The sequence below is a fragment of the Amycolatopsis marina genome, from assembly GCF_900111885.1.
GTDB lineage: Bacteria > Actinomycetota > Actinomycetes > Mycobacteriales > Pseudonocardiaceae > Amycolatopsis > Amycolatopsis marina.
Genome location: NZ_FOKG01000029.1, coordinates 1 through 56,950, shown reverse-complemented (window position 1 = coordinate 56,950; position 56,950 = coordinate 1). Strand labels below are relative to the sequence as shown.

53 protein-coding genes (1 of these 53 cut by a window edge) are annotated in these 56,950 nt (G+C 67.2%); 27 read left to right on the top strand and 26 right to left on the bottom strand.

Annotated features, from left to right (window positions below; genetic code table 11):
• Positions 1-281, bottom strand: the 5' portion of a protein-coding gene (locus BM199_RS30100) for an Rv3235 family protein (RefSeq protein WP_143101956.1). It extends 217 nt beyond the left edge of the window; 281 of the gene's 498 nt are visible here — the first part of the coding sequence; it begins with the start codon at positions 279-281; the stop codon falls past the left edge of the window.
• Between the two features lie 171 nt (positions 282-452).
• Here BM199_RS30100 and BM199_RS30095 point away from each other — a divergent pair, with 171 nt between their 5' ends.
• Complete coding sequence (locus tag BM199_RS30095) at positions 453-848, top strand: HAD family hydrolase (protein WP_091678865.1); 396 nt, start codon at positions 453-455, stop codon at positions 846-848.
• Between the two features lie 6 nt (positions 849-854).
• Here the strand turns inward: BM199_RS30095 and BM199_RS30090 are convergent, their stop codons facing one another.
• Positions 855-1,457: a class I SAM-dependent methyltransferase gene (locus BM199_RS30090; protein WP_091678813.1), complete on the bottom strand. Its 603-nt coding sequence runs from the start codon at positions 1,455-1,457 to the stop codon at positions 855-857.
• 18 nt (positions 1,458-1,475) lie between these two features.
• Positions 1,476-2,447: an NAD(P)/FAD-dependent oxidoreductase gene (locus BM199_RS30085; protein ID WP_091678862.1), complete on the bottom strand. Its 972-nt coding sequence runs from the start codon at positions 2,445-2,447 to the stop codon at positions 1,476-1,478.
• Positions 2,448-2,539: 92 nt separating this feature from the next.
• On the opposite strand from BM199_RS30085, the gene BM199_RS30080 reads away from it, so the two are divergent.
• A complete protein-coding gene (locus BM199_RS30080; RefSeq protein WP_091678859.1) occupies positions 2,540-3,124 on the top strand; it encodes a helix-turn-helix domain-containing protein in 585 nt (194 codons plus the stop codon).
• Here the strand turns inward: BM199_RS30080 and BM199_RS30075 are convergent.
• Both BM199_RS30075 and BM199_RS30070 read right to left on the bottom strand, forming a co-directional pair.
• Positions 3,112-3,309 carry a DUF397 domain-containing protein gene (locus tag BM199_RS30075; RefSeq protein WP_091678811.1) on the bottom strand — a complete coding sequence of 66 codons (198 nt, stop codon included), beginning with the start codon at positions 3,307-3,309 and terminating at the stop codon, positions 3,112-3,114. The two genes, BM199_RS30080 and BM199_RS30075, sit on opposite strands and share 13 nt — an antisense overlap.
• Positions 3,310-3,326: 17 nt before the next feature.
• A complete protein-coding gene (locus BM199_RS30070; protein ID WP_091678808.1) occupies positions 3,327-4,187 on the bottom strand; it encodes a helix-turn-helix domain-containing protein in 861 nt (286 codons plus the stop codon).
• A 144-nt stretch (positions 4,188-4,331) separates the two neighbouring features.
• On the opposite strand from BM199_RS30070, the gene BM199_RS30065 reads away from it, so the two are divergent.
• The 5 genes from BM199_RS30065 (at position 4,332) to BM199_RS30045 (ending at position 8,486) form a co-directional block, all read left to right on the top strand.
• Entirely contained in the window at positions 4,332-5,222 is an 891-nt protein-coding gene (locus BM199_RS30065; protein ID WP_143101955.1) for a hypothetical protein, read from the top strand.
• A gap of 88 nt (positions 5,223-5,310) precedes the next feature.
• Complete coding sequence (locus BM199_RS30060) at positions 5,311-5,748, top strand: hypothetical protein (RefSeq protein ID WP_143101954.1); 438 nt, start codon at positions 5,311-5,313, stop codon at positions 5,746-5,748.
• Positions 5,745-6,374, top strand: coding sequence for a DUF3558 domain-containing protein (locus BM199_RS30055; RefSeq protein WP_091678797.1), 630 nt, complete (start codon positions 5,745-5,747; stop codon positions 6,372-6,374). The genes BM199_RS30060 and BM199_RS30055 overlap by 4 nt, the downstream gene beginning before the upstream one ends.
• 1 nt (position 6,375) lies before the next feature.
• Entirely contained in the window at positions 6,376-7,737 is a 1,362-nt protein-coding gene (locus BM199_RS30050; RefSeq protein ID WP_091678794.1) for a PPE domain-containing protein, read from the top strand.
• Positions 7,734-8,486 carry an ESX secretion-associated protein EspG gene (locus BM199_RS30045; RefSeq protein ID WP_091678791.1) on the top strand — a complete coding sequence of 251 codons (753 nt, stop codon included), beginning with the start codon at positions 7,734-7,736 and terminating at the stop codon, positions 8,484-8,486. Before BM199_RS30050 ends, BM199_RS30045 begins: the two co-directional genes overlap by 4 nt.
• Here the strand turns inward: BM199_RS30045 and BM199_RS30040 are convergent.
• Positions 8,475-9,284, bottom strand: a complete 810-nt coding sequence (locus BM199_RS30040; RefSeq protein WP_245788911.1) for a TrmH family RNA methyltransferase — start codon at positions 9,282-9,284, stop codon at positions 8,475-8,477. The two genes, BM199_RS30045 and BM199_RS30040, sit on opposite strands and share 12 nt — an antisense overlap.
• 48 nt (positions 9,285-9,332) lie before the next feature.
• On the opposite strand from BM199_RS30040, the gene BM199_RS30035 reads away from it, so the two are divergent.
• From BM199_RS30035 to pruA, 3 genes are all read left to right on the top strand, one after another.
• Positions 9,333-10,739: a WS/DGAT/MGAT family O-acyltransferase gene (locus BM199_RS30035; protein WP_091678786.1), complete on the top strand. Its 1,407-nt coding sequence runs from the start codon at positions 9,333-9,335 to the stop codon at positions 10,737-10,739.
• A complete protein-coding gene (locus tag BM199_RS30030; protein WP_091678783.1) occupies positions 10,736-11,257 on the top strand; it encodes a DUF6912 family protein in 522 nt (173 codons plus the stop codon). Before BM199_RS30035 ends, BM199_RS30030 begins: the two co-directional genes overlap by 4 nt.
• A gap of 79 nt (positions 11,258-11,336) precedes the next feature.
• Positions 11,337-12,965, top strand: coding sequence for an L-glutamate gamma-semialdehyde dehydrogenase (gene pruA, locus BM199_RS30025; RefSeq protein WP_091678856.1), 1,629 nt, complete (start codon positions 11,337-11,339; stop codon positions 12,963-12,965).
• Between the two features lie 66 nt (positions 12,966-13,031).
• Here the strand turns inward: pruA and BM199_RS30020 are convergent, their stop codons facing one another.
• Both BM199_RS30020 and rsgA read right to left on the bottom strand, forming a co-directional pair.
• Positions 13,032-13,865: an SCO4651 family lipoprotein gene (locus BM199_RS30020; protein ID WP_091678780.1), complete on the bottom strand. Its 834-nt coding sequence runs from the start codon at positions 13,863-13,865 to the stop codon at positions 13,032-13,034.
• A gap of 162 nt (positions 13,866-14,027) precedes the next feature.
• Positions 14,028-15,032, bottom strand: a complete 1,005-nt coding sequence (rsgA, locus tag BM199_RS30015; RefSeq protein WP_091678855.1) for a ribosome small subunit-dependent GTPase A — start codon at positions 15,030-15,032, stop codon at positions 14,028-14,030.
• Between the two features lie 174 nt (positions 15,033-15,206).
• Between rsgA and BM199_RS30010 the strand changes: the two genes are divergently transcribed.
• Entirely contained in the window at positions 15,207-15,995 is a 789-nt protein-coding gene (locus BM199_RS30010; RefSeq protein WP_091678777.1) for an SOS response-associated peptidase, read from the top strand.
• Between the two features lies 1 nt (position 15,996).
• On the top strand, positions 15,997-16,608 hold the full coding sequence (locus BM199_RS30005) for an alpha/beta hydrolase family protein (RefSeq protein ID WP_091678775.1): 612 nt from the start codon (positions 15,997-15,999) through the stop codon (positions 16,606-16,608).
• Between the two features lie 94 nt (positions 16,609-16,702).
• On the opposite strand, the gene ybaK is transcribed toward BM199_RS30005, so the two are convergent.
• Complete coding sequence (ybaK, locus tag BM199_RS30000; protein ID WP_091678772.1) at positions 16,703-17,179, bottom strand: Cys-tRNA(Pro) deacylase; 477 nt, start codon at positions 17,177-17,179, stop codon at positions 16,703-16,705.
• Between the two features lie 265 nt (positions 17,180-17,444).
• On the opposite strand from ybaK, the gene BM199_RS29995 reads away from it, so the two are divergent.
• Entirely contained in the window at positions 17,445-18,098 is a 654-nt protein-coding gene (locus BM199_RS29995) for a sigma-70 family RNA polymerase sigma factor (protein ID WP_177242856.1), read from the top strand.
• The gene (rsrA, locus tag BM199_RS29990; protein ID WP_091678767.1) at positions 18,095-18,412 is read left to right on the top strand and encodes a mycothiol system anti-sigma-R factor; all 318 of its coding nucleotides are present in this window, start codon (positions 18,095-18,097) and stop codon (positions 18,410-18,412) included. Before BM199_RS29995 ends, rsrA begins: the two co-directional genes overlap by 4 nt.
• Before the next feature lie 75 nt (positions 18,413-18,487).
• Here the strand turns inward: rsrA and BM199_RS35285 are convergent, their stop codons facing one another.
• The gene (locus BM199_RS35285) at positions 18,488-18,562 is read right to left on the bottom strand and encodes a 50S ribosomal protein bL37 (RefSeq protein ID WP_369299112.1); all 75 of its coding nucleotides are present in this window, start codon (positions 18,560-18,562) and stop codon (positions 18,488-18,490) included.
• A 190-nt stretch (positions 18,563-18,752) separates the two neighbouring features.
• On the opposite strand from BM199_RS35285, the gene BM199_RS29985 reads away from it, so the two are divergent.
• Positions 18,753-20,252 (top strand): sensor histidine kinase, encoded by a 1,500-nt coding sequence (locus BM199_RS29985; RefSeq protein ID WP_091678765.1) that lies wholly within the window; start codon positions 18,753-18,755, stop codon positions 20,250-20,252.
• Between the two features lie 441 nt (positions 20,253-20,693).
• On the opposite strand, the gene BM199_RS29980 is transcribed toward BM199_RS29985, so the two are convergent.
• Together BM199_RS29980 and BM199_RS29975 are read right to left on the bottom strand one after the other, a co-directional pair.
• Positions 20,694-20,948, bottom strand: a complete 255-nt coding sequence (locus BM199_RS29980; protein ID WP_091678762.1) for a WhiB family transcriptional regulator — start codon at positions 20,946-20,948, stop codon at positions 20,694-20,696.
• A gap of 275 nt (positions 20,949-21,223) precedes the next feature.
• Positions 21,224-22,147, bottom strand: a complete 924-nt coding sequence (locus BM199_RS29975; protein ID WP_091678759.1) for a diacylglycerol/lipid kinase family protein — start codon at positions 22,145-22,147, stop codon at positions 21,224-21,226.
• A 379-nt stretch (positions 22,148-22,526) separates the two neighbouring features.
• On the opposite strand from BM199_RS29975, the gene BM199_RS29970 reads away from it, so the two are divergent.
• The gene (locus tag BM199_RS29970) at positions 22,527-23,078 is read left to right on the top strand and encodes a hypothetical protein (protein WP_425425618.1); all 552 of its coding nucleotides are present in this window, start codon (positions 22,527-22,529) and stop codon (positions 23,076-23,078) included.
• Positions 23,079-23,088: 10 nt separating this feature from the next.
• On the opposite strand, the gene BM199_RS29965 is transcribed toward BM199_RS29970, so the two are convergent.
• Together BM199_RS29965 and BM199_RS29960 are read right to left on the bottom strand one after the other, a co-directional pair.
• Positions 23,089-23,571: a GNAT family N-acetyltransferase gene (locus tag BM199_RS29965; RefSeq protein WP_091678755.1), complete on the bottom strand. Its 483-nt coding sequence runs from the start codon at positions 23,569-23,571 to the stop codon at positions 23,089-23,091.
• Between the two features lie 11 nt (positions 23,572-23,582).
• A complete protein-coding gene (locus BM199_RS29960; protein WP_091678750.1) occupies positions 23,583-24,167 on the bottom strand; it encodes an acid phosphatase in 585 nt (194 codons plus the stop codon).
• 88 nt (positions 24,168-24,255) lie between these two features.
• On the opposite strand from BM199_RS29960, the gene BM199_RS29955 reads away from it, so the two are divergent.
• Positions 24,256-24,726 carry a hotdog fold domain-containing protein gene (locus tag BM199_RS29955; protein ID WP_091678849.1) on the top strand — a complete coding sequence of 157 codons (471 nt, stop codon included), beginning with the start codon at positions 24,256-24,258 and terminating at the stop codon, positions 24,724-24,726.
• Here BM199_RS29955 and BM199_RS29950 read toward each other — a convergent pair.
• Positions 24,710-25,405, bottom strand: coding sequence for a hypothetical protein (locus tag BM199_RS29950; RefSeq protein ID WP_245788908.1), 696 nt, complete (start codon positions 25,403-25,405; stop codon positions 24,710-24,712). The genes BM199_RS29955 and BM199_RS29950 overlap by 17 nt on opposite strands.
• Before the next feature lie 176 nt (positions 25,406-25,581).
• On the opposite strand from BM199_RS29950, the gene BM199_RS29945 reads away from it, so the two are divergent.
• Positions 25,582-27,201, top strand: a complete 1,620-nt coding sequence (locus tag BM199_RS29945; protein WP_091678746.1) for a GMC oxidoreductase — start codon at positions 25,582-25,584, stop codon at positions 27,199-27,201.
• A gap of 9 nt (positions 27,202-27,210) precedes the next feature.
• Here the strand turns inward: BM199_RS29945 and BM199_RS29940 are convergent, their stop codons facing one another.
• Positions 27,211-27,813, bottom strand: coding sequence for a dTDP-4-dehydrorhamnose 3,5-epimerase family protein (locus BM199_RS29940; protein ID WP_091678741.1), 603 nt, complete (start codon positions 27,811-27,813; stop codon positions 27,211-27,213).
• 371 nt (positions 27,814-28,184) lie between these two features.
• Here BM199_RS29940 and BM199_RS29935 point away from each other — a divergent pair, with 371 nt between their 5' ends.
• Positions 28,185-29,405 carry an NAD(P)-dependent malic enzyme gene (locus BM199_RS29935; RefSeq protein WP_091678735.1) on the top strand — a complete coding sequence of 407 codons (1,221 nt, stop codon included), beginning with the start codon at positions 28,185-28,187 and terminating at the stop codon, positions 29,403-29,405.
• A 22-nt stretch (positions 29,406-29,427) separates the two neighbouring features.
• On the opposite strand, the gene BM199_RS29930 is transcribed toward BM199_RS29935, so the two are convergent.
• A complete protein-coding gene (locus tag BM199_RS29930; protein ID WP_177242855.1) occupies positions 29,428-30,942 on the bottom strand; it encodes a bis-aminopropyl spermidine synthase family protein in 1,515 nt (504 codons plus the stop codon).
• Between the two features lie 109 nt (positions 30,943-31,051).
• Here BM199_RS29930 and BM199_RS29925 point away from each other — a divergent pair, with 109 nt between their 5' ends.
• The 5 genes from BM199_RS29925 (at position 31,052) to BM199_RS29905 (ending at position 36,598) form a co-directional block, all read left to right on the top strand.
• Positions 31,052-32,149: an ABC transporter ATP-binding protein gene (locus BM199_RS29925; protein WP_091678731.1), complete on the top strand. Its 1,098-nt coding sequence runs from the start codon at positions 31,052-31,054 to the stop codon at positions 32,147-32,149.
• Positions 32,146-32,844 (top strand): ABC transporter permease, encoded by a 699-nt coding sequence (locus tag BM199_RS29920; protein WP_177242854.1) that lies wholly within the window; start codon positions 32,146-32,148, stop codon positions 32,842-32,844. Before BM199_RS29925 ends, BM199_RS29920 begins: the two co-directional genes overlap by 4 nt.
• Positions 32,841-33,542, top strand: a complete 702-nt coding sequence (locus BM199_RS29915) for an ABC transporter permease (protein WP_091678725.1) — start codon at positions 32,841-32,843, stop codon at positions 33,540-33,542. Before BM199_RS29920 ends, BM199_RS29915 begins: the two co-directional genes overlap by 4 nt.
• On the top strand, positions 33,542-34,444 hold the full coding sequence (locus tag BM199_RS29910; RefSeq protein ID WP_091678721.1) for an ABC transporter substrate-binding protein: 903 nt from the start codon (positions 33,542-33,544) through the stop codon (positions 34,442-34,444). Before BM199_RS29915 ends, BM199_RS29910 begins: the two co-directional genes overlap by 1 nt.
• Before the next feature lie 570 nt (positions 34,445-35,014).
• Positions 35,015-36,598, top strand: coding sequence for a S8 family serine peptidase (locus BM199_RS29905; RefSeq protein WP_091678716.1), 1,584 nt, complete (start codon positions 35,015-35,017; stop codon positions 36,596-36,598).
• Positions 36,599-37,062: 464 nt separating this feature from the next.
• Here BM199_RS29905 and BM199_RS29900 read toward each other — a convergent pair whose 3' ends face one another.
• Entirely contained in the window at positions 37,063-40,770 is a 3,708-nt protein-coding gene (locus tag BM199_RS29900; RefSeq protein WP_091678712.1) for a multifunctional oxoglutarate decarboxylase/oxoglutarate dehydrogenase thiamine pyrophosphate-binding subunit/dihydrolipoyllysine-residue succinyltransferase subunit, read from the bottom strand.
• Between the two features lie 327 nt (positions 40,771-41,097).
• On the opposite strand from BM199_RS29900, the gene BM199_RS29895 reads away from it, so the two are divergent.
• From BM199_RS29895 to BM199_RS29885, 3 genes are read left to right on the top strand one after another with little or no spacing between them, the layout of a single operon-like run.
• Positions 41,098-41,676 carry a YbaB/EbfC family nucleoid-associated protein gene (locus BM199_RS29895; protein ID WP_091678704.1) on the top strand — a complete coding sequence of 193 codons (579 nt, stop codon included), beginning with the start codon at positions 41,098-41,100 and terminating at the stop codon, positions 41,674-41,676.
• A gap of 36 nt (positions 41,677-41,712) precedes the next feature.
• The gene (locus tag BM199_RS29890) at positions 41,713-42,036 is read left to right on the top strand and encodes a type VII secretion target (RefSeq protein WP_091678701.1); all 324 of its coding nucleotides are present in this window, start codon (positions 41,713-41,715) and stop codon (positions 42,034-42,036) included.
• Complete coding sequence (locus BM199_RS29885) at positions 42,036-46,619, top strand: DUF6531 domain-containing protein (RefSeq protein WP_091678699.1); 4,584 nt, start codon at positions 42,036-42,038, stop codon at positions 46,617-46,619. Before BM199_RS29890 ends, BM199_RS29885 begins: the two co-directional genes overlap by 1 nt.
• A 278-nt stretch (positions 46,620-46,897) precedes the next feature.
• Here BM199_RS29885 and BM199_RS29875 read toward each other — a convergent pair whose 3' ends face one another.
• From BM199_RS29875 to BM199_RS29840, 8 genes are all read right to left on the bottom strand, one after another.
• Positions 46,898-50,671: an ABC transporter ATP-binding protein gene (locus BM199_RS29875; RefSeq protein WP_091678696.1), complete on the bottom strand. Its 3,774-nt coding sequence runs from the start codon at positions 50,669-50,671 to the stop codon at positions 46,898-46,900.
• Positions 50,672-50,728: 57 nt separating this feature from the next.
• Positions 50,729-51,610, bottom strand: a complete 882-nt coding sequence (locus BM199_RS29870; protein WP_091678693.1) for an ABC-2 transporter permease — start codon at positions 51,608-51,610, stop codon at positions 50,729-50,731.
• Positions 51,610-52,647: an ABC transporter ATP-binding protein gene (locus BM199_RS29865; RefSeq protein WP_091678690.1), complete on the bottom strand. Its 1,038-nt coding sequence runs from the start codon at positions 52,645-52,647 to the stop codon at positions 51,610-51,612. The genes BM199_RS29870 and BM199_RS29865 overlap by 1 nt, the downstream gene beginning before the upstream one ends.
• A gap of 414 nt (positions 52,648-53,061) precedes the next feature.
• Complete coding sequence (locus BM199_RS29860; RefSeq protein WP_091678687.1) at positions 53,062-53,760, bottom strand: hypothetical protein; 699 nt, start codon at positions 53,758-53,760, stop codon at positions 53,062-53,064.
• Entirely contained in the window at positions 53,757-54,659 is a 903-nt protein-coding gene (locus BM199_RS29855; RefSeq protein ID WP_091678684.1) for an ATP-binding cassette domain-containing protein, read from the bottom strand. The genes BM199_RS29860 and BM199_RS29855 overlap by 4 nt, the downstream gene beginning before the upstream one ends.
• The gene (locus tag BM199_RS29850; RefSeq protein WP_245788906.1) at positions 54,656-55,033 is read right to left on the bottom strand and encodes a GntR family transcriptional regulator; all 378 of its coding nucleotides are present in this window, start codon (positions 55,031-55,033) and stop codon (positions 54,656-54,658) included. Before BM199_RS29850 ends, BM199_RS29855 begins: the two co-directional genes overlap by 4 nt.
• 149 nt (positions 55,034-55,182) lie before the next feature.
• Positions 55,183-56,289: an alanine dehydrogenase gene (ald, locus tag BM199_RS29845; RefSeq protein ID WP_091678836.1), complete on the bottom strand. Its 1,107-nt coding sequence runs from the start codon at positions 56,287-56,289 to the stop codon at positions 55,183-55,185.
• Between the two features lie 106 nt (positions 56,290-56,395).
• Positions 56,396-56,950, bottom strand: a 555-nt coding sequence (locus BM199_RS29840) for an HNH endonuclease (protein ID WP_143101953.1), incomplete at its 5' end; no start/stop codon positions are given.

Below are 56,950 nucleotides of genomic sequence, written 5' to 3'. Positions count from 1 at the left end.
TGCCGGTACAGCGTTCGCGAGACGGCTGACCGCAGTTGCTCGACGGGTCTGCTACCGCCGTAGACCTCGACGATCGCCGCCAGCACGGTGTGCACGCGCCGCGGATCGAGAGCAGGCGCGGGGTTGGTCTCGTCCTTCGGCGGCTCCGCGGACTGCGTAGGACGGTCCGGCAGGCGCCTGCGGGTCTGGCGGTGCACGACCTCGATTGCCCCGCGATGCGACACCCACGGTTCGAACCGCCTGAGTGGACGTAAACCCCCGCGCATCGGCTGCGATCTCATACAGACTCCCCCTAAGCTGTCTGGTCGGCGACGATTGGTCGCTCGTAATACAGAGGGGAGCGGCGGCCGGATTCGGTCATAGACCACTCGTGTCGGTGATCCCCGATCGGGTAAGGCCACTGCCAGTGACGGGGCTCGGCCGCGTTGACGCGTGTCGCTAGTGTGAGCGGCGTGCTGCGCGGACTGGTGCTGGACTACGCCGGAGTGCTGACCGATGTGGGAGCGTCGGAGCTGCTGGACGCGCTCGAACGGGCCCGAACCGCGGGGATACGGACGGCGCTGCTCTCCAACGCCGCGAGCGGTGAGTCCGTTCGGCGCAGCCTGTCGCCCTACTTCGACGAGCAGGTGTACTCCGGCGAGGTCGGGGTCGCCAAGCCGGATCGAGAGGTTTTCCTGCTCACCGCCGAGCGGCTGGGAGTGCCCGCGGACGCCTGCGTGTTCGTGGACGACGCGGCCGGGAACGTGGCAGGCGCGGTCGCCGCGGGGATGGTGGGCGTGCACCACAGTTCCGTGCCGGAGACACTCGCCGAACTTGAGGTCCTGTTCCCGAGTCTCCGGCCGTCGTGAGGCCCATTACCGCCCGCGTTGTGCCCGCAGGACGATGTCGTGAAGGTGGTGCGTGCCCGCGGGCGCGGGGGCGGTTCGTGGCCGGGTTTCGTTGACCAGGACGGTCCAGCTGTCATCGAGGAGCCTGACGATGTCGTCGGGCCGGTAGTAGTCGTCCGGGTCGAAGCCACGCTCCTGGCCCGGTGGCAGGTCGGCGACGTCGTGGCTGGCGAACAGCAGGGTGCCGCCGGGCGCCACGGCGGCCAGGAGGCCGCGCAGCGCGGTGTCGTCCCGCTGGCGCCGGAGCGGGAAGTACTGGACTGACACCAGGTCGAACGCTGCCGCAGGTGGGAGCGTTGCGGTCAGGTCGCCGCGTGTCCACGCCACGCGGTCGGCGACGTCCGTGGCTGTTGCGGCGGCCCGCCGCAACGCGACCTGGGATATGTCGACCGCGGTGACTCGCCAACCGCGTCTGGCCAGCCAGAGCGCGTCGCCGCCTTCACCGCAGCCGACGTCGAGTGCCTGACCTGGTGGCAGGTCGGCGGTCTCGGTGACGAGCACCCCGTTGGGGCCGCCACTGAAGAGTTGGTCACTGCTGCGATATCTCTCGTCCCAGAACTGTGCGTCCATACGTTCTTGCCTCCGTGGTCAGAGTCCATGGCGCCGCGCCTGCACGGCGCGGCGGGTTTCCTCGGCGATCAGGTCGGCGTTGATCGCGCCTGCGGCGGTGGCACCGGAGGCGGCTGCGGTGAGCACGTTCGCCATGGGATCCGTGACGTTGCCCGCGACCCAGACGCCTGGTTCCGGGGTGAGACCGGTCGAGTCGGTGGCGATGTGCTCACCGAGCCCCGAAGGGTGCGGGGTGGACGCCAGCCCGAGTGTCTCCAGTACCGCTGCCCGCGGAACGGCTCGGGGTGCCACGGCCAGCGCACGGAGTGGGACCAGCTCGCCGGTGCGCAGGCGGACGCCGCTGAGTTGCTCGTCGGTGACCTCCACACGGGAAACTTCGCCGGACACACACGCGATACCGCGTGCGGCCAACTGCTCGGCCTCCTCGTGGGCGGGGGCGGGGCCGGTGTGCAGCAGCAGGGTGAGGTTTTCGGTCCACTGGCGAAACAGCAGAGCCTGGTGCACGCTCATCGGGCTGGTGGCCAGGACGCCGATCGGCTCGTCGCGGACTTCCCAGCCGTGGCAGTACGGGCAGTGCAGCACGTCGCGCCCCCATCGAGATGCCAGACCGGGAATGTCCGGCAGTTCGTCGACGATCCCGGTGGTCACGAGCAGGCGCCGTGCTCGCACGGTGTGCCCCGTGTCGAGTTCGATCGCGAACTGGTCTCCTTCGTTGGCCGCGGACCGCACCTGGCCTGGCGTGACTTCGCCGCCGTAGCCGACGACTTCCTGCCGCCCCACCTCGAGGAGGTGATCAGGCGGGGTGCCGTCCCGGGAGAGGAACCCGTGAATGTGTGCTGCCGGTGCGTTGCGGGGCTGACCGCTGTCGATGACCAGCACCGATCGTCGAGCACGGCCCAGCATGAGCGCCGCGCTCAATCCCGCCGGTCCACCGCCGACAACAATCACGTCATACCGGTCGGCGGGGCCGGATTCTGACTGTTGGGTCATCATGACCACCTCCTGCGCCCAACTTGCCCTCGTCGGTGACGAACCGGCAATGTTCTTTGCAGAAAGTGCAAAAACGCGGGCACAGTGGGGGCATGAGTGAAGACTTCGAAGCCGTGCTCGACGCGGTCGGACCACGACTGCGTGAGTTGCGCCGCCGCAGCGGAGCCACCCTCACCGCGCTGTCGGAGACCACTGGTATTCCGGTCAGCACGTTGTCCAGACTGGAGTCCGGGCACCGAAAGCCGGGACTGGAACTATTGCTTCCGCTGGCCAAGGCGTACCGGGTGCCGCTCGACGAGCTTGTCGGCGCTCCGGCCAGTGGCGACCCGCGAGTCTATCCGCGGCCGACCGTCCACAACGGCATGACCGTCATCCCGCTGACCCGCAAACCCGGCGGCCTGCAGGCGTTCAAGCAGATCCTCCCCGCCGGTCCGAACGATCTCGAACCGGATCCCCGTTCGCACGAGGGTTACCACTGGCTGTACGTCCTCAACGGGAGACTGCGCCTAGTGCTTGGTGACCGGGACCTCGTCCTCAACGCGGGAGAGGTCGCCGAGTTCGACACGCACCTCCCGCACTGGTTCGGCAACGCCGACTCACAGCCGGTCGAGTACCTCAGCATCCTCGGCCCCCAGGGCGAACGCTTCCATGTCAGGGCCCGCTATCAGCCCACCTGACGTACGGCGGCACGGAGGCTGTCCCAAGCGCACGGGGTGAGCACGAGTGCTCCTGCCCCGGGGTCTTTGGAGTCCCGGACCGCTGCGCCGCTGGTGAGCGAGGCGATCTCGACACACTCGTTGCCGCCGCCGTTGCTCCGGCTGCTCTTGCGCCACGTGGCATTGGTCAGATCGGCGGCGGGCATCGCTCACTCCACTCGTGTCAGTCTTCCAGGCTGCTCCCGATGGTAGAAATGAGCTCGACCGAGTCAACCGGGCTCAATGCCACTTCCTGCAAGCCTGCGAAGTTCAGCGTATACGTCTCGACGTTCTCCGCCGCCTCCAGATAGACGCCCTTGTCCACCAGTTCGACATAGCCCACGTCTGGTTCTTCACTGGCGAACGACAGGATGCTGAACGGCGTACCCATTGCGGGGTAGGCACCGGAGTTGGCTGCGATGACTCGCAAGTCGATGTTCGGCAGGGATGAGAGGGATACCAACCTGCCCAGTTGTCGTCGCATCACGCCAGGACCGCCAACGATTACGCGTAACGCGGCCTCGGTGACGATCGCTTCTACGTGCACCGGGTGGCCATCCTCCACGCGGGTCTGCCGCTTCATCCGGGCGTTAACGCGATGGCGCACCAGTTCTTCTGATGCTGCAGGCAGAAACGCGTGACTGATCGCCGCAGCGTACTCGGAAGTCTGTAGAAGGCCTGGTATCAAATCAACCTTGAACACGCATACCTTGCTGGCCTCGCTTTCCAGTTCGACGTACGAGAGAACGTCTTCGGCCAGCGCCTCCTTCTCGATCTGCTCCCACCAGCCGCGTTCCTGTGCTGCGAGCGTGGCCCGGAAGACCTTGTCGCGGACAGGTTCGGCGATGTCGTAGAGCAGAGCCAGGGTCATCACGTCGGCTGGCGTGATCGGTTGGGTCGCGTTCTCCAGTCGTGACTGTTTGGCGGTGGACCACCCGGCCTTGGCCGCAACCTCTCCGCTCTGCAGACCCGTGGGAACCCGCCACTCGCGCAGGGTTCGGGCAATCCTGCGCAGACGGATGCTCGGGCGGTAAGGGTCGGGCACATTGACCTCCGGAGTGGCGAAACCGCTGACTTTCCGAGCTTATCGAGCTGCCTGTAAGCGTCGCAGTCACACGATAGTGGCTTCTATGTAATTTTCACGATCCAGAGATTGCACGCGCGGTCTCTTTACTCGACTGTGGCCGTCATGTCAGTTCCCGCCGCCGGTTGGATGCCCGGTGTCTCCCTGCACGCCGGACCTACCGCTCCGGCTCACTTCGTCCTGCCCGACGCCGAGACCGTCGAGGGCCCGTACGGTCGCGAGTTCATCGCGGTATGTGGAGCACGTTGCTTCCCGCTCTACGGCAATGACCCGTCGGGCAGGCTCGCTCGGCACCCGCGTTGTTCGGCCTGCATCCTGCGGACGCCACCCGAAGCTGATCCACCGTCGGGCAGTGGCCGCCTCCGTCTCGCGGGGCTTTTCGCGGCGGCCGTGTGTCTGACGGGTTGCGACGTGCCAGATGAGGACATATCGGAGGGGATCGCTGCCGGGTTGTCGGCGCCTCCTTCCGGCGGTGCGTCAGTTGTTCAGGGCGGGTACGTGGAGGCGGTACCGGAAAACGGCTGCGGTTTCGCGTCTGAGCAGCTTCTGGTTGACCTGCTCCAGGACAACATCGCCCACCAGCGCGACAGCCGGTCGGTCAGGAACGGTTTCGAGCAGCTGGGCTGCTCCTGGACCGGGGTGCCGAACGTGCCTGGCCACGACCGGGGCGGTCCGGTTCGCCGTCTCGCAGTGGAGATTGATCTGATGCACGCGCACGAGGGCCGCTCTGAACAGCAAGCCGTCGTCGCAGCCACGCACTTCTTCGATCAGAAGTACGTGGCGAGCCTCGGGTGGGAGCCATTTGAGGTCGCGGGAACTGACTCGGCGATGTTGCACAGGCTGGAGACCGGTTCCGACGAGGGACAGGTCACTTGCGCGGTGCGTCACGAAAACGTGCTGATCGAGGTCGAATACTTCGACGGTGGCGCGAGGCAGGAGTCCGTGGAGCACGACGCGCAGAAGGTCGTTCGGTACGTCCTTGCACATGTGAGGTAGTGCAGTCTGGTGGTTCTGGACCACCTGAGCTGCGAGTTCGGCTACCCTCATGTGGCGGATGGTTACGCACGGGCTACGGGGAGAGTTGATGGCCGAGGCGAGCGGCTTCTGGACGGGTGTTACCGCCACTGAGCAGGTGCAGAAGGTTTTCGGAGGCGCGGTCGGCGGTATCGCCGCGGGCGCGACGCTGGGACCGGCCGGCAACGCCTCGTGGGAGTTCGACCCCGACGAGATCGACAGCGTCATCAGCAAGTGGAAGGCGTTGAGGGACGATGTCGTCGGTGACCGCGACGCGATAAGGGACATGTTGGAGATGGCGATTCCGCCATCTGGAGACGACCCGAGTGGCACGTTTGTCGGAGACCTGCAGGAAAGTCTCAGATCGCTGTTGGAGTCCAACGTCTCGATGCTCGCATACATTCAAAATTTTGTCGAGAAGCTCGAGACGGCTAAAGCCGGGATTGAAGCCAAGGACGAAGAGAACTCCAATCCGTTTCAGGCCGTCGGCGGGTCGTTCAACGTATGAGGCTCACACGAGTGTCGCTTTCCTTGCTGGTCGCTGGCGTTTGCTTCGCATTGGTTGGGGCTTGTTCCGGCGAGGAGCCGGGAACGCCTACTGTGCGACAGTCAACTGCAGGGGCAGACGCTGGTGGCAGCGTGCCTAGGGTGGGCGTGCCGCTAGACATCTCGACCTACCTTGAGAATCCTTGCAGCTTGGTCCCGCAGGACTTTGTGGCGAGTCTTGGCTTCCCTAAAGAGGGGAGGCCTGATACCGGAAAGGACAGCAGTTCGGCCGAGCTTGCGGGTCCCGGATGTGTATGGACCGTGCCGGATTCAATTAAAGGCTTGGATGTCAACGTTCAAACCGGGAATCAGAAGAATGGGCTTGGCGGTTTGCAAGGGCTCTATGACGCCTACCAGCGAGGCCAGTTTTCGTTCTGGGAGCCTTTCTCGGTATCGAGTTACCCGGCTGCTTACCACGACGCGTCCGATTTGCGGGATTCGGGTGTTTGCAACCTCGCTGTCGGAATCAAGGACGATCTGACTTTTTCAGTTACAGCAGCAGGTTATGACAAGGAACCGGACCAGGCATGCCCGGACGCAGTTCGGGTGGCCGAGCAGGTCATCGCGACTTTGAAGGGGGGCTCGTGAGATGAGCGGTGCAATGACCGGTGAGCAGGTCTACACGAACTTCACTGCGGGTAAGGGGACTGAACCTCTCCAGAGAATCTCTGTCGAACTCTCCAAGCTGCGCAGCACCTATGCTGACCGTGCGCAGTCGATCAGCGAGATCAACACGCAGATGAAGTCCGCATGGACCGGCGATGCGAGTGTCGCAGCACACAGTGGGGCCACTCCCTTGGTTGATGCGCTGGGGGATTCCGCGCGAAACATGGACCACACGACCGACTCCACCGCCAGCCAGTCGGCCGCGTGGGAAGGTGCCTCCCGGTCGGTCGAGCCTGTTCCGCCGATGCCGGAGAAGCCCAACCCGTGGACCACCGGCCTCAAGGCCGCGATCCCGGTCGCCGGGCCGTTCATGGCCGCCGACGACATCAACTCCTACCAGGACGGCGCGCAGGCTCATCAGCGCGCCTCGCAGCACAACGTCGACGTCATGAACTCCTACACGAGTCAGACCGGCGGCAACTCCGGCTTCCCCCGCAGCTACAGCCTCCTGCAGCCGAGCAGTGGTTCCATCAGTTTGAGCGACGGCTCCGGACCGGGTGGCATCGACGGTCGGCAGTCCGTCGCGCCGGACACCACGCAGGCTTCCAGTTCGTACGTGCCAGGTCCGGCTGCGGTGAACTCGGGCGGGCCGGTGTCGGCTGCTCCGCAGGTCAACAGCCCGATCTCGAGCAGCACCGTGGCTCCGCCGACCACCGGTGGAACGCCGAATTCGGTGGCCCCACCACCCTCGGTCGGCACTTCCGGCGGAAACACCGGCGGTGGCAACACCGGACCTGCCGGCGGTGGGCTGGTCACCGGTCCCGGTGGCAACCGGGACTCGAACCGTCCCGGCGCGAACCGCACCGGCCCGGGGGCCTCGCGCGGCACCGGCTTCACCCGAACCCCCACCGGTCCAGGGCGCGGCCTCGCGGGTGACCGCCTGCGGAGCGTGCCCGACCCGAAGAGTGCCGCCGCCGGTCGCGGTGGCAGCGGTGGTACCGGTGGTGGCGGAGGCGGCGCAGGTGCGGGTGCCGGTCGGGCGGGCGAAGCCGTCGGACGTGGCGGCGGCGCCGCGGCCGAGAACGCTCGTGGACTGGCCGCGGGCAAGGGTACCGGCGCAGGGATGCCAGGCGGCGTCGCCGCGGGCGAGTCCGCGGCCGCCAGAGGCGGCGCGAGCGCAGCCAGGGGCGCAGGCGGCATGCCGATGGGCGCCGCGGGTGCAGGCCGGGGCAAGGGCTCCGAAGACGACGAGCACCAGCGCGCCGCCTACCTGCAGGAGAACGATCCCGATGCCGTCTTCATCGGCGACCTCGGCAAGACCACGCCCCCGGTGATCGGCCAGTGAGCGGTCGCCGCGTCGACCTTCCCGTGTCGGTGCTGGCGACGTTGGCCGCACGCGAGCGGCTCGGTCCGCTCCACCTTGCCCTTCAGCCCGAGCCCATGTGGCTGCCGGAGGAGGAACAGGCGGAGCTCGACAGCACACTCGACACAGCGCTGGCCGATGCCGGAGTCCTCGACGGCCGGGGCAGGGTGGACGTCGAGTTCCTCGACCGGCTCCCCCTGCTCACCGCCGCCGAGGTCGAGTACTACGGCTGGTTCACCCACCCCGAGAGCGGCGAGACCTGGAGCGCCCTCGCCGCCGCGCGTGGGCTGGAGGGCCTGCTCGCCGTTCGCGCTGGCGACTGGGTGGCGCTGGCGCCGATCAGTCGGCACCACCTCGCCGACGAACTCACCGAACAACTCCCGGAGCGCCTGCCCGGCGGGGGCAGTCCGTGGAACGTAAGGGTGATCGACCTCGAGGACGCGGGACGGCGCGGCGTTTCCGACCGCGCACTGCCAGGGGACGTACGAGAAGTGGTCAAGGTCGTGCAGCGTCCGGTGCACGGCAGCGGCGAACTCTACGCCGCACAACGGGACGAACTGGGCCGGTACACCCGGCTCGAGAAGCCCCTGCACTACGTCGACACGGATTGGGGCCGCTACCTCAACTACACCACCGGCAACGGCGACGAAGCGGAGATCCACATCGCGCCCGCGACCCCGGCCACCCTCGCGCGGACGCTGGAGCAACTGCGGGCGTCCCTAGTGCGCTGACTTCCCGCTCCGCCGGACCATTTCGAAGCAGAGCACGGCTGCGGCCGCCGACACGTTCAGCGACTCGACCTCCCCGGGCATGGGAATCGACAGCCACCCGGTGACCTGGGCGCGAACCTCCTCGCTCACTCCCGCGGTCTCGCCGCCGAGAACGAAGGCGGCCCGACCGGGCAGCGGAGTGTCGAACAGGGACCCGGACGTCGACGCACCGAGGGCGTAGACGCCGTACCCCGCTTCGGTGAGCATTCCCGCGGCTTCGGCGGCACTGCCGCAGCGCAGGACGGGGGCACGGAAGGCCACCCCGGCCGAGGCCTTCACGACCAGCGGATCCAGCGCGGCCACACCGCGCCGGGGGACGACGATCCCGCCGATACCCGCAGCTGTCGCGGTGCGCAGGATCATGCCCACGTTCGCCGGTGTGGTGATGCCGTCCAGCACGAGCACCCGCGCCGGGGGCCGCGCCGACAGTGCCTTGCTCAGCGGTCGCATCCGTGGGGCCACCACGTCGGCGAGCACGCCCTGGTCCTGCTTTCCGTTGCCGGCGAGCACCTTGACCCGGTGCGCACTCGCGCGCTGCACCGGCACACCGCTCGCGTCGGCCGCCCGCTGGATCTCCGCGGCGCCCGCGCCGCGCACGGTGTCGGCGAGGATCACCTTGTCCACGTCGAGTGTGGGATCGGCGAGCGCTTCCAGCACAGGTTTGCGCCCGTACACCGTCAGGAAGCGGTCCTTCGGCGACACAGTCTGCTCGCCGTTGCCGTCACAGGAGGTGCCGTTTCCAGATCTTCGCTCAGCCACGCTCATCACCCACGGCGGCAAGTCTCGCACCTGTGTCAGGATCAGGGCATGCCCGACCGCCTTTCCGCGCTGGATGCCTCCTTCCTGTATGTGGAAGACCCGGCCACGCCGATGCACGTCGGCGGAGTGGCGATCTTCGAACGGCCGAGCCAGGAGTTCGACTACGAGGACCTGCTCGCCCTGATCGGGCAGCGCCTGGTCTTCCTGCCGCGCTACCGGCAGCGGGTGATGGCCGTGCCCGGCCATCTCGCCCGTCCCGTGTGGGTGGACGACGTGGACTTCGACCTGAACTATCACGTGCGCCGTTCGGCTCTACCTGCTCCCGGCACCGACGCCCAGCTGTTCGACCTGGTCGCCCGGCTGATGTCGCGCCCGCTGGACAAGGACCGCCCGCTCTGGGAGGCGTACTTCGTCGAGGGCCTCACGGGTGACCGCATCGCGCTGGTGACCAAGTCGCACCAGGCCATGGTCGACGGCGTCGGCACGATCGAACTCGGCCAGCTCATCCTGGACACGACACCGCAGGACTGCGAGCCATGCGAGGACACGTGGGCTCCGCGCAGGCAACCCAGCCGCGGCCAGCTACTCCTCGACGCCTTCAGCGAGACCGTGCAGCGCCCTGGCGAACTGGTCGAGAACGTCCGGTCGGCGGCACAGGACGCCGTCGCGACGGCGGAGAAGGTGGTGGGCACGGTCGGCGGAGTCGCCTCCGCCCTGCGGACCGTGGCCCGGCCCGCACCGGCAGGTCCGCTCAACGTGCGGGTGTCGGGCGGTCGGGTGTTCGCGGTGGTGCGCACGAGTCTTGAGGACTACCGCAGGGTGCGCGCCCAGCACGGTGGCACGGTGAACGACGCCGTCCTCACGGCGATCACCGGTGGACTGCGGCAGTGGCTGTTGTCCAGGGGCGCGAGCCTGGACGGTGACAGCACCATCCGCGCGCTCGTGCCGCTGGCCGTGCGCGACGTCGAAGCCGGGGAATTCTCCTCGGCCAGTTTCATCGGCAACCAGGTCGACTCGTACCTGGTTGATCTGCCTGTCGGTGAGCCAAGTCCGGTCCTGCGGTTGCAGCACATCGGCCATGCGATGGCCGAGCACCTGGATTCGGGGCGATCGGTGACCGCGCGCGCACTGCTGCGGGTAGGCGGTTTCGCGCCCGCCACGCTGCATTCGCTCGGCGCGAGGGCGGCCGGTTCGTTCTCCGGCCGGATCTTCAATCTGCTGATCACCAACTCGCCCGGGCCGCAGCATCCGTTGTACGCGGGACCGGCGAAGATGACCGAAATGTTCCCGATCATTCCCCTGGTGCGAAACCAGGCGCTGGCGATCGGCGTCACGTCCTATCACGGTAACGTCTATTTCGGACTCAACGGCGACCGGAAAGCAGTGTCTGATGTGGACCTGCTGGCAGGGATGATCGAGGAGTCGCTGGAAGAATTGCGAGGGATGCACTGGTGAGGGTCTATCTACCCGCGACGATCGGCATGCTGCGGCAGCTGGTCTCGGACGGAAAGTTCATGCCGGTGAGCGGCACCGGGTTCGCCCTGACGCCCGCGCTGCGCGAGTCGTACACCAGCGGATCGACCGACGAACTCGAGTACGCCGCGCTGATGGACGCCGCGCGGGCGTCCCTGCGGCTGATCGGCGCGGCACTCGGCGACGAGCAGGAGTCCGCCGACGCGGACGCGGAGCTGCCCCGAAGGGTGGTCGTCTCGGTGGACGTCGAGGACGTGACCTTGCGTCCTGACCTGGACCACGCCGTGGTCCGTCTCGGCGGCCCCGTCGCGCTGGACGACGTCGCCGCGGTGCACGTGGACGCACCGGAGGCGGAGCCCGCGGTACGCGCCGCCGCTGCCGAGATCGATGCCGCCGACCTCGGCGACGCCGACGCGGAGTTCGTTCTCGGCGAGGCCGAGGACCACGAACTCGCCTGGTACGCATCGCAGGAGCTGCCGTTTCTGCTGGAGCTGATGTAGCGCGCAACTGGCATCCTGGTGTCAGGATGGGGTGCAGACCGCTCACGAGGCGGAGAACCACCAGGAGGCGATACACATCATGGACGCGGTGACCACCGTTCCGACCCCGGCCAACGAGCCGGTGCTCACGTACGCACCAGGCACGCCTGAACGCGAGTCGCTCCAGCGCAGGGTGGCCGAACTGGAGTCCGAGAAGCACGAGCTGACCCAGACCATCGCCGGTGAGCGCAGGCTCGGTGGCGGTACACCGTTCGACGTCGTGCAGCCGCACGACCACGGTCACGTGCTCGGTGTGTCGGCACAGGCGACCAAGGAGGACGTCGCGGACGCCGTTTCGGCAGCGAAGGGCGCCGCTCGCGAATGGAGCGAGCTGCCGTTCGACGAACGGGCCGCGGTGTTCCTGCGGGCAGCCGATCTGATCGCCGGGCCCTACCGGGACACGCTGAACGCGGCGACCATGCTCGGCCAGTCGAAGTCCATCCAGCAGGCCGAGATCGACGCGGCGTGTGAGCTGATCGACTTTCTGCGCTTCAACGCGCACTACGCCCGCCGCATCCTCGCCGAACAACCCAACTCGGTGCCAGGTGTCTGGAACCGGATGGAGTACCGGCCGCTGGACGGGTTCGTCACGGCCATCACCCCGTTCAACTTCACCGCGATCGCAGGCAACCTGCCAAGCGCTCCCGCCCTCATGGGCAACACGGTCGTGTGGAAGCCGACACCCACACAGCAGCTGGCGGCGCATTACACGATGCAGGCGTTCGAGGAGGCCGGGCTGCCTCCCGGCGTCATCAACATGGTGACCGGTGACGGCCACGCCGTCAGCGAGGTCGCGCTCACCGACCCCGGTCTCGCGGGACTGCACTTCACCGGCTCGGTCGGGACGTTCAAGATGTTGTGGCGGACGATCTCGGACAACCTCGACGCCTACGGCAGCTGGCCCCGGATCGTCGGCGAGACCGGTGGCAAGGACTTCGTCATCGCGCATTCCTCGGCTCGTGTCGACAAGCTCGTCCCGGCGCTGGTCCGCGGTGCTTTTGAGTACCAGGGCCAGAAGTGTTCGGCTGCGTCCAGGGCCTACATCCCACGATCGCTGTGGGAGGGCGGTGTCCGTGAGCAGCTCGCGGACCTCACCAGAACGGTCAAGTACGGCGATGTGACCGACCTGTCCCTGTTCGGCGGTGCGGTGATCGACGCGCGGGCGTTCGCCAAGCACAAGGAACTGTTGTCCAGTGTGGAGGACGACCCGGCGCTGAGCGTCCTGGTCGGGGGCAACTGTGACGACACGGTTGGCTATTTCGTCGAGCCGACGGTGCTGGTGTCCGACGTCGCGGAACACGCCGTGTTCTCCACCGAGTACTTCGGACCGATCCTCGCCGTGCACGTCTACCCCGACGACGAGTACGAGCGCATGCTCGAGGTGGTCGACACCGCTGCCGCGTACGCGCTGACCGGTGCCGTCTTCGCCGACGACCGCACCGCGGTGCAGCAGGCACACCGCGCACTGCGGTTCACCGCGGGCAACTTCTACGTCAACGACAAGCCGACCGGTTCCATCGTCGGTCAGCAGCCGTTCGGCGGTTCCCGTGCCTCCGGCACCAACGACAAGGCGGGGTCGATGTTCAACCTGCTGCGATGGACGAGCCCGAGGTCGATCAAGGAGACCTTCGACGCGCCGACCAGCATCGAGTACCCACACATGGGCTGACGCGGACCTGACACAGCAGGGGCGCCGCCGAACCCGGTTCGGCGGCGCCCCTGCTGATTCTGCTGACTACTTCGGCATCGAGAATTCACCGACCTGGTCGGCAGGCGGTGCCTCGACGTCCACCGGCGCGCCCCAGTCGGTGTACTTCATCGTCATCTGTCCGCCTGCCTGAGGCTGACCGGCGGCCTCGGCGATCTTGGACATGTCCATCACGATCTGCACGGGCAGCTGGTCGCTGTTGAGCCACAGCTCCATCGGCAGGGTGTCGATCTTGCCCTGCATCTGCTCGACGGCCTTGGCGTTCGGGGAGTCGGGCATCTGCTCGGCGAGCTTCTTCATGTCGAGCTCGACCGAGTAGTGGGTGGTCTGCTCACCGTTCAGCTCGACCTGCTCGGTGTTCGTGATGGTCCCGGCCTTCTCGATCTGCTCGAGAGTCTTGCTCGGGTCGTTCTGCTCGGCCATCTGGTCGAACGAGTCGCCCATCGACTTGGAGATCGGGTCGTCACCACCGGGCGTGATCTTCACCCAGGGCTTGCCGTCGGCCGTCATGCCGGCCTGCGCCGGCATCTTCATGTACAGGACCTTGTCCACGATCCGCATTTCCATGGTCTGTCCCTGGACATCCATGTTCATCGACATCGCGGTGTTGTCACCGTCGTACAGGCCCTCACCGTTGCCGCTGAACTTCTGCCCGGCCATGTCCATCTCGAAGGTGAACTTCGAGCTCTTGCTCTTCTCGGTCTGCGCCGAGGCAGCCCTGACCAGTTCCTGGGCGGAACCGAACGGTGAGGACAGCTCTCCTCCGGAGCCGTTTCCGGAAGCGTTGTCGTCGCCTCCGCCACATCCGGTCAGCGCGATGACCAGCGCGAAACCGCCGGCCGCGAGAGCTGTCTTACGCATCAGATCCCCTGCTTTCACAAAGCACTCAACTGTCATCTACATGGATAGGACGTTCGACTGCCCCTCAGGGTTTCATGCCCGGCAGGACGAGTCTTTCCGGCTCCCGATATGGCTCGCACGACCGGCGTCCCCCCAGGTGCCCAGCCGAATTTCATGCGTAGGTCACGATTCGATCCCGGCTCGTGAGGAAAGCAGCCGGCGAAGTGACTCCAGCCTCCCCGCGCGGGCGGTGCCGGACGCGACGACCTCCTCCAGCGCACAGCCAGGGTCCTCGGGTGGGCCGAGGTGCCCGCAGCCAGAGGGGCATTCCTCCGCCGCGGCCGCGAACTCCGGGAACGACAACACGATGTCGTCCGCGGTCACGTGTGCCAGGCCGAACGATCGGATGCCCGGTGTGTCGACCACCCAGCCGCCCTGCGGCAGTGGCAGTGCCACGGCGCTGACCGAGGTGTGCCGCCCCTTGCCGACCGCGCTGACCACCCCGGTCGCGAGGTGGGCGTCCGGAACCAGCCGGTTCACCAGCGTCGACTTGCCCACTCCCGAGTGGCCGACCAGCGCGGACACACGATCGCGCAGCCGCTCGATCAGCTCGGGGGAGTCTTCGTCGTGCCGGGTGACGATCGCCGGTACGTCCAGGTCGGCGTACTGCGCGAGCAGGTCCTCCGGCCCCGCGAGGTCCGCTTTGGTCAGGCAGAGGACCGGCTCGAGCCCACCGGCGTAGCAGGCGACCAGGCAGCGGTCGATGAACCCGGTGCGCGGTGGCGGATCGGCGAGCGCGGTGACGATGAGCAGCTGCTCGGCGTTGGCGACGACGACCCGTTCGTACGGGTCCGTGTCGTCGGCGGTCCTGCGGAGCACACTCGCGCGCTCGTCCACCCGGACGATCCGCGCCAGGGTGTCCGCCTTTCCGCTGACGTCTCCGACGAGACCGACGGTGTCGCCGACGACGATAGGCGTGCGCCCGAGTTCCCTGGCCCGCATGGCGGTGACCACCCGCGCAGGGTCGCGTTCGACGGCACAGGTCCAGCGGCCGCGGTCCACCCCGGTGACCAGTGCGGTGGACGCATCGGCGTGTGCCGGGCGGCGCTTGCTGCGTGGCCGTGTCCCCTTGCCCGGTCGTACCCGGACGTCGGTCTCATCCAGCGTGCGCCAGTCCCTGCGGGCCAAACCCGTCACTTCCTCCTGCGTCACCTGCGGCGACGTTCGCCACTGCGGTCGACAATGATGATCCCCTATCGGGCTGGACGGGCCAACTGGTGTCGTTCGCGATCACTGCCTGCCCGTGCCACGATGGCTTGCACGATCGCGCGTTCGACACGAGGACACGGAGGTGGTGGGCCGATGTGTGGCCGTTATGCCGCGACGAAGGACCCGGCCAAGCTGATCGCGGAGTTCGATGCGGTGGACGCCACCGAGGGTGCGGCTCCGCCCGCGGACTTCAACGTGGCTCCCACCAAGAACGTGGTCACCGTCGTGCAGCGACACCCCCGCGACGCGGAGGGAACGGTGCTCGACGAGGAACCGGCCGTGCGCAGCCTGCGGGTGATGCGGTGGGGGCTGGTTCCGTTCTGGGCCAAGGATCCCGCCGTCGGCAACCGGATGATCAACACCAGGGCGGAGACCGCGAAGGAGAAGCCCGCGTTCCGCAAGGCGTTGTCCCGGCGCCGGTGCCTGGTGCCCGCCGACGGCTGGTTCGAGTGGCGGCAGACGGTCGACGGCGGCAAGAAGGGCCCGAAGGAGCCGTACTTCATGACGTCCGACGATGGCTCTTCGCTGGCTTTTGCCGGAATCTGGGAGAGCTGGCGTGATCCCAAGCAGGGCGACGACGCCGATCCGCTGATCACCTTCTCCGTGCTGACCACCGACGCGGTCGGCAGACTCGCCGATGTCCACCACCGCATGCCGCTGCTCATGCCGCGAAACCGGTGGGACGAGTGGCTCGATCCGGACCGCGCCGATGCCACCGATCTGCTCGCCCCGCCCGCACCGGACGTGGTGGACTCGCTGGAACTGCGGCCGGTGTCCACCAGGGTCAACAACGTCCGCAACAACGGGCCTGATCTGCTCGAGCGTGTCGAGGTCGGGGCCACCGACCTCGACGGTGCCCTGTTCGACCTGCCCCGGCCATGACATGACCACCACCGAGATCGACACCGCCTTCGGGCCCGCGCGAGCTGAGCTGCACTGTGCCGAGGAGGGCGTGGCCGCGCTGTTGCTCGGCCACGGTGCGGGCGGTGGGATCGAGGCGGACGACCTGGTCGCGGTGACCAGGGCCGCACAGGCCGCCGGCGTGCACGTCGTGCTGGTCGAGCAGCCGTACCGGGTGGCGGGCAGGAGGGCGCCCGCGCCTGCCGGACAGCTGGACGAGGCCTGGTTGACGGTCGCGGAGGAGCTCTCCGCGCGCTGGCTCGACGATCTGCCGTTGGTGTTCGGCGGCCGCTCGTCCGGGGCGCGCGTCGCCTGCCGGACCGCGGCGGCGGGGCAGGCGGTCGCGGTGCTCTGCCTGGCGTTCCCCGTGCATCCGCCGGGCAAGCCGGAGAAGACCCGTCAGCCCGAGCTGGACGCCGTCGAGGTTCCGACGCTGGTGGTGCAGGGCGAAGGGGACCCGTTCGGCCAGCCGGAGTCGGGCCGGCACCACGAGATCGTCCAGGTGGCCGGGGACCACAGTCTCCGGGCGGACCTCGACGCCGTCTCCCGGGCCTGCACCGAATGGCTGCAGCGCGTCCTGCGCCCGCTCACCTGACCCTCGAACGAGTGAGCAACCTCGCACTTTCCCGGGAAAGTGCGGTAGTTGCGTACGCCCCGTATCGCACTTTCCCGGGAAAGTGCGATACGGGTCAGCCGCGGATGTCCGCGACCACGGCCTTGGTCAGTTCGATCAGCGCGGTGGGAGCCAGTTCCACTTCCAGGCCACGACGGCCCGCCGAGCAGTAGATCGTGTCGAACCGCCGCACCGTGGAGTCGATCACCACGGGCAGGCTGCTGCGGTGCCCGAGCGGTGAGATCCCGCCCAGCACGTACCCGGTGGCCCGCTGCGCGGCCGCCGCGTCGGCCATCCGGCCGCGCTTGCCGCCCACAGCCGCGGCGAGCGCCTTCAGGTCCAGTTGCCCGGTGATCGGCACCACTCCGACCACCAGCTTGCCGTCGACCTCGGCCACCAGCGTCTTGAACACCCGCTCTGGCACCAGTCCGAGTAGTTCGGCGGCTTCAGAACCGTAGGACTCGTGTCTCGGGTCGTGCTCGTAGGAATGCAGCTCGTGTGCGACCTTCTTCTTCGCCAGCAGCGCGGTCGCCGGCGTGCCCTTACCTGCCACAGGACGAGAGCCTAACGACCTTCGGCTGGTCAGAGCCCCGGGGAATGCTCCGAGGGCCCCTGATGTTGTACGGAACGTGTTGACCGAGCTAGCAACCACCGTTTCGCGCACGCAGCTGCGCACCGTCGTACCCGCCGCAACGGGCCGACGTCCCGCCCGCCGCGTATCCTCGGATGAGTCGTATTCGCACGCCACTACGGGTGCGTCACGTAGCCCGTACAGCTCAGTGCGGACTGCAACCGACGAGGATCGGGAAAGGAACGGTTTGCCGAGCACGCATGACCCGGCGGAGTCCACGGCCGAGGTAGCCGAGTCCGCAACCGTCAACGAGGATGCTGACGCGCGTACCGAGCGTTTCGAACGCGAAGCGATGCCACTGCTGGACCAGCTGTACTCGGCGGCCATGCGCATGACGCGCAACCCGGCCGACGCCGAGGACCTGGTCCAGGAGACCTACCTCAAGGCCTACGGCGCGTTCGCCTCCTTCAAGGCGGGCACGAACCTCAAGGCCTGGATGTACCGGATCCTGACCAACACCTACATCAACGGGTATCGCAAGCGGCAGCGTCAGCCGCTGCAGCAGCCGACCGAGGAGATCACCGACTGGCAGATCGCCAAGGCGGAGAGCCACACGTCGAAGGGCCTGCGCTCGGCCGAGGTCGAGGCGATGGACAACCTTCCGGACACCGACGTCAAGGCGGCGCTGCAGCAGTTGCCCGAGGACTTCCGGCTCGCGGTGTACCTGGCGGATGTGGAGGGTTTCGCCTACAAGGAGATCGCCGAGATCATGGACACTCCGATCGGCACGGTGATGTCCCGGCTGCATCGCGGTCGTGGCCAGCTCCGTGACCTGCTTGCCGACGTGGCCAGGGACCGTGGCTTCATCCGTTCCACCAGGCAGGAGGTGGCAGGGCGATGAACGACGCCTGCGGAGGCTCCGAAGAGGTCAACTGCGACGAGGCGCTGGCTGAGATCTACCTGCTCCTGGACAAGGAGTGCAGCGCGGAGCACGAGGCGGAGCTTCGTCGTCACCTCGACGACTGCCCGCCGTGCCTCGAGCAGTACGGCATCGACGAGCAGATCAAGCAGCTACTTGCCCGCAAGTGCGGTGGCGAGCATGCGCCCGACGGACTGAAGAACCGACTGCGCGCCTCCATCCGCCGGACGGTCGAGGAACGGCGCGGGGTCACGGTCGAGCACACCGAGATCAGCGTGGAGCAGCGCACCGAATGACTTGAGTACGACGAAGGGCCCCGTGCCGCCAATCCTGGCACCGGGGCCCTTCGTCGTAGCTGCTACGCGCCCGACTCAGGAGTTGGGCTTCTTGCCGTGGTTCGCACCGTTCTTCTTGCGGTCGCGACGCTTCCTCGCTCGCTTCGACATATCGTCTCCTCGTGTGTCTGCGGTCGGGCCCGCGCGGGACACCCGCGGGGCTCCGGGCTGCCTACCAGTGTGTCACGTGCCTTCTGCCGTCAATGCCCGGGCCATGTCGAGGAGCATCGGGTCTGATTGGATTGCGAAGACATGTGCCAGCGGGGCAGCCCAGATGGCCGAGGTGAAGTGAGGTAGATCGATGTCCACCCTTGCCGAGCTGCTCGGCGAGCACAGCGGGCTATCCGGGGAGGCCGCCGACCATCTGCAGATGGTGGTCGCTGAGTGGCAGCTGCTCGCGGACCTGTCGTTCGCCGACTTCCTGCTCTGGGTTCCGGTCGACGACGGCGGGCACCTGGGCGACTCCGGCGAGTTCGTCTGCGCCGCGCAGGCCAGGCCGACCACAGCCCCCACCGCGCACCCCGAGGACGTCGTCGGTACCCGGTTCACCACTGGGGACCATCCCCAGCTCGCCAGGGCGATGCGAGAGGTGCGCATCTGCCGCGAAGAGGATCCACACTGGTACCTCGACCTGCCGATGCGCAGGGAGGCGATTCCGGTGACCTTTGGTGGCGAGGTGATCGCCGTGCTGAGCCGGGAGACGAACCTCGCGGCACCCCGGGTGCCGAGCCCGCTGGAGATCGCCTATCTCGGTAGCGCGGCCGACCTTTGCCAGATGATCGCCGACGGGACGTTTCCCACCGGCAGCACAGGCGCCGACGTCCACACGAGCCCGCGGGTGGGCGACGGACTGATCCGGCTCGACACCGGGGGCGGAGTGGTGTTCGCCAGTCCCAACGGGCTGTCGGCGTACCACCGGATGGGTCACGAGTCGGACCTGGTCGGTGCCCGGCTCGCGCCACTGACCAGGTCGCTCATCCGCGATCCGTTCGATGCCACGGAGGTGTCGCACCGGATCCTCGACGCACTGGCGGGAAAGCCGAGCAGCCGGATCGAGGTGGACTCCCGAAGGGGGGCGGTGGTGCTCTTCCGGGCGCTGCCGCTGCGGCCGGCGGGCCAGCCCGCGGGTGCGCTCGTGCTGGTGCGTGACGTCACCGAGGTGAAGCGCAGGGACCGGGCGCTGCTGTCGAAGGACGCGACCATCCGGGAGATCCACCACCGGGTGAAGAACAACCTGCAGACCGTGGCGGCGCTCCTGCGGTTGCAGTCCCGCAGGACGCCCAGTCCCGAGGCCAAGCAGGCGCTCGGAGAGTCGGTACGGCGGGTGGCGTCGATCGCCATGGTGCACGAAGCACTGTCGATGTCGGTCGACGAGCGGGTCGATCTCGACAAGCTGCTCGACAACGTGCTGCCGATGGTCGGTGAGGTCGCCACGGCCGAAACTCAGGTCCGGCTGGCCCGTACCGGTTCCTTCGGTGTCGTTGCCGCCGAGATCGCCACCCCGTTGGTCATGGTTATCGCCGAACTCGTGCAGAACGCACTGGGACACGCGTTTCCGGGCAGCAGGCCGGGCACGGTGGAAATCGTGGTGGAGCGATCAGCTCGCCGGATGGACGTCCTGATCCGGGATGACGGCCGCGGTCTCCCGCCGGGGTTCTCCCTGGAACGCGCGGACGGACTAGGTCTGCAAATCGTCCGGACTCTGGTGGAATCCGAATTGCGCGGATCGCTGTCGTTGCGCGGCGCTGAGGCCGGGGGGACGGAAGCCGCTCTGCGAATCCCGCTGAGTCGCCGTCTCTGACAGTTTCTGTTGCCACTGAAGGAAAAAGAGCACGCAAACGTTCGAGGGTCGGCACCAAGGAGAACGGTGCCGACCCTCGAACGTGTATTGCGGGAGGCTCTGCTCGATCAGGCCGAACGGCCCGGATCGGCAAAGATCCAATGTAGACCGGACTGCGCTCCATCAGCCCTCCTGCGCCAGGCTGACGTCGCAATGTCCGGAAGTGCGTGCCGTATGGCCACGCGATGGCGAACCTGATCCTGATCGGCTCGTCAGCCGAGATCCGGTTCGCCGGGACTAGCTACTACTTCGAATCACACTTCTCGGGCGGAATCGGTGCAACCCGAATCCGCCGCTACTCATCGTTCCCTCGGGCGGTGTCGATCGGCCGCGCTCGTTCCTCGCTTGGCGTGCAACGCCTTTGCTTGTTACGAGAGTGGCCATTCCGCGAACTTCTTATGCTCAGGCGTTACTACGCGTGCCGATGTGAGCACGGCGACGCTTGAGTGCGCGACGCTCGTCCTCGCTCATGCCGCCCCACACGCCTGCATCCTGTCCGCTGGCCAGTGCCCAGGCCAGGCAGTCAGAAGCTACGGTGCAGCGGTGGCACACGGATTTCGCCTCGGCGACCTGTAGGACGGCGGGACCGCTCGTTCCCACGGGGAAGAACAGTTCGGGGTCCTCGTCGCGGCAGGCTGCGCGGTGGCGCCAATCCATTTCTTGAACTCCTTATAAGGGCGCGGTACTCCACGCCACAGTCGTCTTGGCGGTCGTTTTGGGGTGCTTGTGAATGCTTTCACGAAGCACCGAGTTCGACAAGGGTTTTCCGAAGATCGGTGAGTCAGCTCACCCGGCCGAGCGACCGGCCTGACCTGCGGTTTCTGCCCGAAACGACTCTTCCGGGGGAAGAGACGATGCGGTGAGTGGAGCATCTCAGTCGACGAGCGGCAACCGGAGTTTGCCGCGAGCGATCACTTGGACACTCCTGACCGTCAGACAGCGACGGTCAGCGCGTTGGGCACGCTGATGAACTCCACGCTCGTCCGACGGCCGACCAGATCCCCGTCTACCTGAAAGTTTACCGGCTCTTCGGCGTCGATGCGGACTATTTCCAGGTCGTCGTGACGTAGGAGACGTCGGCCGCGATGCTTGCTGTTCGGCCGCAGGGCCTGGCGCAGGTGCCGCAGGACGCTCGGCAGGCCGAGGCTGCGCAGCGCGAACAGCCCGAGTCCCGTGTCGAAGGAGCAGTCGGTGTTGAGGTGCACCGGCCGGGATCCGAGGTAGCTCCAGGGGTCGGTGTTCGAGATGAACGCCGTGCGCACCTCGTCCGGCTCCGCGCCGGGAACCCGGACGGTGAGCGCGGGCCTGCCGAGGGGCGGGCGCAGGTAACTCGCCAGTGCTGTGCGCATGTACAGGGTGGGACTGGTGCGCTTGCCGCGCCGCCGGTCGACTCCGGCCACGACATCGGCGTCCCACCCGAGCCCGGCGTTGAAGGTGAACCAGCGGTCGTTCGCGATGCCGAGGCCGACCTGGCGACCGCGTCGCTCCTCGATGGCGTGCAGCAGGCGGTGGGTGGCCTCGACCGGATCCCGCGGCAGGCCGAGCGCGCGGGCGAAGACGTTCGCGGAGCCGCCGGGGACGACCCCGAGCATGGGCACCGAACGGGCGCCGGCCCTGCCCGCGGTGTCGGCGAGCAGTCCGTTGACGACCTCGTTCACCGTGCCGTCACCGCCGTGTGCCACGACCAGGTCGATGTCGTCCCTGGCCGCTGTGCGCGCCACCGCGAGGGCGTGCCCTCGGTAATCGGTCTCCACGACGTCGAGTTTGACCTCACTGGCCAGTGCGTGCGCCAGGACATCACGGCCACCCGGGGTGGTCGCGGTTGCCTGTGGGTTCACGACGAGGACTGCACGCATTACCCGAGAGTAAGTGAGATCGCCACCCGATTGGGCGGCTCACGGGGATGGCATGATGCGAAGCTCGTCACCCTCGCGAAGACGTGGGAGGCCTGTGCAAGTGAGCGTCATGCACGCGCGCAGGTGCGGCTGTCGTGCGGATGCCACCTGCACTCGGCCGCCGCGAGCCACCCTCCGGGCGGCCCCCGCCAACCGAGTTGTGCATGCCCCTCACACGTCTTCCTGTGCCGGCCTTCCTCCGTTCGTCAGTGAGATCGACTGACTTTCGGCTGTCGTGACAAGTGCACCCAGGCGACCGCCCGCTCATCGACGACACTGGAGATCTTCGTCCTATCAGCGGGTCCGCGAAAACGGCCGACCGGGTGGCATACCATCGGAGGTGTTCACGCACGGTCACCCATTCGGGCGGATTCGTGCTCCGACCAGCAGTTCGGAAGGCCCAGTAGCCGTGCCGCTCGCCGACAAGTTTTCTCCAGCCCCGCGCGAGGTGCGCCTTGCCGGTGGGCTGACCGCGCTTCCAGGCCTGGTCATGTTCGCGCTGGCCGTGGCATTGCTGGTGGATTCCTTCACCCGAGCGGAGGGTGGGACCGAGAACGTCTACGCCGAGGTCGTCTACTACGCCGTCATGGGGGCGGGGACCATCGCCTGCGCGACGGGACTGGTCCTCGGCAAGACGTGGGCCCGATCGCCGGGCGTCGTCGTGGCGTTGTTGCTGGTGGGTATCGGGTGGTACGGCGCGGGCCCGTCCGGGCAGCCCGCCTTCGGTATCCCGTTGATGGTCGTCGGTGTCCTGATCATCGTGCTGCTGTTCCGCGTGCCGTCGCGCGCGTGGGCGCTCGGCCTGATGGAGGGTGAGAGCGAGGAGGACGCGGCCTGGCGGGACAGCGCCGAGGGGCGTGCGGCTCGCAGGGAACGCGAAGAGAACGGGTAGGTCCTGGCGTTCAGGCCGTTCCGGCCTTGGTGAGTGCCTCGTCGCTGAGCCGGTACACCGTCCACTCGTCCATTGCCTCGGCGCCCATCGACCGGTAGAACTCGATCGCCGGGCTGTTCCAGTTCAGCACCGACCACTCCAGGCGTCCGTATCCACGCCGTACGCACTCGGCGGCCAGTTCGGTGAGCAGCGCCTTGCCCAGTCCGGAGCCGCGCATGCTCTGCCGCACGTACAGATCCTCGAGATAGATCCCGTGCACCCCGCGCCAAGTGGAGAAGTTGAGGAACCACAGTGCGCAGCCGACGACCTCGCCGTCGACCTCGGCGACGTGCCCGAACAACGCGGGCGCCGAGCTGAACAGGGCGCTGTGCAGCTGTTCGGCGTCGAGGTGACATTCCTGCGGGGCCTTCTCGTACTCCGCGAGCTCGTACACCAGTCCGACGACGGCGTCGACATCTGCCGGACGGATGCGACGGATTCGGTTGTCGGTCACGGTAGAGCCTTTCAGCTGGGAAGGACGTTCAGTTGCCGGATCTGGGGCACGCCCCGTTCGTGGCCGAGGACGGTCACGCCGGCCGGATCCAGTCTGAAGTGGACGCCGGCGTTCGCCTCGAGCCCGAGCCACCTTGCCACGAGTACGCGGCCGAAGTGTCCGTGCCCGACGAGGATCACATCGGTCCGCCGCAGGGCCGCACGGGCGTGCTCCAGTGCCAGGTCCGCCCGCGCCGAGACCTGTGCGGCGGTCTCGCCGCCGGGGCTCGGATGCGACCACACGGTCCAGCCGGGAACCGTGCGCCGGATCTCCTCGGTCGTGATGCCCTCGTAGTCTCCGTAGTCCCACTCCGCGAGGTCTTCGGTGATGTCCGCGACGTCGAGCCCGGCCAGTTCGGCCGTGCGCAGTGCCCGCCTGCGTGGGCTGGAGAGCACGACGCCCTCGGCGTCACCGCGTAGCGCTCGCAGTGCCTCTCCCGCCGCGATGGCTTGCTGCTCCCCGTCGGCGGTGAGGGGAAGGTCGGTGCGGCCGGTGTGCCTGCCGTTCGCCGACCACTCCGTCTGTCCGTGCCGGATCAAGTACAGCCGATTTTCCACGGGTGCGAATATAGTCGTCCGAACGCTAAGCTACCGATCAGTAACCTGCGGCTGGGTGAAGGTCGCGATCGGCGAACGGAGAGAAATGATGGCGCAGAGCCCTACTTTCGCGATGTGGCGGAAGCTGGTCTCCCGGCCAGGCGGGAAGCAGTTGTTCTCCGCCGCGATGTGCCTGCGGGTGCCCTATTTCCGGACGGTGCTTCCCGCCGTGCGCGAACTGGAACCGGGTCGGTGTGTGGTGAGCGCACCCAAGTGGTGGGGTGTGCACAACCACATCGGCACCTTCCATGCCATCGCCGCCTGCAATCTGGCGGAGATCGCCATGGGCATGCTGGCCGAGGCAACGGTGCCGGCCACCCACCGCTGGCTGCCGAAGGGTATGACCGTCGAGTACGTCGCGAAGGCGGAGACCGGGCTGACCGCGGTGGCCGAACTCGCCGAGATCCCCGAATTCGGCGCCGAGGGGACCGAAGTCGCCGTCCCGGTCACGATCTCCGATCGGGCAGGCAGGCCCGTGGTGACCGGCACCATCACGATCTGGGTCACCCAGCGGAAATAGCGGTGTACGGACGCAGGCCGACGTGCGTCGTCTGCCGGAGGACGTTCTCGCCGGACGACGCGGGCAGGTCGAGCCAACGATTGAGCGACCTGCCCAGACGGCCGCAGTGGCGCGCGGCCGGCACCGCGAGTTGTTCATCCACCGACGTGAACCGCAGGACGGGCGGGTCCGCCGAAATCACCTCTGTCGGCCCGACCTGCTGAATCTCCGAATGAATCGGGTTCTGCTCCTCGCCGATCGTGCAGCCGGGAGCCAGTAACGGCCCTCGGACGCGGAGCGCGAGGTCGATCTCGCCCTTGCGCTCGTCATTGGACTCGAAGTCGGAGTAGCCCGCGTAGCGCAACTGGACCGTCGTGCGCGGCGCGCCCGGCAGTGGCGTGGGTTCGGCCTCCAGTGACCCGAAGACCTGGGCGAAGCGGCCGTCCAGCGTGCCTTCGGCGAAGGTGAGGCGCATTTCGCGAAGGGGCAGTTCCCGGATCCGGCCGAAACTCAGCGTGCCCGTCGAGATGAGCACCTCGCATCGCCACTTGGCGGGATCGGCGCCTGCGGGAATGGCGGGACAGGCGGTGAAGTCGAATCCCGAAGGCTGCTGCGCGATGGCCGGGACGGCCGCGGTGGTGGCGATGAGACTGGCTCCGGCCAGTGCCGCCAGCGCGCGGCGCAGATGTCTTTTGGTCATGGTCAAACCCTCGCCGAAGGTGCTGGGTCGCACATCAGGGAACGCCCGGAGCGCACCCCTGACGTTCGTTGACACTGGGCCAACAGGGTGAAATCAACGGCGCCGACCTCGTTGCCGTGAACACCGTTAACTCAACTGCTTGCCATGATCGACTACTTCGCGAGACGGTGCAGGGCATGACAGCTTCTGCCCTGTCCCGTCGCCGCTTCCTCGGTCTCGCCGCGCTGAACTCCGCGGCCGCGGTGGGAATGACGGCGGTCTCCGCCGATCCGGCCGCCGCGGCAAGCCAGGGCATGCCGCCGTTCTCGCCCGCGATCGTGATCGGCACCGGTTACGGAGCCGCGGTGACCGCCCTGCGCCTCGGCGAGGCAGGAATTCCCACGCTCATGCTCGAGATGGGCCAGTTGTGGAACACGCCGGGAGCGGACGGGAACATCTTCTGCTCGATGCTCAGGCCGGACGAGCGGTCGATGTGGTTCAAGCGCCGCACCGAGGCGCCGTTGGCCTCGTTCCTGTGGCTGGATCTGGCCAACCGCGACATCCGTCCTCACGCCGGTGTGCTGGACCGGGTGCACCACGGCGACATGTCCGTATTCCTGGGCCGCGGCGTCGGTGGCGGGTCCCTTGTCAACGGCGCGATGGCGGTGACCCCGCGCCGGGACTACTTCGCCGAAGTCCTGCCCGAGGTCGATGCGGACGAGATGTACGGCACTTACTTTCCCAGAGCCAATGCGGAACTGGGCGTGAACGAGGTGGACCGGGACTGGTTCGAGTCCTGCCGCTCGTACGCCTATGCGCGACTCTCCCGCAAGCATGCGGAAAAGGCCGGCTTCACCACTGCGTTCGTGCCGAGCGTCTACGACTTCGGCCACCTCGAGCGGGAGGAGGCGCAGGAGGTGCCGAGGTCGGCTCTCGCGTCCGAGGTGATCTACGGCAACAACCACGGCAAGCTGTCACTGGACAAGACGTACCTGGCCGCCGCGCTCGGCACGGGCAACGTGACGATCCAGACGCTGCAGGAGGTCCGGGACATCACCCGGCAGCAGGACGGCAGCTACACGTTGTCCGTCCGGGAACTGAATCCGGACGGGGGAGTCCTCGCGGTCCGGCAGATCAGCACCCGGCACCTCTTTCTCGGTGCGGGCAGTGTCGGCTCCACCGAACTGCTGCTGCGGGCCAGGGAGACCGGCAGGCTGCCGGACCTCGACGAGCAGGTCGGCCAGGGGTGGGGTACCAACGGCAACGTGATGCTCGGCAGGGCCAACCACATGTGGGACACGACCGGCACTCTGCAGTCGGGAATGCCCGCGCTGGGCATCGACAACTGGGACGATCCGGTGCACCCGGTCTTCGCCGAGATCGCCCCGATGCCCGCCGGGCTCGAAACGTGGGCCAGCCTCTATCTCGCCATCACCAAGAACCCGGAACGCGGCCACTTCACCTACGACGCCACCACGGACTCCGCGCGGCTGCACTGGGCGGAGTCGCAGGGGCAGCCGTCCATCGACGCGGCCAAGGCGCTGTTCGACCGGATCAACAGGGCGAACTCGACGATCTACCGCACCGATCTTTTCGGGGACACGCGCGCCTTCGAGAACCGGTTCACTTACCACCCGCTGGGCGGCGCCGTGCTCGGCAAGGCCACGGATCTGTACGGCAGGGTGAACGGCTATCGGAACCTCTACGTCACCGACGGCGCGCTCATCCCGGGCAGCACGGGGGTCAACCCCTTCGTCACGATCACCGCACTCGCCGAGCGCAACATCGAGCGCGTGTTGGCCGAGGACTTCGCCTGACTCGCCAGGTCAGCGGGAGCGCAGCCGCTCGTAGTGGGCGACGCAGTCCTGGTAGTGAGGCAACAGCCCGGCGGCCTCGGCGTCGGCAAGGGTGGGGGCGGAGGCGTCCTTCGCCGAGAGCACGGGAGCCAGGTCCGTTGGCCATGGCAGGGCGAGATCGGAGTCCAGCGGAGTGAAGCCGTGCTCCGCGGCCGGGTTGTAGCTGGTCGAACAGAGATACGTCATGACCGTGTCGTCCTCGAGTGCGACGAACCCGTGCGCGAGCCCCTCCGCGACGTACACCGCCCTGCACTCGACGTCGTCCAGCCGGATGGCGTCCCAGTGGCCGAATGTGGGCGATCCCACCCGGACGTCGAGCACGACGTCCAGCAACGAGCCACGGGCGCAGGAAACGTACTTCGCCTGACCTGGCGGGGTGTCCGCGAAGTGCATTCCCCGGATGCTTCCGCGCACGGACCTGCTGTGGTTGACCTGCGCGACGTGCAGAGGGTGCCCGACCGCCTTGACGAAGGCGGACTCCTGAAACGGCGCGACGAAGACGCCACGGCTGTCCGGGAACGTCCGCGGGGTGAACTCGAATGCGTCCCGTACAGCCAATTCTCGCGCGTCCATGCCCGACACCTTAGCCAGTGCCGTTTTCGAGCCAACCAAACCGGACGGACGTCTTGCGATTGCCGGTTTGACCTGCACTAATTCGATCAATTGTGTGACCTCAGCCGCACCGAGGGATCGCAACCGGTACCCGGCCTGTCACACTGATAGGACCGCCGCGTTCGCGGTCATGCCGCACCACGGCCAATCGACGGACGCCTCGCCGGTGACCTGCGCTACCGCGCCGGGATCGCCGTGCTGGAGGAGCTCAAGTCACCGGGGACGATAATGCTGGGTCAACCGCAGTCGGCCCCACCCACAACTTCGGGAGAACTGAAGTGTCCAACGTTCACGTCGCGAGGCCGGCGATCGATTCAATGACAGGAACCGCCATGAACGACCAGGTCAGCAAGGACACCGCCGCGCATGCGTCGCCGCCGATCGCGGGCGATGCCTCGCCGGTGACCGATGAGGAGATCTTCCGCGGCCACGAGGGCGGCAAGCTGTCCGTGGCGGCGACGAGGCCGATCTCGCAACCCCGTGACCTGTCCATCGCCTACACGCCTGGCGTCGCCAAGGTCAGCAGGGCGATCGCGGAGGACGCGTCCCTGGCGGAGCGCTACACCTGGGCGGACCGCCTGGTGGTCGTCGTGAGCGACGGCACCGCGGTCCTCGGCCTCGGTGACATCGGCGCCAGCGCGTCGCTGCCGGTCATGGAGGGCAAGTCGGTGCTCTTCAAGACCTTCGCCGGACTCGACTCCATTCCCCTGGTGCTCGACACGACGGATGTGGACGAGATCGTCGAGACGCTGGTGCGGCTGCGTCCGTCCTTCGGCGCGGTCAACCTCGAGGACATCTCCGCTCCGCGGTGCTTCGAGCTCGAGGCGAAGGTCAAGGAAGCGCTGGACTGCCCGGTCATGCACGACGACCAGCACGGCACCGCCATCGTGGCGCTCGCCGCGCTGCGCGGCGCGAATCTGGTGCTGGACAAGGCCATGGCCGATCAGCGGGTGGTCATCTCCGGCGCGGGTGCGGCCGGTGTCGCGTGTGCCCGGATTCTGCAGGCCGCGGGTATCGGCGACGTCGTCGTGCTCGACTCGAAGGGCATCATTCACGAGGGCAGGGATCACCTGAACCCGATCAAGGAAGAGCTCGCCGGGACGACCAACTCGGGGGGTCTGCGGGGTGGACTCGCGGACGCGCTGAAGGGCTCGGACATCTTCCTCGGGCTGTCCGGGTCGACCATCGACGAGACCCTGCTGGGCACGATGGCCAAGGACCCGATCGTGTTCGCTCTGTCCAATCCGGACCCGGAGGTGCACCCCGCGGTCGCTGCCCGGTACGCCCCTGTCGTGGCCACCGGACGCAGTGACTTCCCGAACCAGATCAACAACGTGCTCGCGTTCCCCGGTGTGTTCCGTGGCGCGCTGGACGCTGGTGCGCGGGCGATCACCGAGAACATGAAGATCGCGGCGGCGGACGCCATCGTGGCGGTCGCTACCGACGACCTCGCCACCGACCGCATCGTGCCGAGTCCGCTGGACCCGCGGGTCGCGCCCGAGGTCGCCGCCGCGGTGGCGAAGGCGGCTGCCCAGGACGGCGTCACCGCCTGAGGCAAGCCCCCGCCCGGAGCCGTCAGGAGGAGAGGGCCGCGGCGAGTTGGGCGATGCGGTGGCGTGGAAGGTCGATCAGGCGGAGGTCGAGCAGGTCGGGTGCGATGGCCGACATCCGGTCGCGAGCCTCGTTCTTGGTCATCGTGCCGCCGGACGCGGCGATCAGCGCCTCCCGCCCGGTGTTGCCCAGCTTGCCGTGCGCTCTCGTCCACACCGCGTGCCGGACGGTGGCGGTGCCGTCCTGCGGTGGGGCGGCATCCGCCACCACCACGGCGTGGGTGTTGTCCGGCGTGCTGCGCAGCAGCCGGAGCCGGTACTTCGGGCCAACCAGTCGGGACAACGCGCGTTGGGCGTCGGCGTTGGCCAGGTCGGGATGGGCATTGGGCAACAGCACCGCGACGCGCTCGGCGTTCGTCGCGAGCAGGGCGCGAAGCAGCCACGGCCCTGGATCGGCAGTCAGGTCCATGGTGATCGCGGTACCCGCCTGCGCCGACACCGGTTTCGCCCAGTCCGCCCTGCGTTGCTCGACCCGCTGCCCGCCTTCGCCCGCGACGGCCGCCAGCGCCGCCAGGAGATCGGCGGCGGTCGCGGTTGACTCCACCGACTGCGGGCCATGGGTGTAGATGCCCGGTTGCCCCTTGGCGCCACCGGATTTGCGGGCGTGCCCGGTGGGCTGACAGACGTAGAGATCCGCGGCGCTGCCGATGGCCTGCGCGCCGTGGTAACGGTGGAAGTCCGGCACGATGCTCTCGAACACCAGCCCGATCCCGGCGAGTTCCCGCTGCACCTGCGCGCCGAGTGCGGGATGCCGGGGACTGTAGCCGTAGGCCAGCAGCAGCCTGCCCTTCGGTGGATCGGCGAGGCACTCGACTCCGCGGGCGGCGAACAGCGCCATGCCCTCCGGCGTGTACGGCGGATCGCTGAAGACAAGATCGGCGCTGCCGGTCACGGCTGGCGGAAGTCCGATCCGGAGATCGGCATGGATCGTGGTGACACTGCGATCGCTGTGCCGGTCGAGATACTCCAGCACCCGATCATCCAGATCCACCACCGTGACCTCGGCCTCCGGCCGGACCAGCCGGATGGCGAGCGAGGTGAGATCGTGATCACCGAGCAGCACGAGCCGGGCCCGTCGCAGGTCGTACCGGGTGTCCAGCCACAGTGCGCGCCGCAGCACGGTTTCCGCCGTTGCCTGCACGTGGTCCAACGCGGCCAGTGGCGGCGGGACGTTCTCGATGAGTCCTGCGAGGACCGACAGGTGTTCGGCGTCCGGCCCGAGGTCGTCCGGTGTTCCGGGGACGTCGAGATGCGCGTACGTCTGCGCCCTGGCGGGCTGGATCCGGAGGGCGTCGCCGTCGCGCTCGAGGTCGTCGCCGAGCGCGTCCAGCAGCTCCTGCAGGCTGCGGCGTGGTGCGGTCGACTCGCGGACCAGTTGGTCGAACTCCTGCCATCCGGCGCGCAGCCTGGTCATCGCGCTGCGGAGTGGGCCGGTGTGCACGCCGTGCTCGGCGAGCACCTTGTCTACTGGAGTCAACATCGGGCACAGCCTAGAGACCGGGGTCTGCCCAGTGAGATGCGCAGCCGTTGTCGGTGGGGTGGGATACCGTCGCGCGGACCGGCCGAGGCCGTCACGAGGGAGGCGACTGGTGGGAATCGAGTTCCAGGGTGCGACCAAGAGATACCCCGGCGGGAGTGTGGCCGTGGACAACCTCGACCTGACCGTCGAGGACGGCACGATCACCGTGCTCGTCGGGCCTTCGGGCTGCGGCAAGACGACCTCGCTGCGGATGATCAACCGGATGGTCGAGCCGACCGAAGGCACGGTGCTCCTCGACGGCAAGGACGTCCGCGGCTCCGATCCCGCACTGTTGCGCAGAGGGATCGGCTATGTCATCCAGCATGCGGGGCTCTTTCCACACCGCACAGTGCTCAGCAACGTGGCCACCGTGCCGCTGCTGGCCGGCTGGGACAAGTCGAGGGCCCGCAAACGAGCGGCGGAATTGTTGGAGATCGTCGGGTTGCCTGCCGAACTCGGCAAGCGCTATCCGGCTCAGCTCTCCGGTGGGCAGCAACAGCGTGTTGGCGTGGCAAGAGCTCTCGCCGCCGACTCACCGGTGCTGCTGATGGACGAGCCCTTCTCGGCGGTGGATCCGGTGGTTCGCGAGGGACTGCAGGACGAGTTGTTGCGACTGCAGTCCCAGTTGGGTAAGACGATCGTCTTCGTCACCCACGACATCGACGAGGCGGTGCGCCTCGGGGACAAGGTCGCCGTTCTGCGGGTGGGCGGAAGGCTCGCGCAGTACGGCACTCCGTCAGAGGTGCTCCGGCATCCGGTGGACGACTTCGTCGCCTCCTTCGTCGGCCGGGATCGTGGATACCGGGGCCTGTCCTTCCTTTCGGCGAAGGGGGTGCGCGTCGAGGAGGTACCGACGGTCGAGTTGGGGAGCACGGTGACCGGCCCGGCGGACCGGTGGTTCCTCGCGGTCAACGGCGCGGGTGAGCCACGCGGCTGGCTTCCGCCGAGTACCACTGTGGACGGTCCGCTGCGTGAGGGAGACCTGACAGCGGGCGGATCGCTCTACGTTCAGGGAACGCCGGTGCGCGGTGCGCTGGACGCGGCCCTGTCCTCGCCCGCCAGTTTGGGAGTTGTGGTGGACGCCGAAGGCAAGGTCGTCGGTGCGGTCACCGCGCGACAGGTCCTCGACGTCATCGAGAACCATCCGGAGGGCGTGAGCGGGCGGTGAGTGAGTTCTTCGCCGAGCTGGGCCGCTACCTCGGCAGCGCGAACACCCGCATGCAGTTGCTCGGCAACCTGCTGGAACACATCTATCTCGCGCTTGTGCCGCTGGTGCTGGGCATCGTGCTCGCGGTGTGCGCGGGTTGGGCGGGCAAACGATGGCCCCGGACCCGCCCGGCGCTACTGGTGGTGTCGAACCTGTTGTACACAATCCCTTCGCTCGCTCTGTTCGTGGTGATTCCCGGCATTATCGGTTCGAAGATCCTGGACAGCATCAACGTTGTGCTGGCGCTGACCCTCTACACCGCCGCACTGCTCATCCGGCCGGTGCTCGACGCGCTGGACGCGGTGCCACCCCAGGTGATCTCGGCGGCTACCGCCATTGGTTACCGGCCTGCGCGCCGCTTTCTCGGCGTGGAGCTGCCACTCGCGGTTCCGGTGCTCACGGCCGGCGTGCGAGTCGCGTCGGTCAGCAACATCAGTTTGGTCAGTGTCGGTGCGCTGATCGGCACCGGCGGTCTCGGTGTGCTGTTCACCGACGGATTCCAGCGGGAGTACTTCTCGCCGATCGTCGTCGGCATCGTGCTGACCCTGGTGCTGGCACTCGTGGTCGATCTGCTCCTCGTTCAGCTCCGCAATGTCCTCACCCCGTGGGCGAGTGCGGGCCGGGCGGCCCTGCCCGTGGAGGTGAAGACCGCATGATCGGCGAGACGATCGCCTGGTTCGGCGATCCGGCCAACTGGCAAGGAATCGACGGAGTACCGACCCGGCTGCTGCAACATGCGGGCTATGTCCTGTCCGCGCTGGCGATCGCCGGCGCGATCGCGATTCCGCTCGGTCTCTACGTCGGGCACACCGGCCGGGGCGGTGTGACGCTGGTGGGCGGCGGGAACGCGATCCGGGCCCTGCCGACGCTCGGACTCGTCACGTTTCTCTTCCTCCTGTTCTCCGACAGTGAGACGGCGACGATGATCGGCCTCGTGGTGCTGGGCATCCCGCCGATCCTCGCGGGCACCTACGCCGGACTGCAGTCCACGGACCACCAGGTGGTCGACGCCGCCGAGGGAATGGGCATGACCGGCTGGCAGCGACTGTGGAAGGTGGAGGTCCCCGTCGCGTTGCCGCTCGTGCTCGGAGGTGTGCGCAACTCCGCCCTCCAGTTGGTGGCCACGGCCGCGGTGGCCGCCTACGTCGGCCTCGGTGGCCTCGGGCGCTACGTGCTCGACGGGCTGGCCGTTTTCGACTACGGCGAGGTGGTGGCGGGAGCGTTGCTCACCGCACTGCTCGCCATCGTGCTCGACCTGTTTCTCGGCGGCCTGCAGCGAGCGCTGGTGCCGCGAGGGGTGCGACTGGCCGCGGCAGCGGACACCGGCAAACAGCTCACAGGGGAGGTCGTGTGATGTTTCGGCTGCGCGGTGCCCGATCGGCGGCAGTGCTGGCTGCCGTGGCACTTCTGCTGACGGGATGCGGCAACCCGCTGCAAGGGGGAGCCGAGGGCGGTGCGGACGGTGAGATCGTCATCGGATCCTCGGACGTGGGGGAAAGTCTGCTGCTGGCACAGATCTACGCGGGCGCCTTACGCGACGCGGGGGCGGAGAACGTCACGGTCCGGCCCCCGGTCGGCGGCCGGGAGGTCGTGGTGCAGGCGCTGCAGGACCGGTCACTGTCCGTCGTGCCGGACTACAGCGGGAACCTGCTCCGGTACTTCGCCCCCGACTCGGAGGCCACCACCCCGGACGAGGTCTACGCCGAACTGCGGCGGACGCTGCCGGAAGGCTTCCGGGTGCTGGAGCAGGCACCCGCGCAGGACACGGACGTCCTCGTCATCAAGCAGGAGTTGGCGAACACGGGGATCAGCACTGTCTCCGAGTTGGCTCCACACTGTGACGAGCTGGTGTTCGGCGGGCCGGGTCAGTGGGCGGATCGCTGGCAGGCCAAGATCAAAGCCTTGTACGGCTGCGAATTCCGGGAGATCCGCGTCACCGACACCGGTGGGCCGGTGACGGTGGAAGCACTGCGCTCCGGCGAGGTGCAGGTGGCCGACCTGTTCAGCACGTCGGCCACCATCGAGAGCAACGGTTTCGTCCCGTTGGTGGACGACAAAAACATGTTTCCCGCGCAGAACATTGTCCCATTGGTGGCACACGGGACACTGTCCGAACGTGAGGAGCAGGCCCTGAACGACCTCTCCGCAGTACTCACCACCGAAAAGCTGACCGAGTTGAACGTGCAGTTCAGCACGGAGAAGCGCAATCCCCTCGACATCGCCGAGGAGTTTCTGCGCGACAATGGGCTCACGTAAGCACTGTGGGAATATTTCCCACAGTTACGACTTGTTAACAATTGTCATGACGGCTGGCCGCGGAATCGATTCCGGATTCCTACTAAAGTCGGTTGTTTCGGTCCGACTTTAGTAGCGGGCCGTTCGAGTGGTTCCGGTATCAACAATGTGTGTCAGGTCGTCGCGGACTCGATCGAGAATAGCTGAGCCATGCAGCCTACTGCATTCGTTCGGTTGCCGCGATCCTTGGTGCGAAGCGGCTGCTTCAGCCGTAAGGACGTCTTGAACTCCTTGTGGTGCAAGAAAAAGCGACGGTGAGTCGTCGCTGGCACTGGAGTGGAGCAAGAGCGGGGCCGGGCGAGGAGTAAGCCATTGCCGATGGTATTGCTGGCTCGCGGGAAAGAGTTCGGCGCGCTTGTTGATCACGCTCACGCGTATACCTCTAGTAGGTGCGAATAACAAGATCTTCCTTCGGGGGAATTTCAGACCTACTCTCACCACAGCGTTCAGCAGAACGCGTTCTACCCCTAGAAACCCCGGGGGCCGCTGGTCGGTTCGCGGGGTCCACCCCTGCCTAGGAGGAATGAACCCGTGCGGGAAACTGTGAACAACAAACGGAGACAGCTCGGCGGCCTCGGTCTCGCCACCGCTGTCGCCGCGCTCACCGTGCTGAGCGGAAACGGCGTCGCCCAGGCCCAGGAAGGCGCGATTCTGGGTGCTGACAAGGCCGGCGCGATCGAGGGCAGCTACATCGTCGTGCTGAAGGACGAGGTGTCGATCCAGTCGGTGCCCGACGTGGCCAAGGGCGTGGCGAATCGGCACGGCGGCAAGATCGAGCAGACCTTCAAGAGCGCGCTGCGCGGATACTCGGCCTCGATGAGCGAGCGCCAGGCGAAGCGGGCCGCGGCGGACCCGAAGGTCGCATACGTCGAACAGAACCAGGTCGTGCAGCTCAGTGCCGACCAGCTGAACCCACCGTCCTGGGGCCTGGACCGGATCGACCAGCGCGATCTGCCGCTGAACAGCAAGTACAGCTACTCGACGACGGCATCCAACGTCGACGCCTACATCATCGACACCGGCATCCTGACCACCCACAACGACTTCGGTGGTCGGGCGAAGCACGGCTACGACTTCGTGGACAACGACGCGAATGCCAGTGACTGCAACGGCCATGGCACGCACGTCGCCGGCACCGTCGGCGGTACGGCACACGGCGTCGCCAAGGGTGTGACCCTGATCGGCGTGCGGGTGCTCGACTGCGCGGGCTCCGGTAGCTACGCCGGCGTCATCGGTGGCATCGACTGGGTGACCAGCAACGCCTCGGGTCCGTCGGTCGCCAACATGAGCCTGGGCGGTGGCGCATCGAGCGCAGTTGACGACGCGGTTCGTCGCTCGATCAACTCCGGCGTGACGTACGCGCTGGCCGCGGGCAACGACAACGGCGCCAACGCGTGCAACGTTTCGCCCGCAAGGACCCAGGAAGCGATCACGGTCGGCTCCACGACCAGCAGTGACGCTCGGTCGAGCTTCTCGAACGTCGGCACGTGCCTGGACATCTTCGCGCCGGGTTCCGGTATCACCTCGGCATGGATCGGTGGGAACAACGCCACGAGGTCGATCAGTGGCACCTCGATGGCCACCCCCCACGTGGCTGGTGGCGCAGCGCTGTACCTGGCCGCGAACCCCTCGGCCTCGCCACAGCAGGTGCGGGACGCGCTGGTGAACAACGGCACCAAGGGCAAGGTGACCGATGCTCGCTCGGGTTCGCCGAACGTCCTGCTGTACACCGGAAGTGGGGACACCAACCCGCCCGACCCGGGAACCTGCTCGTCGGCCAGCAACACCGCTAACGTCTCGATCCCCGATGCCGGCTCCGCGGTGACCAGCTCGGCGACGGTCTCCGGTTGCGACCGCAACGCGTCGTCCACCACGAAGGTGGACGTGCACATCAAGCACACCTACCGGGGCGACCTGGTGATCGACGCGATCGCGCCGGACGGCACCAGCTACCGGTTGAAGAACAGCTCGGGCTCCGACTCGGCGAACAACGTGGACCAGACGTACACGGTGAACGCCTCGGGCAAGGCCGCCAACGGCACCTGGAAGCTGCAGGTGCGGGACGTGTACCGGTACGACACCGGCTACATCGACTCCTGGAGCGTCACCCCGTAGTTCCGTAGCGGGCTGTGGCAACGCGGCCCATCGCTGAGTAGCTCAGAACCCCGGGTCGGCTTCCTGGCAGGCCCGGGGTTCTGAGTTTGTAGCGCTTTGTCGACAATGAATCGTTGCTGTTCACCGCCGGGCACTGTGCGGCGCCACCACCGGGCCGGCCAACACCAGCCCCGCAGCGGTGCTCATCCAGCCGATCGCCCGTAACGCTCGCTCCCGCATGTCGCCGTCCTCTCGCGCTACGTGATGGTCCGACTCCTCCGAGTGTGCGGCCTCAAGCCGGGAAAGTCCCGAAGATCCACGCGACCGGGCTAGCGGTGCCTCTCGCACTTTCCCGGGAAAGTGCGGTTGTTGCGTGTGCACGTATCGCACTTCCTGGGAAAGTGCGAGGCCTGCACAGGACGAGACCCCCACCGGAATTGTACTGCTCACGGGTGGGGGTCTCGTCCTTCGCCAGGATCAGCGACTCAGCTGAACGCCTTCTCGATGATCGCCTTCTGCTCGACCTCGTGCACCTTCGGCGAACCGGCCGAGGGAGCCGCCATGGGCCTGCGTGCTGCCACCTGCAGGCTGTTGAAAGCATCCGGCAGCTTGCGCGGCAGGTTGAGTCCGAAGAACGGCCATGCGCCCTGGTTCTCCGGCTCCTCCTGCACCCACATGGTCTCCTTGGAGTTCGGGTAGCGATCCAGCGCCGCGATCAGCTTCTTCTTCGGCAGCGGGTAGTACTGCTCCACCCGCACCAGTGCCACGTCGTCGATCTCCCGCTTGGTCCGGTCGGCGAGCAGCTCCCAGTACATCTTTCCGGAGGTCAGCAGCACCTTGCGCACCTTGGCCGGGTCGACGTCGTTGTCGTCGATCACCGAGAGGAACTTCGACTGGTCAGTGAAGTCCTCCACCGTCGACTTCACGGCCTTGTCCCGCAGCAGGCGCTTGGGCGTGAACACCACGAGCGGGCGGTTGACCCCGTCGAGCGCGTGCCTGCGCAGGAGGTGGAAGTAGTTCGCCGGGGTGGAGGGCACCGAAACTGTCATCGAGCCCTCGGCACACAGCTGCAGGAACCGCTCGATCCGGCCCGACGTGTGGTCCGGTCCCTGACCCTCGTGCCCGTGCGGCAGCAGGAGCACGACGTCGGAGAGCTGTCCCCACTTCGCCTCACCGGAGGAGATGTACTCGTCGATCACGGTCTGCGCGCCGTTGACGAAGTCGCCGAACTGCGCCTCCCACATGACCAGTGCCTCGGAGTTGGCCACCGAGTAGCCGTACTCGAAGCCGACGGCCGCGTACTCCGAAAGCGCCGAGTCGTAGATCATCACCCGGCCCTGCTGCTCGGCGAGGTGCTGCAGCGGGGAGTACTCCTGGCCGGTCTTGCGGTCGATCAGCACGGAGTGCCGCTGGGTGAACGTGCCACGCCGGGAGTCCTGACCCGAAAGCCGGACCAGCCGGCCGTCGATCGCCAGCGAGCCGAACGCCAGCAGTTCGCCGAACGCCCAGTCGATGCCGCCTTCGCGGGACATCTTGTGCCGCCGCTCCATCACCGGCTTGACCCTGGGGTGCGGGGTGAAACCCTCCGGCACGTTGACGAACGCGTCACCGATGCGCTCGACCACCTCGCGGGAGATCGCGGTCGGCACCTTGGCGGGCACCTGCTGCTCCTCCTCGACCGAGGGGCTGGCCTTGACCGGGTGCTTCTCCAGCTCACGGACCTCGTTGAACACGTGCTCGAGCTGACTGGAGAAGTCGCGGAGCGCGGCCTCCGCCTCCTCGACCGAAATGTCCCCGCGGCCGATCAGCGACTCGGTGTAGGTCTTCCGCACGCTTCGCTTGGTGTCGATGATGTCGTACATCGCCGGCTGCGTCATCGAGGGATCGTCACCCTCGTTGTGACCGCGCCGCCGGTAGCAGATCATGTCGATCACAAAGTCCTTGTTGAACGCCTGGCGGTACTCCACGGCCAGCTGCGCCACCCAGTACGCGGCCTCCGGGTCGTCGCCGTTCACGTGGAACACCGGGGCGCCGATCATCTTCGCCACGTCCGTCGCGTACTGCGTCGACCGGGCGTTCTCCGGGGCGGTGGTGAAGCCGACCTGGTTGTTGATGATCACGTGCACGGTGCCACCGGTGCGGTAGCCACGGAGCAGCGCGAGGTTCAGCGTCTCCGCGACCACACCCTGGCCCGCGAACGCCGCGTCACCGTGCAGCAGCACGGGGAGCACGGTGTAACCGAGGCCGGCGCTGCCACCCTTGTCCAGCAGGTCCTGCTTGGCCCGCACGATGCCCTCGAGCACCGGGTCCACCGTTTCCAGGTGCGACGGGTTCGCGGTCAGCGACACCTTGGTCTCGCCGTCGCCGAACATCCGGAAGTACTTGCCCTCGGCCCCGAGGTGGTACTTCACGTCGCCGGAGCCGTGCGCCTGCCCTGGATCGAGGTTGCCCTCGAACTCCTGGAAGATCTGCGAGATCGGCTTGCCGACGATGTTCGCCAGCACGTTCAGCCTGCCGCGGTGCGGCATGCCGATGACGACCTCGTCGAGCTCGTGTTCGGCCGCCTTGTCCAGGACCGTGTCGAGCAGCGGGATCACGGTTTCGCCGCCCTCGAGCGAGAACCGCTTCTGGCCGACGTACTTCGTCTGCAGGAAGGTCTCGAAGGCCTCGGCCGCGTTGAGCTTCGAAAGCACGTACTTCTGCACCGAGGTCTCGGGCTTCTCGTGCGGGATCTCCACGCGGTCCTGGATCCAGCGACGCTCGTCGGGATCCAGGATGTGGGTGTACTCGATACCCACGGTGCGGCAGTAGGAGTTGCGCAGCACCCCGAGGATGTCGCGCAGCTTCATCCGCTCCTCGCCCGCGAAACCGCCGACCGCGAACTCGCGGTCGAGGTCCCACAGCGTCAGCCCGTGCGAGAGGACGTCGAGGTCCTCGTGCCTGCGCTGCCGGTAGTTCAGCGGGTCGGTGTCGGCCATCAGGTGACCGCGCATCCGGTAGGCGTCGATCAGCTCGATCACCCGCGCGGTCTTGTCGACCGCGCCCTCGGGGATGTCCTCGACCCAGCGCACCGGCTCGTACGGCAGGCGCAGCGAGGTGAAGACGTCGTCGTAGAAGCCGTCCTCACCGAGCAGCAACTGGTGGATCCGCTTGAGGAACTCGCCGGACTCCGCGCCCTGGATGATCCGGTGGTCGTACGTCGAGGTCAGCGTCATGATCTTGCTGACGCCCATCTCGGTGAGGGCCTTCTCGCTGGTGCCCTGGAAGTGCGCGGGGTACTCCATCGCGCCGACGCCGATGATCGCGCCCTGCCCGACCTGCAGCCGGGGGACGGAGTGGTTGGTGCCGATGCCACCGGGGTTGGTCAGGGAGATCGTGGTGCCCGCGAAGTCGTCCGCGGTGAGCTTGTTGTTCCGCGCCTTCTTGACGATCTCCTCGTACGCCTGCCAGAACTGCAGGAAGGTCATGTTCTCGGTGTTCTTGATCGAGGCGACGACGAGGGTGCGCGAACCCTCCTTGCCCTTCATGTCGATCGCGAGACCGAGGTTCACATGCTCCGGGGTGACCGAGTGCGGCTTGCCGTCGATCAGCTCGTAGTGCCGGTTCATGTTGGGGAACTCGTGCAGCGCCCGCACCATCGCGTAGCCGATGAGGTGCGTGAAGGAGATCTTCCCGCCCCTGGTCCGCTTCAGGTGGTTGTTGATCACGATCCGGTTGTCGGCCATGAGCTTGGCCGGGACGGCGCGCACACTGGTGGCGGTCGGAACCGTCAGCGAGGCGTCCATGTTCTTCGCGATGGCCGCGGCGGCGCCGCGCAGGGTCTTGCGCTCCGGCTCGGCCTTGGCGGGCTTGGCCGTGTCCGCCTTGTCGTCCGGCGAGCTCTTCGCGGCCGGCTTCGCTGCCTGCTTGGGCGCGGCGGCCTTCGGGGCCGCCGGCTTGTCGGCGGGCTTCTCCTGCGCCGGGGCCGGGGACGGCGCGCTCGACTTCTCGGGGGTCTGCCCGTTCCGTGACGGGCTTTCGGACCTGCCGTCACCGCCCGGAGACGACTGCGCTGCCTGCGTTGGCTTGAAGTCGGCGAAGAAGTCATGCCATGCGGCATCTACGGAGGAGGGGTCGGCGAGGAACTGGTCGTACATCTCCTCGACGAGCCATTCATTGGGGCCGAACTGTGACGCAGGGCTGCTGCTGGACACGGCAGGGACTCGCCTCTATCCATACTCGATCTGGTTGTCTGTGTCTTGCTGCCAGCGCGTGATCGGACGCATCCTTGAGACCTGCAACACGTTTCGACGGCTGTGTCCGGTTACGCGCCTACCAGGCTAACCCCCTCGCGTAGCGGCGCGTGAGCGAACTCGGTCAACCTCTGGGACGAATCGTTTGCGATTTGTCACTGAATCGGTTAAGTGCCCACCTGTGGTCGCGCTCGGTCACCGGAGCGGACCTGTTGGAGGTTGACGGGAACCGCGACGCTGTTCAGGTCGTCTGCATCTTGCGGAGACTAGGGCGAGAGGGGAGTCACGGTGGCCGATCTGACGGATGTCGAGCGCATGGTCAACGACTGGGAGCGCAACGCCGCCGAGAAGGCGCAGCGGTACGAGCAGATGCAGCGGCAGGTCGAGCAGATCTCGATCACCGAGTCGGTGGCTTCGGGGGCGGTGTCCGTCACGGTCGGCCACAACGGGCTGCCGACCGACGTGCGGATGACCGATGGGGTGAAGAACATGAGCCCCGACGAGATCGCCGCCAACGTGCTGCGCGCCATGCAGAAGGCGCAGTCGAAGTATCCCGAGCGGTTGCAGGAAATCACCGCGGCCACCGTCGGCGAGGACTCCACGACGCGGCACATCGTGGCGACCGCCGTCGAGCAGTTCCCCGATGCTCCGGAGGAAGAGGAGCCGCAGGGCAGGGAGGCCCCCGGTCGGCAGTTGCGCGTCGAGACCGAGCCGGACGAGGAGCCCGAGCCTCCGCGTCGTGCCGCTCCGCCGACACCGCCTGCTCCGAAGCCGCCGCCCGCTCCGCCCGCGAGTCGCAGGCGTCCGCCCTCGGATGACGACGACGGCGAGGACTTCGGTGACCAATCGTTCCTGCGGCGGGATTGATCAGCCAACCGGTTCGGCTTCTGGAGGGGTTTCGCGATGGGTAGCGGCGGGCAGGGTTTCGAGGTACTCCACGAGGAGTTGGAGAACCACGCAGGCAAGGTCGACGGCTTCGCGGATCGGATGGAGACGGCCGTCTCCGCCGCGCAGCAGGTGACGATGGACAACAGCGCGTACGGCGTGATCTGCCAGCCGTTCGCGCTGCTGCTCGACCCGTTCGAGCAGATGGGCGTGCGGGCGCTGCGAACGGCGGCCGAGTCGATCAGCGCCACAGCGGGCAAGGTCCGGGACGCGTCCGCCACGTACAGCGGGCATGAGGACGACACCGCAGCGGTGATCAAGAAGACGGGCGGGGCGCTCTGATGCCTGACGGGAACCCGCTGGTCGCGCAGGCGCAGTCGACCACAACCGGATACACGGGAATCGGGATCGCCGAGTCCGCCGTTGATCTCGCGTCGGGAATCTCGGACGGCTCCTGGGTGGCGGTCGGCCTCGGCGCCGTCGGTGTGGGCCTCGAGGTCCTGTCGATGGTGGTGGACCCGATCGGGACGCTCGCGTCGTACGGGGTGTCCTGGCTCATCGAGCACGTGCAGCCGTTGAAAGAAGCGCTGGACTGGCTGGCGGGGGACCCGCCGGTAATCCAGTCGTTCTCCGAGACCTGGGCGAATGTCGCGGCCGAAGTCTCCGCGGTGGCGGGCGACCTCGGCAACGAGGTCAACACCGGGACCGCCGGCTGGTCGGGCGAGGCCGCCGACGCCTACCGGCAGGCCTCGGCCGAGCAGGCCGACGCGATCGCCGGGGCGGCGACGCTGTCGGAGGGCATCTCGGTCGGCGTGATGATCATGGGCGAGGTCGTCGCCGCGGTGCGTGAGATCGTCCGCGACCTGGTCGCCGAACTGGTCGGCAAGCTCATCACCTGGGCGCTCGAGGCGGCCGGCACGCTCGGCTTCGCGACGCCGCTCATCGCGGTGCAGGCCACGACGGCGATCTCCAAGGCGATCAGCAAGATCTCGGATCTGATCCGGAAGCTGGTCAAGACGATCGGCAATGTCTCGCCGTTGATCCGCAGGGTGATCGACAAGCTGGACGAGATCATCCAGGCACTGGCGAAGCTGGCCCGCAAGTTCTCCCCCGGCGGGGGAACCACACCGTCGTCCACGCCGAACACGCCCGGCATCGACGCGCCGACGGTGAAGTCCCCGGACGCCACCACGCCTTCCTCGGCGACGACCACGCCGAGCGGGACCACGACTCCGGACGCACCGAGCACCACCCCGAAGTCGCCGGACACCACGAGCCCGTCGAGTACCAGCCCGGACGGGCCGGGGACGACCACACCGAACGGCGGAAAGCCAGACGGCACGTCACCGAACGGCGGCAAGCCGGACGGCTCCATTCGGGACAACGTCGATCCCCGGGCCGACGGCAGGCTGAACGACTGGAAATGCACCGACGGGGATCCCATCGATCTCGCCACCGGCGAAATGATCATGGGGGAGGTGGACGTGGAACTGCCCGGCGTCCTGCCGCTGATCCTGCGAAGGGCCCATCACTCCGGCTACCGGGTGGGCCGTTCTTTCGGCCGCACCTGGACGTCCACATTGGACCAACGGCTGGAAGTTGACCAACATGGCGTGTGTTATGCGGCATCGGACGGAGTTCTGCTCACCTACCCCACCCCGCCTGAGAGCGGAGGGGCGGTCCTGCCTGCCGAAGGCCCACGATGGCCGTTGTGGCGGACCTCTGACGGTGGTTACGCCGTTAGGCACAAGGATTCCGGGCACGTCCACTACTTCCCGGCCGGGCGCTACTGCCCCTTGGCAGCCGTGGTCGATCGAAACGACAACCGCATCGACTTCGAACATGACGAAGACGGGTTGGTCAAGGAGGTTCGCCACTCGGGCGGGTACCGAGTGGCGGTGGATCGGACTGCCGGCCTGGTCACCGGCCTTCGCTTGTTGACCGGTGAGGTGACCGGTGTTTCCCTGGTTCAGTACCGCTACGACAGTGCGGGCCGATTGTCCGAGGTCCTCAACTCTTCCGGCTTGTCGCAGCGATTCGACTACGACCACATGGGGCGGGTCACGCGGTGGGAGAACCGGAACGGGGAGTGGTACGCGTACTACTACGACGAGCGCGGCCGATGTGTTCGTACTGAGGGCTCCGGCGGAGTGCTGACCTGCTCGGTCAACTACGACGACGTCAACAGGATTACCACCTACACCGACTCTCGTGGATATGCCACCAGGTACCACTTCAATGAGAATTGGCAGCTGATTCGGGAGATCAGCCCGCTGGGGCATATCGGTTCATTCGAGTGGGACCGCTACGGCGCGCTGTTGAGCAGAACTGATCCCCTGGGCCGGACCTGGCGGTACGTCTACGACCGAGACGGCAATATGACCGCCGTGATCCGACCGGACGGTGGTCAAGCGCTGTCGGACTACAACGAGTTCGGTCAGCCTGTTCGCATCGTCGATCCTGACGGCGCCACCTGGCTCTATTCGTACGACCAGAACGGCAATCACACATCGATCGTGGATCCGACCGGCGCGACCACCCGGTTCGGCCACGGTGACCGTGGTCAGGTGGTGTCGACCACCGACGCCATGGGCAACACGCACCGAGTTCTCGCCGACGCCGCCGGGCTCGCTCTGGTGGTAACCGATCCGCTCGGGGCGACGGTGCAGTACGAGCGGGACGCATTCGGCCGTGTCGTCGCGATCACCGATCCCGTGGGTGGTGTGACGCGTCTGCGCTGGACGGTGGAGGGCAAGCTTCTGTCGCGGACAACTCCGGACGGCGCTTCGGAGCACTGGCGCTACGACGGAGAAGGAAATCAGATCGAGCACGTGGACCCGCTCGGCGGAGTGACTCGTACGAGGATCACTCATTTCGATTTCCCAGCCGAGAGAGCTGCTCCCGATGGAGCAAAGTTCTCCTACTCGTACGACACAGAACTGCATCTTGTGTCGATCACCAATCCCCAGGGGTTGGTCTGGCGGTACACCTATGACGCAGAGGGCAGGCTGGAGCAGGAAACCGACTTCAACGGCAGGACGCTGACCTACAAACACGATGCGGCCGGGCAGTTGCTGGAGCGGATCAACGGTGCCGGACAGGTGGTCCGTTTCGCACGTGATGCGATGGGTAACGTAACTCGGCGCGAAGTTGACGGTGACATCACTGTCTTCTCCTACGATCCCGCTGATCGTGTCCTCAGGGCCACCAATTCCGCTGCTGACATCGTTTATCGGCGAGACCGGTTGGGACGTCCTGTCGAGGAGACCGTCAACGGCCGCACGCTGGCGTTGAGCTTTGACGCACTGGGCCGGAAGGTCCGGCGGCGCACACCCAGTGGTTCCGAATCGTACTGGAGTTACGACGCCAACAGCAGGCCGTCGGTCCTGAGGTCAGGTGACCACGTACTCCGGTTCGGTTACGACGCCTCAGGGCGAGAGACCACCAGGATGCTGGGACAGGACGTCGTCTTGTCCCAGTCATGGGACCCGAACGACCGGTTGCTCACCCAGGCGCTCGCCGCCGGACCTGCTGGTCATTTCGACGGTGCGGCGCCACGACGAACGGTGCAGAGCCGTAGCTTCCACTACCGGCAGGACGGGTATGTCCAGCGGATCGAAGATCAGGATGCCGGACTGTGGCAATTGGCCCTGGATCGCACCGGAAGGGTGAACACCGTCCACGGGCCGCGCTCGATGGAACGGTACGCGTATGACCCGGCTGGCAAGATCGCCAGTGCCGAGATGCCTTCCGCGCAACCCGGGGACAGGGAAGTGCGGTCGTACGCGGGAACGTTGATCCGTACCGCCGGACGCGTCAGTTATCAGCACGACTCGCAGGGACGGACCGTGCTGCGTAGCAGCCGCTCGTTGTCCGGAAAGGTCCGGACTTGGCATTACCGGTGGGACGGCGACGACAGGCTGACCGAGGTCACCACTCCGGACGGCTGGATCTGGCAGTACAAGTACGACCCGTTCGGCCGTCGCATCGCGAAACTCCGGCAGCGCCCGCACGACCGGAGCGTCGTCGAACGGGTCGCCTTCAGTTGGGAGGGGACGCACCTGGCCGAGCAGTTGGAGGAGACCACTGGCCGGGCGACCACATGGGACTGGGGTGCGAACACCGGTCGGCCGCTGACGCAAACCGAACGCGCGTTGCGGCCAGGAACACAGGACTGGTATGACAGCCGTTTCTACTCGATTATCACCGACTTGATCGGTGCGCCGACTGAACTCGTCGACCCCAGCGGTTCGGTTGCCTGGCGATCGAGTGCCACCTTGTGGGGAGAGTCTGTCGTATCGGCTGGTGGCGTGGGCACCCCACTTCGCTTCCCTGGCCAGTACTACGACGACGAAACCGGCCTGCACTACAACTACTTTCGTTACTACGATCCGCATTCCGGCCGATACCAGTCAGCCGATCCGTTGGGCTTTCTCGGCGGCCCGGACCCGCACGGTTATGTCGGTAACCCAAGGCTCAACGCCGATCCGCTCGGGCTGACCGGCTATGGGTGCGGTCTGACCCGGGTGGGCCCGAACACCTATGAGTCACCGGCCGGCCTGCGTTACAACCCCGATTCGAGCCCCAATTTCGATGATCGTTTCGCACATGTGATGAACCATGCGAATGATATTCCCAACAGGCCGCAACACGGTGTCTTCGCCGACCCGAACCCGAACAGTGTCGGACGGGTCGTCGACGAGGCCTACCTCCGGGTACAGAACGGCGAGGCCTTCTCGGTTCCGCAAGGAAACAGAATGGTCCATTTCGTGAACATGCAGGAAGACATCGGATTCATGGGCGGTGTAAACGGTGGACAGGCCGGAAACCCTGCGGTCAGATACATGCAGCTCGTTCTCGAGAACGGCAACGAGGTGATCACGGCCTTCCCGGTCTCGGGTATTCCGAGCAAAGTGTTAGGTTGAGTCCATGATGTGGCTCGTCGAGTGCCCGCTCTGGGATCAGGGTCTGGTCCGCCCACTGTTGACCGAAGCTGGCGACATCGTCCTCATGTGTGATTCCTGCACCACCGTCTGGTGTGGACCTGACGACGTCGAGTCAGAAAGTTACTCTCAGCCTGCGGGGCCGGACTGGGACACCGGGTGCGGATCGCACGTGAAGCCAGGAACTACGAAATGGGCGGACATGGACGATGTGCGAAAGGCGGGATGGGGTGAGCTGGAGTGGCACGCCGGCTGATGCCTCACTCCGCCCCGTCACCCAGCGACCACAGTCTCGCGTAGTGCCCGCCTGCGGCGAGCAGTTCCCCGTGTGTGCCCTGTTCGGTGATCCGGCCGTGGTCCAGCACCACGATCCGGTCCGCGCGGGATGCGGTCGCGAGGCGGTGGGCCACCACGAACGTCGTCCTGCGGTGGGTGAGGCGCTCGGTTGCGCGCAGTACCGCCGACTCCGTCGACGGGTCCAGCGCCGCGGTCGCCTCGTCCAGCAGCAGCACGTCGGGGTCCACAAGTTCCGCCCTGGCAAGCGCCACCAGCTGGCGTTGCCCGGCTGACAGCGCTCGGCCGCGTTCGCCGACCTCCTGCCGGAAGCCCGCGGGCAGCGCGGCGATTCCGTCGAGCACGCCTACCGTCCTTGCTGCCGCCTCCACCTCCGCGTCCGTCGCCGACGGCCTGCCGTAGCGGATGTTGTCCGCGACGGTTCCGGAGAAGAGGTGGGCTTCCTGGGGCACCACCCCCAGCCTTCCACGCAACTCCGTGAGGTCGTAGTCGCGCACGTCGACCCCGTCGATACGGACCACCCCACGCGTCGCGTCGTAGAACCTGGCCGCCAATTTGACCACAGTGGACTTACCGGCTCCGGTCTCGCCCACCAGTGCGACCGTCGTGCCTTCGGGGACGTGCAGGGTCAGGTCGTGCAGCGCAAGACGCTCACTTCCCGAGTAGGCGAAATCGACCCGCTCGAACCTCACCTCGCCGCGCAACCGCTCCGGCATCTCCACCGGATTCTCGGTTGCCGGAACGGAGGTCGGCGTGCGTAACAGGTCGCCGATCCGGCGCAGTCCGACCTTCGCCTGCTGGTAGCCGTCGAACACCGTCGACAGTTGCTGGATCGGCGAGAAGAACATGCCGAGGTACAGCAGGAACGCGAGCAGCACTCCGGGGGAGAGTTCACCACGCGCCACCCGGTGTGCCCCGGCCACCAGCACCACCGCTTCCGCCACCCCGGAGAGCAGCGCCACGAACGGAAAGTACGTCGCGATGTAGCGCTGCGCCCGGAGCCTCGAGCGTCGGTACGCGTCGCTGCGGGACGCGAACGTCTCGGCCGAGCGCTCCTCCCGCGTGTAGGCCTGCGCGACCCGCAGTCCGTTGATGTTCTCCTGCATGTCCGCGTTGACCACGCTGACCCGCTCGCGTGCCTCCGTGTAGGCCGCGGACGCGAGGCGCCGGAACACCACCGTCGCCACGACCAGAATCGGCAGCACCGCCAGTGCGTACAACGCCAGCGACGCGTCGGTGACCAGCAGCGCGCCGCCGATTCCCACCAGTGTCAGCACGCTGACCACGGCTGTGGCCAGCCCGGTCTGCAGGAACGAGGACAGCGCGTCCACGTCCGTCGTCATTCGGGTCATGATCTTGCCGGCCAGTTCACGTTCGTAGTAGTCGAGCCCGAGACGTTGCAGGTGCGCGTAGCTGCGCACCCGGAGCAGGTACAGCACGGACTCGCCAGCCCGGGCGGTGACTCGTGTCTGCGCCGCGATGACGAACCAGTCCACCGCGATCACGACCGCGCCGACGGCGGCGGCCAGCAGCACCGCGGACTCGACGCCTGCCGCGACGCCCTCGTCCACGCCGTACCGGTACAGCGCGGGCACGCTGAGTGTGGCCAGCGCGTTGAGCCCGACGAGCCCCACCACCGTGGCGAGCAGCCAGCGGACCGGCCGCAACAGTCTGCGCAGGCTGAACGTCGGATCCGGGGCCGTGGCGTCGACTCCGTCGAGCCGGGGTGCGTCGACGGCTGGCGGCAGCCGCCGTACACCCTCCAGCAACTCCTCGGTCGGCGGAGTGTTGGCCGCGCGACCGGCGCCCGCCGCAGCTCTGGCTGTGCTCGGCGCCGGTGGCTCGTCCTCCGTGTGCTCCGCAGGCCACAACCGTGGCGTGACACCGGACTCGTCGGGCTCGGCGGGGCCGGTGGGGCACTTCTGGTCCAACCCGTCGCCAGGCCCCGAGATGAGTTCCCGGAACAGCGCGCAACGCCCTTCCAACTCGGCGGCCGTGCCGACGTCGACCAGCCTGCCCGTGTCGATCACCGCGATCCGGTCGGCCAGCGCCAGAGTGGACCGCCGGTGCGCGATCAGCAGCGTCGTGCGGGTCGAGGTGATCTCGCGCAACGTGTTGTGGATGGCCGCCTCGGTCACCGTGTCCACCGCCGAGGTCGCGTCGTCCAGAACGAGCACCCTCGGGTCGGTGATCAGCGCTCTGGCGAGGCCGAGTCGCTGCCGCTGGCCGCCGGACAGGGTCAGCCCGCGCTCGCCGACCAGCGTGTCGTAGCCGTCCGGCAGTTCCTCGATGAACTCGTGCGCCTCCGCTGCCCTCGCCGCGGCGACGACCTCCTCGTCGCTCGCGTCGGGACGGCCGTAGGCGATGTTGTCGCGGACCGAGGTCGAGAAGAGGAACGCCTCCTCGAACACCACCCCGATGCTGCTGCGCAGATCGGCCAGCCGGACGTCGCGGACGTCCATCGGGGCTCCGGCCGCGCCGATCCGGACCGAGCCCTCGTGCGGGTCGTAGAACCGCGGCAGCAGCAGCGAGACCGTCGACTTGCCCGACCCGGCCGTGCCGACCAGCGCGAGGGTCTCGCCCGCACGCGCGTGCAGCGACAGACCGTCCAGCACCGGTTCGGACCGGGTGTAGCCGAACCGGACCCCGTCGAGGCGCACCTCCAGCGGTCCCTCCGGCAGCGGGCGGGCGTCCGCGCTGTCCCGCACCTCGGGCTGCGCGTCGATCAGCTCGTGCACCCGCTCGGCCCCGGCCCTCGTGAGCTGCGCCTGCACCACCAGGCTGGACAGCATCCTGGCCGGCCCGATCAGGGCCGTGACGTAGGTGGCGAAAGCGAGGAACGTGCCGAGGCTGATCTCGCCGCGCAGCGCGAGCAGGCCACCGACGGCCAGCACGGCGACCTGCCCGGCTGCGGGAAGAGCGGAGGTGGTCGCGGTCGGCACCGCCGACATCCGCGCCGATCGCAGCCGTTCGGCGAACAGCCTTCGTGCCGTCCCGGCCAGGCGGCCGGTCTCCCGGGACTCCTGTCCGAAACCCTTCACCACCCGTACGCCGGTGACCGTCTCCTCGACGTGCTGGGCGAGGTCGGCGGCTCGTTGCTGGGCCGACCAGGTCGCGGGGAACAGCCGCTTCCGGCTGACCGCGACGACGATGGCCACCGCGGGCGCCACCACCAGCGCGATGAGGGTCAGCGTGGGGGAGAGCAGCAACATCGCCCCGATGGCGAGGACGGTGAAGATCACCGATCCCACGGAAAGCGGGACCTGCATGAGAATTCCGGTGACCAGTTGTAGGTCGGTGATCGCCCGCGAGGCGATCTGTCCGGTCCGCATCGAGTCCTGCTTGCCACCGTCGAGCCGCGAGACCGCGCCGAACACCGAGCGGCGCAGGTCGTGCTGCACGTCGAGCGCGAGCCTGCCGCCCAGGTAGCGGCGCGCGAACGCCCCGCCGAACGTCAGCAACTGCAGCCCGACCAGTGCCACGGCGAGCCACCCGAGATTTCCGGTACGGCCCGCGACGGCGTCGTCAACCGCGACCTTCACCAGCAGCGGGCTCGCGGCCTGCATCCCCACGCCCAGCATCGCCGCGCACAACGACAGCACCACGAGCACCGGATGGCGCCAGCACGCCGCGGCGAGCCTGCGGATCCACCCGGTGGGTGGGGATGCGGGCTGTTGAGCAGCGGTCCTTTCGGGTGCCTCGGTATACCTGGTCGAGGCGGTGGTGCTGGCCTTGGTCACCTCGCCAGGCTATGCGCGGTCACCGACGCTTCGCCGTGCAGTCCGCGCCCTACGTCATCAGGTGATGTCCCTGCGCTGGTTCGCCGCCCAGCCGCCGACGAAGAACAGCAGCGTCCAGGCCAGGAAGATCAGCGTCGACGCCCACCAGGACAGCACGCCCGGTGCTCCCGCGGCGAGCTGCAGGCCGTACTGCGTCCAGACGTCGACCGTGCCGGGCAGATTCAGCGTGTCGATGCCGAAGGCGTCCGCGGCGATACCGCCCACGATGCCGTTGGCCGTGCCGTTCGGCAGGATCCCGCCGAGCACGTTGGTGACGTTCCACAGGGAGAACACCAGCACGTTCTCCACGATCAGGAAGTAGGTGATGAGCAGCACCACGGCCAGGGTGACCTTGTTCAGCACCGCGCCGAAGCCGATGCCGAACAACATCACCAGCACCGAGACCAGGATCGTGCCACCGAAGGCGCCGAGCCACTGGCCACCGCTGGGCAGCCCCGACGAGTCGACCGTGATGAGGGTCGCGAGGGCCGCGACGCCGAAGCTGATCACGCCGTACACGACGCCCCACACCAGGTAGGCGATCATCTTCGCGGTGAGTGCGAGGCCACGGTCCGGGGCGGTCAGGAACGTCGTCGTGATGGTGCGGTTGCCGTACTCCCCAGCCAGTGCGAACACGCCGAAAATCGCGGGGATGAGGGTCGCGATGTTCACCCCGTGAGCGATCGAGAGCAGCCCGACGGGGAAGGCGTTCGGGTCGATACCGAACGAACTCGCCAGCTCACCCGCCGTTCCACGGCCGATGTACCCCACGAAGTCGTTGGTGATCCATCCCCAGACGAACGAGAACCCGAAGGCGAGGATGACCAGCGGGATCAGCAGTACCCACCAGGTGTTCAGGCTCAGCGTCTTGCGGAACTCGGCCTTGATCAGGTTGCCCATCAGGCGTTTCCTCCCCATCCCTGGTGGCCGGGCTGCCCGGGGTATCCCTGCTGCGGCGGGCCCCATCCCTGCTGTGGCTGCTGCTGTGGCGCCCAGCCCTGCGGCGGCCCCTGTACAGGCGCGGGTCCTCCGGCGTACTGACCGCTGGTGAGCTGGAAGAACATCTTCTCCAGGTCCGCGGTGTCCTCGTGCAGGCCGTAGATCGCGACGCCCGCCCGCAGCGCGACGTCGCCGACCTGCTTCGCGGTGACACCCAGCACCGAGAGACCGCCTTCCGGCGTCGGGTGGACCTCGCCTGCCCCGTTCTCCTGCAGGGCCGTTGCCAGCGCCGAGGCATCCGACGGCAGCACGACCACCCGGGACTGCTGGGAGTTGCGCAGGTGGTCGACGCGGCCCTGGTACATCGTCTGCCCGCGGCTGATGATGACGACCTGGTCGATGGTCTGCTCGACCTCGGCCAGCAGGTGGCTCGAAACCAGAACCGTGCGCCCCTGGGCCGCGAACGAGCGAAGGAACGTTCGCAGCCAGGCGATTCCCTCGGGGTCGAGACCGTTTGCCGGCTCGTCGAGGACGAGGACCTGGGGGTCGCCGAGCAACGCGGTCGCGAGCGCCAGCCGCTGCCGCATGCCGAGGGAGAAGTCGCCCGCGTTCCGGTGTGCCGCCGGCGCGAGACCGACCAGCCCCAGGGTCTCCTCGGCTCGTTGGTCAGGGACGCCGATCGCGGCCGCGTACACGCGCAGGTGGTTGTATGCCGTGCGCTTGGGATGGAACCCCTCGTTCTCCAGCACGGAGCCGACCACCCTCGCGGGGTTGCCGAGGTGCTTGTGCTGCTGCCCGTTGATCGTGGCGGTACCAGCACTGGGAGTGACCAGGCCGAGCAGCATCCGCAGCGTGGTCGTCTTGCCGGCGCCGTTCGGGCCGAGAAAGCCGGTCACCGAGCCGGGTTCCACCGCGAAACTGAGGTTCTGCACCGCGGTCACGGGCCCGAACTGCTTGCTGAGGTTCTGCACTGCGATCCGGCCGCTGCCGTCGTGCATACCGCCCCCTTGTTCGTCGTCGGTGGTCGCCGGAGTCCACCGGCCACCCAGGCCCGGCCAGGGCCGTGTTGCGCGACATCCTGCCGTACCGGTACTCAGAGGCGGATATCCCGTCTGCGGTTCCCGGCGTTTCGCGTGCGGAGGGTGTTACTCCTCACCGGCCGAAATTCTCACGGCTGACCAGGCTGTTGACCGGCTAATCTGCACCAGGACCGAGGGTGGGGGCGCGAGACTTACGGCTGGCGTGTCGGCCGAGGCAGTGCCGGGATAAGTATTTGCACAAGTTTGCCTACCCCGGCGAGCGATCCCCGGAGTTATTACCTAAGCTGGTAGGTGGCGGCCCGCTCCCAGTGACCCCCAGGCTGGTCGAGCGGGCCGCCCCTATATCTCCCGAAATCGCCGTTGCGGCCCGGGCTATGGAGTGGCTCGTCGGATCGTCAGATAGCCGGCGCAGGCCAGCAGCGCGGCCAGCGCCAGGGAATACCCGCCGAAGAGGCCAATGGGTGTCTGGTCGGCGAAGAACCGGCCGACGGCGGGCCACCACTCCTGCCAGGTCGCGACGATGAAAAAGAGCGCGCCGAGCGCGGCCGTACCGATCGCGAGCGTGTAAACGCCGGGCTGGCCCCATCGCTTGAACACAATGCCTGTCCACACCCCGAGGAAGGACATCAGCAGGAATGGCACGGTGTAAACGATGATCTGCAGGATCGGATTGGCCTCGACGGCGAACGGGAGGCCGAAGAACCTGAGGCCGAGACCCCATCCCCCGGTGGTGTCCTCCAGCACGCGCAGCAGGTAGAGCACGATTCCGTAGCCGAGGGACTGAGCCGCGACAACCACCACGGTCGCCGCGAAGAATGTCCGTCTCGTCACGCTCAGGCCGAGTGCGAACGAGAAGACCTGAGTCATGGTCTGCAGGTGCACGGTCAGCATCACGATGTAGATCGAGATCAGCCCGCCCGTGATCCGCCCATGCTCCTCGACGGTGTCGCCGAGTACGGCGAAGATGCCCAGATTGGTGACGAACACGAGCGCCAGGATTCCGATTGGAAACGCCAGCACCGCGGGAGCGTTCACGAGCTGGATTCGAACGACGTTCCACACGCGACTCATCGGTTGCCCCCCTTTCCGTTCGCGGCGGCGACGAGTTCGCGCTCGCCCTCGGCCTGCTGGGTCATCCGGACGACGAGTTCCTGCAACGAGACCGGCTCGATGTTCAGTTCGTCCGGATGCTGGTCCGGTCGGGTGCCCTCCAGCGTCACCTTGAGGAAACCGCCGAGCTGTTCCCGGTGCAGTTCACGGCGTCCCCCGGCGAACGCCTCGACGGCGAGAGCGGGACCGGTGACTGTCATCGCCCGCGAGCGCAACACCTCGGAGTCCTCGTCGATCAGGACCCGGCCGGAGTCGATCAGTGTCACGTGCTCGATCAGGTCGCTCACCTCGTCGATCAAGTGCGTGGAGAGCACGATCGTCCTGGGATGCTCGACGTAGTCGGTGAGCAGCCGGTCGTAGAACACCTGCCGCGCCACGGCGTCCAGACCGAGGTACGGTTCGTCGAAAAGCGTCAGTGGCGCCCGTGACGCAAGGCCGATGATCACGCCGACGGCGGAGAGTTGGCCGCGCGAGAGCTTCTTGGTCGTGGGTTTGGTCGGCAGGGCGAACTCCTCAATCAACTCGGCCGCGAAGTTGTCATCCCAGTTCGGGTAGAGCAGCCTTGCGGCGGCGAAGGCGTGCCGCGCCGAGAAGATGGTCGGATACTTTTGTGACTCTTTGATAAAACAGACCCGGGACAGAACGTCGGCGTTCTCATACGGATGCTCCCCGAACACCTCGACGTCGCCGGACGTCTCGAATCCCTGGCCGGTGAGTATCTGCATGATCGTCGTCTTGCCCGCGCCGTTACGTCCCAGCAGGCCGTGGATTCGGTTCTCGGCCAGTTCGAGGTCCACGCCGCTGAGCGCGGTGGCCTTGCCGTAGCGCTTGGTCACTCCAGTCAGGCGAACCGCGCTCATGCGTCGTGCCTCCAGGCGTCGATCATTTTCTTGAGATCCTCTGCGTCCATCCCGAGCTTGCGTGCCTCGGTGAGCAATGGCGCGATGTAGGCCTGCGCGAAGGCCTCCCGCCGTTGCTCGAGCAGGCGAGTGCGCGCCCCATTCGCCACGAACATTCCGATCCCCCGTTTCTTGTAGAGCACTCCATCGGCGACCAGCCGATTGACACCGTTCGCCGCGGTAGCCGGGTTGATCCGGTGGAAGGCGGCAAGTTCGTTGGTCGAGGGCGCTTTCGTCTCCTCGGAAAGCGAGCCGTCGATGATGGCGTTCTCGATCTGCTCGGCGATCTGGAGGAAGAGCGGCCTCCCGTCGTCCTTCACGACGGCCTCGGCCAAGGGCGTAGGTGCCCTGGTTCATTAGTCATGTAGTGAACCATGCGACCAGTTGGCCCTGTTTGTCAAGGCTCGGCTGTCGGGGGGCTGAAACGCAAAGTGCGGTGGACACCCGAGGGTGCCCACCGCACTGGTGGTAGGAAGGAGTTGATCTACAGCTCGACGGGCTGGTGCTCCAGCCCATGTGCGACCGCCACCGGCTCGTTGGTCAACGCGCCCGCATGGGTGTTCAGGCCCTTCGCGAGGCTCGGATTCGTTTTCAGCGCCTGCTCCCAGCCGTGGTCGGCGAGCTGAACCGCGTACGGCAGGGTCACGTTGGTGAGGCCGTACGTCGAGGTCCTCGGCACCGCGCCCGGCATGTTCGCCACGCAGTAGAACACCGAGTTGTGCACCTGGTAGGTCGGTTCGTCGTGGGTTGTCGGCCGTGAGTCGGCGAAGCAGCCACCCTGGTCGATGGAGATGTCCACCAGAACGCTGCCGGCCTCCATCCGCGAGACCAGTTCGTTGGACACCAACTTCGGCGCCTTGGCGCCGGGGACCAGAACCGCGCCGATCACCAGGTCCGCCTCCAGCACAGCGTTCTCCAGGGAGAATGCGTTGGACGCAACGGTGCGGATGCGCCCGGCGAAGTCGTGGTCGATCTGCCGGAGCCGGTCCACATTGGTATCCAGGATCTCGACGTCGGCCCCGAGCCCGAGTGCCACCCGTGCCGCGTTCAACCCGGCGACCCCGCCACCGATCACGACCACACGCGCCGGGTGCACGCCCGGGATGCCGCCGGGCAGCACGCCCCGGCCACCGCTGGGCTTCATCATCGCGTACGCCCCGACCTGCGGCGCCAGTCTGCCTGCGACCTCGGACATCGGTGCCAGCAGTGGCAGTGCGCCGTTCTCGGTCTGCACGGTCTCGTAGGCGATCGCCGTGGTGCCCGCGCCAAGCAGTGCGTCGGTGAGCGGGCGATCGGCGGCGAGGTGCAGGTAGGTGAACAGCACCTGGTTCTTCCGCAGCAGGGGGTATTCGGCCTCGACTGGTTCCTTGACTTTGAGTACCAGTTCACCCTCGGCCCAGGTGTCCTCGGCGGTGGCCAGCACCTTGGCTCCAGCGGAAAGGTATTCCTCATCGGTGATGGCCGAGCCCACGCCGGCATCGGCCTCGACGAAGACCTGGTGACCGCGCTGGGTCAGTTCGTGCACCCCAGCCGGCGTCAGCGCGACCCGGTATTCGTGCTTCTTGATCTCACGGGGGACGGCGATACGCACGGTTGTCTCCTGACAGGTTGCGACGGTGTCGGTCACCACGGTGAACCACTCGGACGGCGGTGTCATCGTGCTGCCGGAACAATCATGCGCGCGGTAGGTGGTTCCCTCAACACAGAGGCGGTTGGGCGGGTGGCCGGAGGGGTTGGTGGAGTGGGGGTGGTCGTGTGGTGTGTTGTTGGCCGGTGGGTGTGGTGATGGTGAGGGTGTTGTCGTGTGGGTTGACGGTGTGGTGCCAGCCGGGTTGGTCTTTGAGTTGGTGGTGGGTTTTGCAGAGGGTGATGAGGCGTTTTTCGGTGGTGGTGCCGTGCTTGCGCCAGTCGAGGCTGTGGTCGAGTTCGCAGGACTGCGAGGGCCGGTAACACCCCGGTGTGCGGCACTCTCGATCCCGGATGCGGACGAACTCGTCGAGGGCGGCGGGGGGTCGGTAGCGGGTGCGGCCGAGGTCGATCGGGTGGCCGGTGATCGGGTCGGTGAGGATCCGGCGCCAGGTGGTGTTGGGTCCGGTGGCGATCTGGCGGGCCAACCACGCCGGGATGTAGCCGTGCCCGGTCATCTCGGCGGGCTCGTCGTCCAGCCTGAGCAATGTGGTGGCGGCGATGTAGACGAACACCTCCGCCCGCACGTTCCCCGACCCGGTGCCGGTGCCGGTGCCGTCACGCAG

Bases quoted from the DNA above. Each gene is read 5' to 3' on its own strand.
- BM199_RS30090 (WP_091678813.1), bottom strand. From the start codon at position 1,457: ATGGACGCACAGTTCTGGGACGAGAGATATCGCAGCAGTGACCAACTC.
- BM199_RS30085 (WP_091678862.1), bottom strand. From the start codon at position 2,447: ATGACCCAACAGTCAGAATCCGGCCCCGCCGACCGGTATGACGTGATT.
- BM199_RS30080 (WP_091678859.1), top strand. From the start codon at position 2,540: ATGAGTGAAGACTTCGAAGCCGTGCTCGACGCGGTCGGACCACGACTG.
- BM199_RS30075 (WP_091678811.1), bottom strand. From the start codon at position 3,309: ATGCCCGCCGCCGATCTGACCAATGCCACGTGGCGCAAGAGCAGCCGG.
- BM199_RS30065 (WP_143101955.1), top strand. From the start codon at position 4,332: ATGTCAGTTCCCGCCGCCGGTTGGATGCCCGGTGTCTCCCTGCACGCC.
- BM199_RS30060 (WP_143101954.1), top strand. From the start codon at position 5,311: ATGGCCGAGGCGAGCGGCTTCTGGACGGGTGTTACCGCCACTGAGCAG.
- BM199_RS30055 (WP_091678797.1), top strand. From the start codon at position 5,745: ATGAGGCTCACACGAGTGTCGCTTTCCTTGCTGGTCGCTGGCGTTTGC.
- BM199_RS30050 (WP_091678794.1), top strand. From the start codon at position 6,376: ATGAGCGGTGCAATGACCGGTGAGCAGGTCTACACGAACTTCACTGCG.
- BM199_RS30035 (WP_091678786.1), top strand. From the start codon at position 9,333: ATGCCCGACCGCCTTTCCGCGCTGGATGCCTCCTTCCTGTATGTGGAA.
- pruA (WP_091678856.1), top strand. From the start codon at position 11,337: ATGGACGCGGTGACCACCGTTCCGACCCCGGCCAACGAGCCGGTGCTC.
- BM199_RS30020 (WP_091678780.1), bottom strand. From the start codon at position 13,865: ATGCGTAAGACAGCTCTCGCGGCCGGCGGTTTCGCGCTGGTCATCGCG.
- BM199_RS30010 (WP_091678777.1), top strand. From the start codon at position 15,207: ATGTGTGGCCGTTATGCCGCGACGAAGGACCCGGCCAAGCTGATCGCG.
- BM199_RS30005 (WP_091678775.1), top strand. From the start codon at position 15,997: ATGACCACCACCGAGATCGACACCGCCTTCGGGCCCGCGCGAGCTGAG.
- rsrA (WP_091678767.1), top strand. From the start codon at position 18,095: ATGAACGACGCCTGCGGAGGCTCCGAAGAGGTCAACTGCGACGAGGCG.
- BM199_RS29985 (WP_091678765.1), top strand. From the start codon at position 18,753: ATGTCCACCCTTGCCGAGCTGCTCGGCGAGCACAGCGGGCTATCCGGG.
- BM199_RS29980 (WP_091678762.1), bottom strand. From the start codon at position 20,948: ATGGATTGGCGCCACCGCGCAGCCTGCCGCGACGAGGACCCCGAACTG.
- BM199_RS29975 (WP_091678759.1), bottom strand. From the start codon at position 22,147: ATGCGTGCAGTCCTCGTCGTGAACCCACAGGCAACCGCGACCACCCCG.
- BM199_RS29955 (WP_091678849.1), top strand. From the start codon at position 24,256: ATGGCGCAGAGCCCTACTTTCGCGATGTGGCGGAAGCTGGTCTCCCGG.
- BM199_RS29950 (WP_245788908.1), bottom strand. From the start codon at position 25,405: ATGACCAAAAGACATCTGCGCCGCGCGCTGGCGGCACTGGCCGGAGCC.
- BM199_RS29945 (WP_091678746.1), top strand. From the start codon at position 25,582: ATGACAGCTTCTGCCCTGTCCCGTCGCCGCTTCCTCGGTCTCGCCGCG.
- BM199_RS29940 (WP_091678741.1), bottom strand. From the start codon at position 27,813: ATGGACGCGCGAGAATTGGCTGTACGGGACGCATTCGAGTTCACCCCG.
- BM199_RS29935 (WP_091678735.1), top strand. From the start codon at position 28,185: ATGAACGACCAGGTCAGCAAGGACACCGCCGCGCATGCGTCGCCGCCG.
- BM199_RS29930 (WP_177242855.1), bottom strand. From the start codon at position 30,942: ATGTTGACTCCAGTAGACAAGGTGCTCGCCGAGCACGGCGTGCACACC.
- BM199_RS29915 (WP_091678725.1), top strand. From the start codon at position 32,841: ATGATCGGCGAGACGATCGCCTGGTTCGGCGATCCGGCCAACTGGCAA.
- BM199_RS29910 (WP_091678721.1), top strand. From the start codon at position 33,542: ATGTTTCGGCTGCGCGGTGCCCGATCGGCGGCAGTGCTGGCTGCCGTG.
- BM199_RS29890 (WP_091678701.1), top strand. From the start codon at position 41,713: ATGGGTAGCGGCGGGCAGGGTTTCGAGGTACTCCACGAGGAGTTGGAG.
- BM199_RS29885 (WP_091678699.1), top strand. From the start codon at position 42,036: ATGCCTGACGGGAACCCGCTGGTCGCGCAGGCGCAGTCGACCACAACC.
- BM199_RS29870 (WP_091678693.1), bottom strand. From the start codon at position 51,610: ATGGGCAACCTGATCAAGGCCGAGTTCCGCAAGACGCTGAGCCTGAAC.
- BM199_RS29865 (WP_091678690.1), bottom strand. From the start codon at position 52,647: ATGCACGACGGCAGCGGCCGGATCGCAGTGCAGAACCTCAGCAAGCAG.
- BM199_RS29860 (WP_091678687.1), bottom strand. From the start codon at position 53,760: ATGAGTCGCGTGTGGAACGTCGTTCGAATCCAGCTCGTGAACGCTCCC.
- BM199_RS29855 (WP_091678684.1), bottom strand. From the start codon at position 54,659: ATGAGCGCGGTTCGCCTGACTGGAGTGACCAAGCGCTACGGCAAGGCC.